The organism is Hyphomicrobium sp., assembly GCF_020852195.1.
GTDB lineage: Bacteria > Pseudomonadota > Alphaproteobacteria > Rhizobiales > Hyphomicrobiaceae > Hyphomicrobium_C.
This window is the reverse complement of sequence record NZ_JADZBI010000005.1, coordinates 1-56,481: the sequence shown is the minus strand read 5'-3', so window position 1 is coordinate 56,481 and position 56,481 is coordinate 1. Positions and strand designations below refer to the sequence as shown.

At 66.3% G+C, this 56,481-nt stretch carries 53 protein-coding genes and 1 tRNA gene; 19 read left to right on the top strand and 35 right to left on the bottom strand.

What is annotated here, in order from left to right; all coding sequences use genetic code 11:
- Positions 1 to 324: 324 nt before the first annotated feature.
- Both IT540_RS00635 and IT540_RS00630 read right to left on the bottom strand, forming a co-directional pair.
- A complete protein-coding gene (locus IT540_RS00635; protein WP_291171863.1) occupies positions 325 to 1,311 on the bottom strand; it encodes a YVTN family beta-propeller repeat protein in 987 nt (328 codons plus the stop codon).
- 28 nt (positions 1,312 to 1,339) lie between these two features.
- Positions 1,340 to 2,575, bottom strand: coding sequence for an ABC transporter substrate-binding protein (locus tag IT540_RS00630; protein WP_291171860.1), 1,236 nt, complete (start codon positions 2,573 to 2,575; stop codon positions 1,340 to 1,342).
- Between the two features lie 346 nt (positions 2,576 to 2,921).
- On the opposite strand from IT540_RS00630, the gene IT540_RS00625 reads away from it, so the two are divergent.
- Genes IT540_RS00625 through IT540_RS00590 form a run of 8 tightly spaced genes read left to right on the top strand, consistent with a single transcriptional unit; the run spans position 2,922 to position 8,531 of the window.
- The gene (locus tag IT540_RS00625) at positions 2,922 to 3,455 is read left to right on the top strand and encodes a DUF3280 domain-containing protein (RefSeq protein WP_291171857.1); all 534 of its coding nucleotides are present in this window, start codon (positions 2,922 to 2,924) and stop codon (positions 3,453 to 3,455) included.
- Positions 3,452 to 4,441: an ABC transporter substrate-binding protein gene (locus IT540_RS00620; protein ID WP_291171854.1), complete on the top strand. Its 990-nt coding sequence runs from the start codon at positions 3,452 to 3,454 to the stop codon at positions 4,439 to 4,441. The genes IT540_RS00625 and IT540_RS00620 overlap by 4 nt, the downstream gene beginning before the upstream one ends.
- Entirely contained in the window at positions 4,428 to 5,216 is a 789-nt protein-coding gene (locus IT540_RS00615; RefSeq protein WP_291171851.1) for an ABC transporter permease, read from the top strand. The genes IT540_RS00620 and IT540_RS00615 overlap by 14 nt, the downstream gene beginning before the upstream one ends.
- Positions 5,204 to 5,956, top strand: a complete 753-nt coding sequence (locus IT540_RS00610; RefSeq protein ID WP_291171848.1) for an ATP-binding cassette domain-containing protein — start codon at positions 5,204 to 5,206, stop codon at positions 5,954 to 5,956. The genes IT540_RS00615 and IT540_RS00610 overlap by 13 nt, the downstream gene beginning before the upstream one ends.
- A gap of 46 nt (positions 5,957 to 6,002) precedes the next feature.
- Positions 6,003 to 6,842, top strand: coding sequence for a (5-formylfuran-3-yl)methyl phosphate synthase (locus IT540_RS00605; protein WP_291171846.1), 840 nt, complete (start codon positions 6,003 to 6,005; stop codon positions 6,840 to 6,842).
- Positions 6,815 to 7,252, top strand: coding sequence for a dihydroneopterin aldolase (locus IT540_RS00600; RefSeq protein WP_291171844.1), 438 nt, complete (start codon positions 6,815 to 6,817; stop codon positions 7,250 to 7,252). Before IT540_RS00605 ends, IT540_RS00600 begins: the two co-directional genes overlap by 28 nt.
- Positions 7,249 to 7,926 (top strand): uridylate kinase, encoded by a 678-nt coding sequence (locus IT540_RS00595; protein WP_291171842.1) that lies wholly within the window; start codon positions 7,249 to 7,251, stop codon positions 7,924 to 7,926. The genes IT540_RS00600 and IT540_RS00595 overlap by 4 nt, the downstream gene beginning before the upstream one ends.
- Positions 7,927 to 7,946: 20 nt before the next feature.
- A complete protein-coding gene (locus tag IT540_RS00590; RefSeq protein WP_291171839.1) occupies positions 7,947 to 8,531 on the top strand; it encodes a DUF447 domain-containing protein in 585 nt (194 codons plus the stop codon).
- Between the two features lie 12 nt (positions 8,532 to 8,543).
- Here IT540_RS00590 and IT540_RS00585 read toward each other — a convergent pair whose 3' ends face one another.
- Together IT540_RS00585 and IT540_RS00580 are read right to left on the bottom strand one after the other, a co-directional pair.
- Positions 8,544 to 8,681: a hypothetical protein gene (locus tag IT540_RS00585; RefSeq protein WP_291171837.1), complete on the bottom strand. Its 138-nt coding sequence runs from the start codon at positions 8,679 to 8,681 to the stop codon at positions 8,544 to 8,546.
- A 141-nt stretch (positions 8,682 to 8,822) separates the two neighbouring features.
- Positions 8,823 to 9,851, bottom strand: coding sequence for a hydantoinase/oxoprolinase family protein (locus tag IT540_RS00580; RefSeq protein ID WP_291171835.1), 1,029 nt, complete (start codon positions 9,849 to 9,851; stop codon positions 8,823 to 8,825).
- 57 nt (positions 9,852 to 9,908) lie between these two features.
- Here IT540_RS00580 and IT540_RS00575 point away from each other — a divergent pair, with 57 nt between their 5' ends.
- Complete coding sequence (locus tag IT540_RS00575) at positions 9,909 to 10,637, top strand: HisA/HisF-related TIM barrel protein (protein ID WP_291171833.1); 729 nt, start codon at positions 9,909 to 9,911, stop codon at positions 10,635 to 10,637.
- A gap of 191 nt (positions 10,638 to 10,828) precedes the next feature.
- Here IT540_RS00575 and fae read toward each other — a convergent pair whose 3' ends face one another.
- The 7 genes from fae to IT540_RS00540 form a co-directional block, all read right to left on the bottom strand.
- Entirely contained in the window at positions 10,829 to 11,341 is a 513-nt protein-coding gene (gene fae, locus IT540_RS00570) for a formaldehyde-activating enzyme (protein ID WP_291171831.1), read from the bottom strand.
- 224 nt (positions 11,342 to 11,565) lie between these two features.
- Positions 11,566 to 12,435: a triphosphoribosyl-dephospho-CoA synthase gene (locus IT540_RS00565; RefSeq protein WP_291171829.1), complete on the bottom strand. Its 870-nt coding sequence runs from the start codon at positions 12,433 to 12,435 to the stop codon at positions 11,566 to 11,568.
- A gap of 53 nt (positions 12,436 to 12,488) precedes the next feature.
- Positions 12,489 to 13,433 carry an ATP-grasp domain-containing protein gene (locus IT540_RS00560; RefSeq protein WP_291171827.1) on the bottom strand — a complete coding sequence of 315 codons (945 nt, stop codon included), beginning with the start codon at positions 13,431 to 13,433 and terminating at the stop codon, positions 12,489 to 12,491.
- A gap of 72 nt (positions 13,434 to 13,505) precedes the next feature.
- On the bottom strand, positions 13,506 to 14,474 hold the full coding sequence (gene mch / locus IT540_RS00555; protein ID WP_291171825.1) for a methenyltetrahydromethanopterin cyclohydrolase: 969 nt from the start codon (positions 14,472 to 14,474) through the stop codon (positions 13,506 to 13,508).
- Entirely contained in the window at positions 14,471 to 15,622 is a 1,152-nt protein-coding gene (locus tag IT540_RS00550) for an ATP-grasp domain-containing protein (RefSeq protein WP_291171822.1), read from the bottom strand. The genes mch and IT540_RS00550 overlap by 4 nt, the downstream gene beginning before the upstream one ends.
- Positions 15,619 to 16,518, bottom strand: a complete 900-nt coding sequence (locus IT540_RS00545) for a methylenetetrahydromethanopterin dehydrogenase (protein ID WP_291171819.1) — start codon at positions 16,516 to 16,518, stop codon at positions 15,619 to 15,621. The genes IT540_RS00550 and IT540_RS00545 overlap by 4 nt, the downstream gene beginning before the upstream one ends.
- Positions 16,519 to 16,573: 55 nt before the next feature.
- A complete protein-coding gene (locus IT540_RS00540) occupies positions 16,574 to 17,542 on the bottom strand; it encodes a beta-ribofuranosylaminobenzene 5'-phosphate synthase family protein (protein ID WP_291171816.1) in 969 nt (322 codons plus the stop codon).
- A 108-nt stretch (positions 17,543 to 17,650) separates the two neighbouring features.
- Here IT540_RS00540 and IT540_RS00535 point away from each other — a divergent pair, with 108 nt between their 5' ends.
- Positions 17,651 to 18,028, top strand: a complete 378-nt coding sequence (locus IT540_RS00535; RefSeq protein ID WP_291171813.1) for a 4a-hydroxytetrahydrobiopterin dehydratase — start codon at positions 17,651 to 17,653, stop codon at positions 18,026 to 18,028.
- 294 nt (positions 18,029 to 18,322) lie between these two features.
- Positions 18,323 to 18,829 (top strand): 2-amino-4-hydroxy-6-hydroxymethyldihydropteridine diphosphokinase, encoded by a 507-nt coding sequence (folK, locus tag IT540_RS00530; RefSeq protein ID WP_291171811.1) that lies wholly within the window; start codon positions 18,323 to 18,325, stop codon positions 18,827 to 18,829.
- Between the two features lie 53 nt (positions 18,830 to 18,882).
- On the opposite strand, the gene IT540_RS00525 is transcribed toward folK, so the two are convergent.
- The 6 genes from IT540_RS00525 to pqqA all read right to left on the bottom strand — a co-directional run bounded on the left by IT540_RS00525 (position 18,883) and on the right by pqqA (position 22,876).
- Positions 18,883 to 19,260: a cytochrome c family protein gene (locus IT540_RS00525; protein WP_291171808.1), complete on the bottom strand. Its 378-nt coding sequence runs from the start codon at positions 19,258 to 19,260 to the stop codon at positions 18,883 to 18,885.
- Between the two features lie 160 nt (positions 19,261 to 19,420).
- Positions 19,421 to 20,644 carry a pyrroloquinoline quinone biosynthesis protein PqqE gene (gene pqqE, locus IT540_RS00520; RefSeq protein WP_291171805.1) on the bottom strand — a complete coding sequence of 408 codons (1,224 nt, stop codon included), beginning with the start codon at positions 20,642 to 20,644 and terminating at the stop codon, positions 19,421 to 19,423.
- The gene (gene pqqD / locus IT540_RS00515; protein WP_291171803.1) at positions 20,641 to 20,979 is read right to left on the bottom strand and encodes a pyrroloquinoline quinone biosynthesis peptide chaperone PqqD; all 339 of its coding nucleotides are present in this window, start codon (positions 20,977 to 20,979) and stop codon (positions 20,641 to 20,643) included. The genes pqqE and pqqD overlap by 4 nt, the downstream gene beginning before the upstream one ends.
- Positions 20,972 to 21,739 (bottom strand): pyrroloquinoline-quinone synthase PqqC, encoded by a 768-nt coding sequence (gene pqqC, locus IT540_RS00510; RefSeq protein ID WP_291171800.1) that lies wholly within the window; start codon positions 21,737 to 21,739, stop codon positions 20,972 to 20,974. Before pqqC ends, pqqD begins: the two co-directional genes overlap by 8 nt.
- Entirely contained in the window at positions 21,736 to 22,668 is a 933-nt protein-coding gene (gene pqqB, locus IT540_RS00505; RefSeq protein WP_291171797.1) for a pyrroloquinoline quinone biosynthesis protein PqqB, read from the bottom strand. The genes pqqC and pqqB overlap by 4 nt, the downstream gene beginning before the upstream one ends.
- Positions 22,669 to 22,786: 118 nt before the next feature.
- Positions 22,787 to 22,876, bottom strand: a complete 90-nt coding sequence (pqqA, locus tag IT540_RS00500) for a pyrroloquinoline quinone precursor peptide PqqA (protein WP_020086280.1) — start codon at positions 22,874 to 22,876, stop codon at positions 22,787 to 22,789.
- Positions 22,877 to 23,419: 543 nt separating this feature from the next.
- Here pqqA and IT540_RS00495 point away from each other — a divergent pair.
- Positions 23,420 to 25,213: a flavodoxin domain-containing protein gene (locus tag IT540_RS00495; protein ID WP_291171792.1), complete on the top strand. Its 1,794-nt coding sequence runs from the start codon at positions 23,420 to 23,422 to the stop codon at positions 25,211 to 25,213.
- Between the two features lie 73 nt (positions 25,214 to 25,286).
- The gene (locus IT540_RS00490; protein ID WP_291171789.1) at positions 25,287 to 27,005 is read left to right on the top strand and encodes an NADPH-dependent assimilatory sulfite reductase hemoprotein subunit; all 1,719 of its coding nucleotides are present in this window, start codon (positions 25,287 to 25,289) and stop codon (positions 27,003 to 27,005) included.
- A gap of 170 nt (positions 27,006 to 27,175) precedes the next feature.
- On the opposite strand, the gene IT540_RS00485 is transcribed toward IT540_RS00490, so the two are convergent.
- From IT540_RS00485 to IT540_RS00465, 5 genes are all read right to left on the bottom strand, one after another.
- Entirely contained in the window at positions 27,176 to 27,922 is a 747-nt protein-coding gene (locus tag IT540_RS00485; protein ID WP_291171786.1) for a sulfite exporter TauE/SafE family protein, read from the bottom strand.
- Positions 27,923 to 27,973: 51 nt separating this feature from the next.
- Positions 27,974 to 29,533 (bottom strand): GTP-binding protein, encoded by a 1,560-nt coding sequence (locus IT540_RS00480; protein ID WP_291171783.1) that lies wholly within the window; start codon positions 29,531 to 29,533, stop codon positions 27,974 to 27,976.
- 2 nt (positions 29,534 to 29,535) lie between these two features.
- Entirely contained in the window at positions 29,536 to 30,441 is a 906-nt protein-coding gene (cysD, locus tag IT540_RS00475; protein WP_291171781.1) for a sulfate adenylyltransferase subunit CysD, read from the bottom strand.
- Positions 30,438 to 31,247, bottom strand: coding sequence for a phosphoadenylyl-sulfate reductase (locus tag IT540_RS00470; RefSeq protein ID WP_291171778.1), 810 nt, complete (start codon positions 31,245 to 31,247; stop codon positions 30,438 to 30,440). The genes cysD and IT540_RS00470 overlap by 4 nt, the downstream gene beginning before the upstream one ends.
- Before the next feature lie 192 nt (positions 31,248 to 31,439).
- Positions 31,440 to 31,880 carry a VOC family protein gene (locus tag IT540_RS00465; RefSeq protein ID WP_291171775.1) on the bottom strand — a complete coding sequence of 147 codons (441 nt, stop codon included), beginning with the start codon at positions 31,878 to 31,880 and terminating at the stop codon, positions 31,440 to 31,442.
- Between the two features lie 598 nt (positions 31,881 to 32,478).
- Here IT540_RS00465 and IT540_RS00460 point away from each other — a divergent pair.
- The 3 genes from IT540_RS00460 to IT540_RS00450 all read left to right on the top strand — a co-directional run bounded on the left by IT540_RS00460 (position 32,479) and on the right by IT540_RS00450 (position 33,819).
- Positions 32,479 to 33,036, top strand: coding sequence for a cold-shock protein (locus tag IT540_RS00460; RefSeq protein ID WP_291171773.1), 558 nt, complete (start codon positions 32,479 to 32,481; stop codon positions 33,034 to 33,036).
- A 220-nt stretch (positions 33,037 to 33,256) separates the two neighbouring features.
- Positions 33,257 to 33,625, top strand: coding sequence for a DUF192 domain-containing protein (locus IT540_RS00455; protein ID WP_291171866.1), 369 nt, complete (start codon positions 33,257 to 33,259; stop codon positions 33,623 to 33,625).
- A gap of 117 nt (positions 33,626 to 33,742) precedes the next feature.
- Positions 33,743 to 33,819 (top strand) — tRNA-Pro (locus IT540_RS00450).
- Positions 33,820 to 33,890: 71 nt separating this feature from the next.
- Here the strand turns inward: IT540_RS00450 and IT540_RS00445 are convergent.
- From IT540_RS00445 to IT540_RS00390, 12 genes are all read right to left on the bottom strand, one after another.
- The gene (locus IT540_RS00445; protein ID WP_291171770.1) at positions 33,891 to 35,102 is read right to left on the bottom strand and encodes an NnrS family protein; all 1,212 of its coding nucleotides are present in this window, start codon (positions 35,100 to 35,102) and stop codon (positions 33,891 to 33,893) included.
- A gap of 7 nt (positions 35,103 to 35,109) precedes the next feature.
- Positions 35,110 to 36,336, bottom strand: coding sequence for an NnrS family protein (locus IT540_RS00440; protein WP_291171767.1), 1,227 nt, complete (start codon positions 36,334 to 36,336; stop codon positions 35,110 to 35,112).
- Positions 36,333 to 37,082, bottom strand: a complete 750-nt coding sequence (locus IT540_RS00435) for an ATP-binding cassette domain-containing protein (RefSeq protein WP_291171764.1) — start codon at positions 37,080 to 37,082, stop codon at positions 36,333 to 36,335. The genes IT540_RS00440 and IT540_RS00435 overlap by 4 nt, the downstream gene beginning before the upstream one ends.
- A complete protein-coding gene (locus tag IT540_RS00430) occupies positions 37,079 to 37,891 on the bottom strand; it encodes an ABC transporter permease subunit (protein WP_291171761.1) in 813 nt (270 codons plus the stop codon). The genes IT540_RS00435 and IT540_RS00430 overlap by 4 nt, the downstream gene beginning before the upstream one ends.
- Before the next feature lie 7 nt (positions 37,892 to 37,898).
- Positions 37,899 to 38,936 carry an ABC transporter substrate-binding protein gene (locus IT540_RS00425; RefSeq protein ID WP_291171759.1) on the bottom strand — a complete coding sequence of 346 codons (1,038 nt, stop codon included), beginning with the start codon at positions 38,934 to 38,936 and terminating at the stop codon, positions 37,899 to 37,901.
- On the bottom strand, positions 38,936 to 41,230 hold the full coding sequence (locus IT540_RS00420) for a TonB-dependent receptor (RefSeq protein WP_291171756.1): 2,295 nt from the start codon (positions 41,228 to 41,230) through the stop codon (positions 38,936 to 38,938). The genes IT540_RS00425 and IT540_RS00420 overlap by 1 nt, the downstream gene beginning before the upstream one ends.
- A 235-nt stretch (positions 41,231 to 41,465) precedes the next feature.
- Entirely contained in the window at positions 41,466 to 42,152 is a 687-nt protein-coding gene (locus IT540_RS00415) for a Crp/Fnr family transcriptional regulator (RefSeq protein ID WP_291171754.1), read from the bottom strand.
- Between the two features lie 189 nt (positions 42,153 to 42,341).
- Positions 42,342 to 42,809 carry an MEKHLA domain-containing protein gene (locus IT540_RS00410; protein ID WP_291171751.1) on the bottom strand — a complete coding sequence of 156 codons (468 nt, stop codon included), beginning with the start codon at positions 42,807 to 42,809 and terminating at the stop codon, positions 42,342 to 42,344.
- An 86-nt stretch (positions 42,810 to 42,895) separates the two neighbouring features.
- Entirely contained in the window at positions 42,896 to 43,891 is a 996-nt protein-coding gene (gene dmeF / locus IT540_RS00405; protein WP_291171749.1) for a CDF family Co(II)/Ni(II) efflux transporter DmeF, read from the bottom strand.
- Between the two features lie 18 nt (positions 43,892 to 43,909).
- On the bottom strand, positions 43,910 to 45,085 hold the full coding sequence (locus IT540_RS00400) for an FAD-dependent oxidoreductase (protein ID WP_291171746.1): 1,176 nt from the start codon (positions 45,083 to 45,085) through the stop codon (positions 43,910 to 43,912).
- 1 nt (position 45,086) lies between these two features.
- Positions 45,087 to 46,331, bottom strand: a complete 1,245-nt coding sequence (locus IT540_RS00395; protein ID WP_291171745.1) for an MFS transporter — start codon at positions 46,329 to 46,331, stop codon at positions 45,087 to 45,089.
- 2 nt (positions 46,332 to 46,333) lie between these two features.
- Entirely contained in the window at positions 46,334 to 48,424 is a 2,091-nt protein-coding gene (locus IT540_RS00390; protein ID WP_291171743.1) for a TonB-dependent receptor, read from the bottom strand.
- 161 nt (positions 48,425 to 48,585) lie between these two features.
- Between IT540_RS00390 and IT540_RS00385 the strand changes: the two genes are divergently transcribed.
- The 3 genes from IT540_RS00385 to IT540_RS00375 all read left to right on the top strand — a co-directional run bounded on the left by IT540_RS00385 (position 48,586) and on the right by IT540_RS00375 (position 52,544).
- Entirely contained in the window at positions 48,586 to 49,539 is a 954-nt protein-coding gene (locus IT540_RS00385; RefSeq protein ID WP_291171741.1) for an AraC family transcriptional regulator, read from the top strand.
- A 251-nt stretch (positions 49,540 to 49,790) separates the two neighbouring features.
- Complete coding sequence (locus tag IT540_RS00380; RefSeq protein ID WP_291171739.1) at positions 49,791 to 51,482, top strand: GMC family oxidoreductase; 1,692 nt, start codon at positions 49,791 to 49,793, stop codon at positions 51,480 to 51,482.
- Positions 51,483 to 51,542: 60 nt separating this feature from the next.
- Positions 51,543 to 52,544 (top strand): S41 family peptidase, encoded by a 1,002-nt coding sequence (locus IT540_RS00375; protein ID WP_291171736.1) that lies wholly within the window; start codon positions 51,543 to 51,545, stop codon positions 52,542 to 52,544.
- 8 nt (positions 52,545 to 52,552) lie between these two features.
- On the opposite strand, the gene IT540_RS00370 is transcribed toward IT540_RS00375, so the two are convergent.
- Positions 52,553 to 56,481: AMP-binding protein (locus IT540_RS00370; protein ID WP_291171733.1), on the bottom strand; the 3,929-nt coding region annotated here is incomplete at its 5' end.

The following is a 56,481-nucleotide window of genomic DNA, read 5'->3' as shown; positions in this document are numbered from 1 at the left end:
TTGAGGCCGAGCAGCACCGCGAACGTCCCGCGCGGCACCGTGAGCGAGACATTGTCCAGCACCAGCTTCTCGCCGAAGCTGTGGCTCACGCCCGTGACGACGAGCGCGTCCGGCTGAGACGAGGCTGAGCCCTGCGGATGTGGCATGGCGTTGGTCACGGAGTTCCGAGCTTTCCGATGAGCCCGATGCTCGCGCGGTGCGCGAGGCCGGAGCGTTGATGGGCCACTATCGCGCACCTCGGCTTGCCAGTCGACTTGATGTTGGACGGGTAGCCTTGCACGGCCACAAGAAGAATATCCCGCATTTCCACTCAGTATGCCTCGGTCAGTGGGGAGCCACGACAACGCCCCAGGGGTAGCGGCCGACCTTGATGGACTTCGTCACCTTCTGGCTCGCAACGTCGATGACGGACACGTCGTTCGAGGTGCCGTTGGTGGTAAAGAGCAGCTTTTCATCTGGCGTGAAGCCGAGATTCCAAACGCGTTGGCCGACCAGCAGGTACTTCTCGACCTCGCGCGTTCCGACGTTCACCACCGCCACGCGGTTGGCCGGGCCGAGCGCGATGAACGCCGTCTTTGCGTCCTTCGTGATGCGCACGCCGACCGGCTGGATCGCGTCCTTGGTGATGCCCTGGATCTCGAAGTTGATCTTGCCGAGCACCTTGCGTGTTTCGGACTCGATCACGGTCACGGTGCCGCCGATCTCCGCGCTCACCCAGACCTGCTTTCCGTCGGAGGTGAACTCGGCGACGCGCGGCCGGTTGTCGACGAGCACGTTGTCGATGTTCTTGTAGGTATGCGCATCGATGAAATGCGCCATGTTGGTCGTCTCGGAGGTATTGACCAGGATCTTTCCGTCCGGACTCATGCCCATGCCTTCAGGCTCCACACCGACGGGGATGTCGGTGACGATGGTGCCTTTGAAGATGTCGACCACGGTGACCAGGTTGTCATCCTCGTTGGAGACGTAGAGCGGGTTGCCGGAAGTGTGCAGGATCGGCAACTCGGGATCAGGTCCCGACGGCAGATCCTTCACATACTCGTAGGTCTGCGTGTCGAACACCTGCATCTTGTGATCGTCGCTTGCGCACACGATGACCCACTTGCCCTCGTTGGCGAGGATGATTCCGCGTGGGCGGTTTCCGGTCTTGATGGTATGCACCACCTCGAGCGTCTCGCTGTCGATGACGGAGATGGTGTTGTCCTTTTCGTTCGAGACGAACACCTTGTAGGCCAATGCCTGGGAGGCGGTGAGCGCCAGCAGCAGCGGGGCAGCCAGTGCGAAAACGAGGCCGTGCCGTTGTCTTGTCACGTCGAAGCTCCTTGGTCGTTCGCTCGCATCAATTCTTGAAGGCGGTGCATTTCGATTCCGGCCGATCGACGCCGAGCGTGTCGAGCTCGGTCAACTGATGCAGGAATCCCGGCTGGGGCGAGACCGTGACCAGGATCTTGGCTGTCGCGACCAGGATGGGTTGGCGAAGCTGGCCGTTCCACGCGCGATAGGTGACCTTTTGCCCCTTGAAGGCCGCAAGCTCGAACTCGGGGGAGCGCATGTAGGGGATCAGCACCTTGGGATCGGCGCTGGACTTGCGCGTCGCGGCCTCGCCGACGGAGCGCACGGCTGTCCAGGCATTGTAGTCGAGCGGCCGCATCACGCGCCCAGCTAAGCGTTTGAAACGATTTTGAAATTGCGTTCCTCCCCAGAGCTCGATGGCGGGGTGCCAGGGGGTTGCGAACAGGCCCGCCGTGCCGATCACCGGCCGCGAGACCCACGTCCGGTAGGGGAAGTACTCGCCGAACAGCTCGCCCTCGTCCGCAACCACCACCACGTCGTGCTCGGGCAGGCCCTGCATGAAGCTCGGAATCTGTTGCTGGACCTGCTCGAACCCGCCGTCGGCACGCCGGCTGCCGGGATCGTAGTCGAACACGCGCTCCTCCACGATCTTCAGGCCGAAGCGCTTGGCCGCCCGCCGGATCGCATCGGCGTAGAGCTTGTCCTCGGGAGCAGGGCCGATCACGAGCACCCAGTTGCGCCACTGTTTCCACGCCATGTACTGGGCGAGCGCGTCCGCCAGCATGGTCCGCGAGGGGGCGGTGTGCTTGACGTTGAGCCGGCACTGCTCCTCGCGCAGCGTCTCGTCCGGCGCGGACGCGTTGAAGAGCACGGCGTCCTTGTCCTTGAGCGTGTCCGAGAGCTTGAGCAGGGTCTCGGCGGAGGCATCGACCACCACATAGGCGACGCCCGCGTCGATATGCTTTGTCACCTCCGCGATGAGCTGCGCCGGATCGGCGTTCTCGACCACGTCGAGGATGAATTCCTGCTTGAGGAACCGCCCCGTCGTATTGTTATCGGAGATCGCGAGCTTCGCCCCCGCGATGCCGTCGTCGGGAGGCGGGATGTCGAGCAGCGACAGCGGCGGCAGGCGGCCCTCGCGGATCTCGCGCGCCATCAGAATTCGGATCTTGAGCACGTCCTTGTCGGCGGCGCCCTCGTCGGTATCGGCGGGCGCGGCCGCGGGGGCAGGGGGTGTCTCAGCGGGCGCTGTGTCCTGTGCCCGCGCTGCAACCGATGGCATGAGCAGGACAAAAACCGCGGCAAGGAGGGAAAATCCCCTAGGGACGGTGCCGCGCGGACGACATGAAACAGACCGGGCGGGCCGACGCCCCGGCCCAGCAGAAAAGCTCATAGCGTTCTCCTCCCGGCGGATAGTCCGGCCACGCCGGACTTCCGGGTATATTGTAACATGTTCCCCCGGAACATCGCATCGAATTGCCAATTGTCAAGTTCACGGAAAGTAGCCCTCTCGGTTTTGTTACAGCCTGTGAAGCTGCACGCGCCGACATTGGGCGTGCAAATCTATGTGCACCGAACGCACGTTATAGTGTAAGCACTCCGCGTTTTGGGACGACGGACAGGTTGAGATGAAACGTGGTCGAGTGGCGGCTTGGCTGACAGTATTGATGGTGGCGACGCTAGCGGGTCCGGTCGCCGCCGGCGCCGCCGAAAGGCTGGCAATTTTCCCGATCGACATGTCGATGCCGAGAACGGAGGAGGATTTTTTCCGCGGCGTAACGGGACCAAGTCCCGAAGAACAAAGCCGTCTTTCCCTGGCTCAGGCCGAGTTCAAGAAGCTGCTTTCGGCCAGCGGCCGCTATGAGCTCGTGGACCTTACGCCCCTCTCCGCGGAGATCACGGCCGCCCAGCCGATCTACGAATGCAATGGCTGCGAGGTGGACATTGCCGGCAAGGCCAAGGCGGACCTCGTCATGACGAGCCTGATTGACAAGATCTCGGAAACCCACCTGAGCCTTACCGTGGCTATCGTCGATGTCGCCCAAAGCAAGCTCGTCAAGAATTCGAGCGTGCTCATTCAGGGCAACACGGACGAATCCTGGATGCACGGCGTCCGCTGGCTTGTGAAGAACCGGCTTCTGGCGGAGGACAAGGCAAAATGATCGATCGCCGCCGGCTCATGGTAGGCACGGGGGCCGCACTTGGCGCGGCCGCGGTGCCGGGGCGGCTGCTGCGCGCGGCCGACGCGCCGATGCGCCTCGCGTCGGTGAAGTACGGATCGCTTTCGTGGGTTATCGAGACCATCCGCGCGCTCGGGTTCGACAAGAAGGCCGGCCTTGAGATCGAGGTGGTTGATGTCGCCTCCAATCAGGCGGGGCCGGTCGCCCTGCTCGCCAATGGGGCGGACGTGATCGTCTCCGACTGGACCTGGGCCATGCGCCAGCGCGCGCTCGGCGAGAAGCTCAGGTTTTCACCCTATTCTTCGGCGTTGGGTTCGCTGGTCGTGCCGGAGGACAGCGGCATCAACGGCGTCGCCGACCTCGAAGGCAAGACGCTGGGCGTCGCCGGATCGGCAATAGATAAGAGCTGGATCCTGCTGCGCGCCTACACGAGGCACACGCTCGGCCGCGACGTCGCGAGTTTCGCGCGCCCGTCCTTCGGTGCCCCGCCGCTGCTCACGGAAGAGATCCGCTCCGGCCGCATCGATGCCGTCCTCAACTTCTGGCCCTATGCAGCACGTCTGACCGGCAGCGGATTCCGCGAGATTCTCACTGTGAACGATATCATGAGGAGAATGGAAATTGATCCCGTGCCGGCGCTCGTGGGCTTCATCTGGAAGGAGGACTACGAGGCCGCGCACCGACGAGATGTCGCGATGCTGCTCAAGATCGTCGACGACGCCAACGACGTGCTGGCCACCGACGATGCCGCCTGGGAACGCCTGCGCCCGCTGATCATGCCGGGCACCGACGCAGAGTTCCGCGCTATCATCGCTGCCTACCGCGAGGGTATTCCCAAGCCATGGGGGCAGGCGGAGCTATTGTCCGCCCGCAAGCTGATGCAGCTGCTCGTGGCCGCCGGAGACGCCGAGCTTATGGGATACGGTACGCAATTCGACGCCAAGCTGTTTCACGATGCAGCGTCCTAACCCCGTCCTGCGCGCCAGCATCGACCAGCCCTGGTACACGCGCGTCGCCTGGGGCGTGGGCTCGCTGTTGGGCTTCCTCCTGTTCTGGGAGGTGGTGGCGCTGCTCCTACAGCATCGCCACCTGCCGACGCCGACCACGGTTTTCGCCGCCATGATGCGCGAGCTCGCAAGCGGCCAGCTCCTCTATCACATCGGCATGACGCTCTTTCGCGTGGCGTTCGCCTTCGTCTTCGCCATGGCCATCGGCTCCGCCATCGGCATCGCCATGGGTCGTAACGGACGCATCGATCAGTTCTTCGATAGCTGGCTGATCCTGTTTCTCAACCTCCCCGCTCTCGTCGTCATCATCCTCTGCTACGTCTGGTTCGGCCGCACGGAGGTCGCAGCCATCATCGCTGTCGCCGTGAACAAGCTCCCCAACGTCGCGGTCACCGTACGCGAGGGCGCACGCGCCCTGTCCCGCGATCTGGCCGAGATGGCGCACATGTATCGGTTCGGCAGATGGAAGACGCTGCGCCACGTCATCCTGCCCCAGCTCGCGCCGTTCTTCCTTGCCGCCGCCCGCACCGGCCTCTCGCTCGTGTGGAAGATCGTCCTCGTAGTAGAGCTGCTGGGCCGTTCCAACGGTGTGGGCTTTCAGCTCGGCACGTATTTCCAGATGTTCGACGTGACGATGATTCTCGCATACGCCCTGGCCTTCATCATGGTCGTTCAGCTTATCGAGTTCGGCATCATCCAACCCATCGCTGCGCGGGTGAACAGATGGCGGAGGTAGCCGAGCGGCATAACGGCGTGGCAGACGGCGGGCTGAAGATTCACGTCGCCAGGAAAGTCTTTCCGGCCGTGGCCGGACGCGACGCGCATCCCGTGCTGCAGGACATCGCCATCGACATCGAGCCCCGCTCGTTCGTGGTCATCACGGGGCCGTCGGGTTGCGGGAAGTCGACGCTGCTCAACATCGTCGCCGGGCTCGACGGAGACTTCGAGGGCGAGATCCTGCTCGGGGGGCGCGACACCAAGCTCGGCTACATTTTTCAGGCACCGCGCCTGCTGCCGTGGCGCACGGTCTACGAGAACATTGCGCTCGCGCTTCCTGACGGCGACCCCCGCCACGCGCAGATCGACGACATGCTGCGTCAAGTCGGCCTCGAAGGCTTCGGCTCGCAGTACCCCGAGCGGCTCTCGCTCGGCATGCAGCGGCGTGCGGCCCTGGCCCGCGGCTTCATCACCGAGCCGGACGTGCTGCTCATGGATGAGCCCTTCGTCTCGCTCGACGACCCCACGGCCCAGGGCCTGCGCGAGCTTCTGATCGGCCTCTGGAACCGGCGCCCCACGACGGTGATCTTCATTACCCATGATCGCACCGAGGCCGTGATGCTGGGCACCCGCATCTTGCGCATGGGGGGCGCAAATGCGACTATCGTCCAGGACGAAACAGTGCGCCTGTCCACCGCCGAGCGGACCGACCGCGAAGCCGTTCGGGCAGAGCAAGGGCGCATATTTCACGAGACCTGAGTCCCGAGAGACTTGAGCTTCCTCACATGGTGATGACGAGATGACGATGGCGGCGCATCGGTTCGTCCGCCTTCTGGCCAGCGTGGCGTCGGAGGCGGAGGCGCGCCTCGCCGCCGCGGGAAGCGCCGACATTATCGACGCCAAGAACCCCGCCTCGGGCGCGCTCGGCGCGCTTCCCGTCGATGTCGTATCGCGCATACGCAAGGCCGTTCCCGCCCACATTCTGGTGAGCGCCACCGTTGGCGATCTCCCGGCTGAGCCGGAGCCGGTCGTGGCGGCAGCGCGTGCCATGGCCACGAGCGGCTGCGACATCGTCAAGGTCGGCCTGTTCCCCGGCGGCGATCCGCACGCGACCATCCGCCATCTGGGCCGGCACATTGCTCAGCGCACGCCGCTCGTCGCCGTGCTGATGGCCGACGCGCCGCTCGATCTCGCGCTCGTGCCGCTGCTCGGCGAGGCTGGCTTCCGGGGCGTCATGCTCGACACGGCCTCAAAGGACGGCCGCACGCTGCTCGATCATCGCACGCCCGATGCGCTGCGCGCGTTCGTCGCCGCGGCCCACGAGGCCGGCCTTTTCGCAGGGTTAGCGGGCTCGCTGCGCCTTGCGCATATCCCCGAGCTCCTTGCGCTCGCGCCCGACGTGCTGGGCTTCCGCGGCGCCCTCTGCCGCGCATCGGACCGGCGGAGCACGCTCGATACCGCAGCCCTCGCCGCCGTACGCGACGCAATTCCGCAAGCGTCGAGACAAGCTCCCGCTCCTTCTCCCCCCTTGTGGGGGAGGCCGGGAGGGGGGGAATCTCAAACGCCGGCGTTCAGGGCTCCCTCCACACATGACCACTCCCCGCAAGGAGAAGGGGAATGGCCGACGCTGGAAACCACGCCATGAGCGCAACGCGATCATCGCGCCCGGGCGAGGCGCCCACGACCGCCGGGGCGCCGGAGACCCTCGGCCGCGACGCCATCTTCCTCAAGGGCTGGGTCATCGACTGCAACATCGGCGTCTATGCCGAGGAGAAGGGCATCACGCAGAAGATACGCCTTACGGTCGATGCCTATCTCGCGCCGCACGTCCGCGCCGCACGCGACGACATGGCGACTGTGCCCTCCTACACCGACATCATCGATGCGGTGAACGCCATCACAGCCACTGGCCACATCAACCTCATCGAGACCTTGGCCGAGGCCATTGCCGAGCGCGTGCTCAAGGATCCTCGCATCGATGCCATGCGCATCCGCATCGAGAAGCTCGAGCGCGGCCCCGTGCGCGGCGTCGAGATCTATCGCGTGCGCGGATGACTCCCGTCGTGCTCAAGCTCGGCGGCAGCCTCGCCGCGAGCGGGCGCCTCCGCACGCTGCTCGCCCTCGTTGCACGTGCGCGCCGCCCTGTCGTCGTGGTGCCGGGCGGCGGCGCCTTCGCCGATGCCGTGCGCGAGACGCAGCAGGCCCTCGGCTTCTCCGACGAGGCTGCCCACGACATGGCGCTGCTCGCCATGCATCAGATGGCAGACGCCATGATCGCGCTCGAGCCGCGGCTGCTCGCGGCGGAGACGCTGGTCGGCATCGCGCGCGCGTGGAGTAGCCAGCGCGTTCCGGTCTGGCTGCCGGCGGCCCTCTGCGCCGGAGACCGCCTGATCCCGCGCGATTGGTCCATCACCTCCGACGGCCTCGCCGCCCGCCTCGCCGAGCGGCTGGGAGGTGTCGAGCTGGTGCTGGTCAAGTCGCGCTCCGTGCGCCGCACGGCCTCCGCCAAGACGCTGGCGCGCCAGGGCATCGTCGACCCCGTGTTTCCCGCCATCGTCGAGCGCGCCGACCTTGCCTGGCGCGTGCTCGGTCCCGGTGATGAGAAGGCACTGTCCGACCTGCTCGCTGTGACGGCGCGCACCACCCGCAGGATGCCGATGCAGCGCCGCCGCGCCGCACGCTCGACGGTCGGCGCCGCGCATGGTAGGGGCGTCGCCAGGGCCCGATAGCCGCGCCGGCGGAGGAACGCATGCCACGCATCGTCGAGACCATCGTAACGACGACGGACGCCACGGGCGCCGCGCACATCGCGCCCCTGGGCCTGATCGAGGACGGCGACGGTTGGATCATCGCACCGTTCAAGCCCTCGCGCACGCTCGACAACCTCAAGGCCAATCCCTATGCGGTTGCGAGCCACACCGGCGACGTGCGCGTCTTCGCCGGCTGCGTCACCGGCCGCCGCGACTGGCCCACGGTTCCAGCCGACGTTGTGTCCGGCGTCCGCCTCGAGGATGCGGTGTCCCACTGGGAGCTGGCCGTGGAGCGCGTGACCGACGATGCGCAGCGCCCGCGCTTTCACTGCCGCATCGTGCACACCGCGAGCCATGCCGTCTGGAGCGGCTACAACAGGGCGGAGGCGGCGGTGCTGGAGCTGGCGGTGCTCACCACGCGGCTTTCCATGCTGCCGCCGGAGAAGATCGACGCCGAGCTCGAGTATCTCAAGATTGCGATTTCAAAGACGGCCGGCCCGCGTGAGCTGGAGGCGTGGGGCTGGCTGATGGAGCGCGTCAGCTCGTTCCGCAGCGGCGATGCCGGTGCCGCGCTGAAGAAGTAGGCGAGGGCTGCCTCAAGCCGGCACTTGCGCGACGGCCACCTTCGAGCGGGCGCGGTGGCGGGCAACCAGGAACGTGGCCAGCGCGATCGCGAGGACGATGAGCCCGCCGGGCATGACGACGGCTGCGAGGATCGTGAGCGTGGTCTTCATGGGCCTCCCCTGTTGAGGCTTTCATTTTGATTATGGGATGAGTCTAGCAAACGTCCATGACGGACTGCTTCAGACCGCCGCACGTATCAGAGGAAAACTTTTAACGTCTGCGCAAAGGATTTGTTTCGCAACGCAGCAGGCTCAGGCGCTCGCGCCGAGCAGAAGTGCCACGGCAACGGCCGGCGCACAGGCGGTCGCCCAGGCTTCCGCGGCGTCCTGCGCGCCCACGAGCGTCCCGAACCGGATCGCCGTATGCCCGAGCCGCCGCGCGATCTCACCGACCTCCCCGGCGCCGATACCGGCCGCGACGACCGGAGCATCGGGCGGCAGAGGAGCAGCCGTCAGCACCCGCGCCGCGCCGTCATGGATCGATCGGAGCTGCAACTCCCGGATATGCGCCGCCGCGGCGCGCCAATCCTCGGCCGTCCCGTCGCGCGCGTCGCGGCCGAGCATCCTGGCGAGCCGCGTGACGCTCTCGCCGAGGGATTTTCCCTTGCCGTCCGCCGTTGCGTGCTGGTCGATCTCGGCGAGGTCGTCACCGAGGATCCGGCGCGCATCCGCCATCGTCGCCAGGTACTCGCGCGCCAGGCTCACACGCTGCCCGCGGAACGGCGCCTCGCTCGCGACCGCCATGACGGCCGTGCGCGTGAGCCCCGTATAGACGAGCTCCCCCGTAACCTGCCGCTCGGCGTCCGTGAGCCCGCGTGCCTCCGGCACGCCCGCCCGGATCGGCACCACGTCCGCCGTGGTCGATCCGAAATCGATGAGCAGCGCATCCGGGACCTTGCGCCCGATCAGCGTTGCGGTGGCGAGGAAGTTCGTCGAGCCGACGTCGCCGTGATGGCGCCGCGCGTCGTCTGCCGTGCCGAAGCCGCGCGGTCCCATCCAGAAGCGTACCTGCTCGCCCAGCTCCCTGGTCAGCCGACCAACGAGCGTTGCGACGCCCGTCTCGCGGTCCGTAAACAGGTCGGACAGCTCGCCCGTCATGGTCACGGCGAAGCTGGACGCGCGCGCGAGCAGAGGTGCCGCCTCGGCAAGCGCGGCATCGAGCTTGTCGAGCCCCTGCCACAGCGGGCAGGCGATCTGGCGCACATCCACGGGACGCCCGCTCGCGACCAGCGCCACCTTGAGGTGCGCTCCCCCGACATCGAGACCGGCCCTGACCGTCATGGGCAATCCTTTCCTTCGCGCCCTCGTGATACATCACCGGCGAGGAGAAGGAAGCCCATGCAGGTCATTCCGGTTATCGACATCCGCGGTGGCGAGGTGGTGGCGGCCAGCCGCGGCGACCGTGCCAGCTATCGTCCGCTGGTCACCCCCCTTGCGGCGAGCGCCGACCCGGTTGCGGTAGCGCTGGGCTTGCGGTCTCTGTTTCCATTCCCGACGCTCTACGTGGCCGACCTCGACGGCATCGAGGGCCGCGGCGCCGATCTCGCAACGCAGTGTCGGCTCGCCGAGGCCTGGCCCGGCACCGAGCTTTGGATCGACGACGGAACGCCCGGCCCCGCGCCCGCCGACGCCCGCAGCCCACTGATTAAGAGTCAGCGGCTACGATCCATGATTAAAAGTCACGTGCTTGGATCGGAATCGCTAACGTCGCTCTCCGACTATGAATTTGGTCGCCGAAGGATTGGATCTTGCGCGCTGCTCTCGCTCGACTTTCGCAATGATACGTTTCTAGGTCCGCCCGAGCTGCTCGAAGACTCCGCACTCTGGCCCGATCGCCTGATCGTCATGACGCTCGCGCGCGTCGGAAGTGGCGAAGGGCCTGACATCGAGCGCCTCGAACGCATCATCGCGCGCGCCGGCGGACGCGATGTTTACGCGGCGGGCGGCGTCCGCAACGCGGACGATCTCCACGCGCTGTGCGTCATTGGCGCGGCGGGCGCGCTCGTCGCCACCGCTCTGCACAGAGGCAACATCTCCGAGCGCGACCTCGAAAGGATCGCGGCCTAGCACAAAGAAAAAAAGCCTGGCTGCACGAAGCAGCCAGGCCCTGAAGTTTCAGTCCACTTGCGAGTGGATCGCGAAGATTCCACCCGAAGTCGTCAGCCGTTCCAACGGCCGGAGAGTAGTCTTCCCAATCGCTGCAGCAGACCCCCCTTCAATGGAGGGGCATCGTTATCCTGCTGTGGACGGTTTCCGCTTCAAGTCTTCGCACCGAACGGATGGGCGACCGAGTTGCGCTGAGCAGTGGCCTCGGCGGCCGTCGGCTTGCCGGCGACGGCGCGAGCGATGGCCTCCTTGACGGCGCGGTAGTTGTAATCCTGGATCTTGGCGTCGTCGGCCGCTTCCCAGTGGATGAACACGCCGACGAGAACGTAGACGTCGTCAGCCTCGTTGGCCGGAATCACACCCTCGGCAACCGAGTCCTGAACGGCCTTGGCGACACCGTACTGGGCCGGGCCGAACATCTGGACAGCCTGGCGGGCGTCCTTGATGGTGACCTTGTTGAACATGATGGTGTTCGGCTTGCAGGGCAGGTTCGGCGCGATCACCGCGAGCAGCGTGGTGAAGCCGTCCTTGTTGTTGGAAAGCGCGTTGACGAACGCGGTCTCGGCAGCGCTGCCGCGCGGTCCGATAACAAGGTCGATGTGCGCGACTTCGTTGCCGTCACCGACGAGCGACTCGCCGACCAGTACGCGATTGATCTTGGCCATTACAGGGGTTCCCTTCCTTGATAAAACAAAAACCAACGCGCCCCGAGCGTTCGACTAGCGTCCGATCGCTTGGAGCGTCCGCCCGGGGTGTGAGGGCCGGCTGCAGTCCGAAAAAGCTATCCCAGTTGCAGCGAACGGTGGCGAATGTCACCGTACCGGTTGGCCAGATAGCGGCGCTGAGCGCCGCCCCTTAATAGCCCTAGGATTGTGACTTCGACAAGGGGCTAGGAGCGTTCAGTGGTCGCACTCCGATGAATGAGCATTTCGGCAAAAAGCGTTGCGACGACGAAGTCGGCTGTGGTTCCGGGGTTTAGGCCTCGGGCTTTGAGGCTGGCGTCGAGGCGGGCGAGCGGCGGCCACGTATCGGCGTTCGGCGCGGGCCGCCAGAGTGGCTCGAGCGCACGGGCCTCCTGTTGCACGGCTGCCGCCACATCGGCTCCATGCTTGCGCGCGATGTGGCTGTCAGGGAACGAAGCAAGAAGACTCATGTGCAGCGCAGTAATAGCCATGCTCTCATTTGCGGCAGCGCGGCGAGCTGCCTGAAGCTCAGGCAGTGCGAAAGAGAACACGTCATCGAAAACGGTGATATAGGCGCGTGCGATGCGGTCGCGGTCGGCGGCGAGCGCCATGGCCTCCTTGAGCGTCATGCTGGGCGGCCCCGCCACGTCTCCGTCCGCGACCCGCCCGAGCCCCGCCGGGTTGGCGATCACGATCGCCCGGAAGGCCTGATCCGCGTCAGAGCGGTCGAGCGCGTCGAGCACCGCAGCGAGGCGCGCTCTGAGATCGTCGGCCCCCGCGCGCGCATCCGCCGCGGCGGCGAGCGGCGCTGCGAGCAGCACGATGCCGAGGTTGGTGTTGAGCCCGGTGGCAGCGACGCTGGCTCCGACTGCGCCCAGAATGCGCGCCCCCACGCTGCGCGTCGAATCGACGATGAACGGCGCTGCCGCTCTGGCCGCCCGCTCGAAATGCTCCGTATCCATGCCATGGCCGGCGCCGTGGACATGCACGTTGCCGGGTTTCAGCGCCGAAAGCTCCGCGCGGCATGCAGCCAGAAACGCATCTTCGATTGTTGCGCGCGCGAGCGGAAACGCCATTCACACCCCTCCACACAAGGGGGAGGGGGACCAGCGCTGTACTCTGGGTGCCGTCACGGGATGGGCGCCTTTGTGACAGCTTGAAGAAAATCGGCGGCGAGGATGTCGGCGATGTCCGCCGCGGTCACGCTCTGCAGCCCCTTCCAGGCCGGGTTCGAGTTGATCTCGAGCACCATCAGCCGGCCATCCGCGTCGCGGATCAGATCGACTCCCGCATAGTCGGCGCCGATGGTAGTCACCGCCGCGAGCGCGAGCCGGCTCATGTCGGCGCAGGGATCGTGGGCGACCGGCTCCGCGCCCTGGTGCACGTTGGTGATCCAGGTCTTGCCGCGCCGCACCATGGCGGAGAGCACGCGCCCGGCACAGACGAACACGCGCCAGTCCTCGAACAGGGTGGCATCGGGCGCGCGCAGGTAATGCTGCATGTAGTAGACGTCGCCCACGGCTTCCGGCGGCGGCAGCTCGTCGGGCCCCTGCGCGCGGCGTACGCCGTTGCCCTGGCTGCCGAACAGCGGTTTCAGAACGAACGGCCTGGCGTCGGCGGCAAGATGGGCTTCCGCGCGTGCACGCGTCTCGACGACGCGCGTCGGCGGTGTCGGCAGGCCGGCCTTCTGAAACAGGAACGTCGCCGTCGATTTGTCGACGCAGCGTTCGATGGCGCGGGCCTCGTTCCACACGCGCACGCCGCTCTCCCGCAGCGCATGCAGGATGCCGAGCCGGAACGTGATCTGCTCGAGCGTCCCGGTCGAGACCGAGCGCACGAACGCGCCGTCCGGCAGGAGACCGTCGAAGCCCGGAATGTCCATGCCGCACGGGCAGGACGTATCGAACGCACACGCACTGAGCGTCGTCGTGACGACGCGCGCGCCGCGCGCCTCCATGGCCTTTCTGAGCCGACGCGCATGCCAGTCGCCCGACCCGTCCTCGACGAACAGCGCGATCTGCGGGCCGGAAGGCATCGCGTCGTTCAGTCCGCTCGTTGGGACAGGCTTGTTCATGTCACACGCATCGGGTCTGCCGATCTTTCACCTCTCCCCTCCGGGAAGAGGTGAGGCGAAGCACCATCCGCATCACCTGAAGCTCGCGTCGACGATGTCGGGCGCAAGCTTGCCGGCATGGAAGCTCGAGCCCGTATCGAGGTTCGAGACCGTCACCACCGCCGGGCTGAACAGCGACGCATCGATCTTGTAGAAGTCGCCGCCCACGGAGGCGAAGATCTCCGCGAACGGCTTTCCGTAGATCGAGCAGGTGTTCGACGGCAGGGCGTTGGCGAGCTTTTCGGCTTCCGCATCTCCGCCGCGCACGAAAAGCTGGATGCGCCCGCCGTAGATGATGGCGTCGTTGGTGCGGCCCATCGCCTTGACGAAGTCCGGGATCGGCGGCGCGATGGGCGCCACACCATAGCCGTCGACGATATTGCCGAGGTCGAAGTGCAGCGAATGCGCCTTGTGCAACGCGACTTCGAGCACGCGCGCCGCGATCTGCACCGTGCCCGCGAGGCTGCCGGTCGGCGCGTAGAGCACGGTGAGGTCCGCGACGTTGATCCCGCAGGCGTGCGCAACCTTGGTGGCGACGGCGGGCGGCGGCGGGTTGTCGCCCTCGATCACGAGCGCGCCCTTGTTGTGATGGTCGACGTAGCCGAGCTCCTTGTAGAGCTCCTCGACGCGCGAGAGCGCGCGCGCCGGCCCCGAGCCGAGCGCGAAGAAGCCTGCGTCGTCCGTGATGGTCCAGCCCGCATACTGGCTGCCGAGGCAGGCCACGACCGGATTGGACGAATGCACGACCACGCCGAGCGGCCAGCGCTCGAGTCCCGACGACGAGGTGAGCGTCACGGTACCGAGGCCGCCCATGCAGATCTCGCCGAGCCGGCGTCCGGCCTCGAGCCCGCCCGGCACGCCGCCGCCGAGGTCGATGCATCGCTCGCCGGCCTGCCCGGTGGACACTCGGCAGCGCAGTGCATCCGCGTTGGCGGCGAGATCGTCGACCAGTTTCGCAGCCCGCGCGTTGACGCTCGGCGCGAAGCTCAGAATGCTGCTCATTGTCGAGCTCCTTGTTGGTTGGAAGTGTCATACAGCAAAGTTTCGAGCATCCCCAAGCGTTGAACGCAGCTCGCCTCGACATCCTCGAGCCGCTCCCCCTCGACGATCACCGTGGCGAGCGGCTGCCCGGCGCCGATGGCGCTGCCGGGCTGCGGCCGGTCGGCGGCCCACTCCGGCCACGCCACGTTCCCCGCGGTAAGCGGCCCGCGGTCCGCGTAGAGGAAGGCGGCGGCGCGGGCAACGGGCGGATGCCATTCCGCCGCGAGAAGCGCCGCCGGGTCGCCGCCTTGGGACGCCTCGACATGCGCCTTGAACAAGGTGCCTTGGGCGTCGTCGAAAACGTCGAGCGTCGCGCCGGGGCGCGGGTTGACCTCGAGCAGCACCGGCGTGCCGTCGTGGACGAGATAGTCGAACGACACGATGCCGCTGAGCGAGAGCGCTTCCGCGACCGCGAGGCTCATCTCGATGAGGCGCGCCTCGAGATCCTCGTCGAGCGGCAGCGATCCCGCCGCACCCCCGTAGCGGAACGGCCGCCGCGCGAGCGGGCTCGTCCATTGCCGGCTGGCGGCGAACGCTGCGCTCTTTTCCGAGACGAGACCCATGAGGGAGATCGCCTCGCCATCGCCGCGCCGTTGGAAATAGCGCCGCTTGTCGGGACGCGGCTTTGCCGGGCAGCGATGGATGTGGAGCCCCCCGCTGCCGCCGACGCGTTTCATCAGCCAGCCCTCGGGATCATCCGGCGCATCGAGGCGCGTCTCGGGATGCGGAACGCCGAGGTCGTCGAGCATGGAGAAGAACTGCTGCGGATCTTTCGCTCGCCGGATCGTCTCGGCGTCGTTGCCGATCAGCGGGAAGCGCTCGCCGAGCTTGGCGACGAGCCGCGGATTGCATTCGAAGCCGGCGCCGAGCACCAGCCCGATCGGCTTCGAGGGCGCCTCTGCTTCGAGGCTTTCGAGCGCGGCTAGCAGAGGCCGCGTGGTAAAGCCCACCTGCACGCGCGCGGGCAGACAGCGCGACGCCTCCGCGAGGGCGACGGTATCCGTATCTCCGAAGCAATCGACGACCAGCGGCCGGTAACCGGCACGCCGCGCGGACGCGGCGAGCGCCCGCGCGGAGAAGGCAGCGATGAGAACAGCTTCGCCGCTCAAGCCACGAGCTGGCGGGCCAGCGCGAAGGCGTGACGGAAGTCGAGCGCCAGCGGCTCTTTCGATCCGATCATCTGCTTGAAGAGGCCGGACTCGGTCTTGTACTTGATGTCGCCGATGGCGAGCGGTCCGACGCCGAGTGCATTGCAGCCCGGAAGCTGCGCGCCGTCCATGAACAGCTCCATGCCCTCGACGCCCGGCGGCGGCACGGCGTTGACGTCGGCGACCACGAGCAGGTTTTTGGCGAACTCCTTCTGCTCCTTGGAGATCACCTGCACGCCTGCGGCGGCCGCAGCGAAAATGACCTCGGCATTCTCGATGATCTCGCGCTTCTGGTCGTCAGTCTCGCCGGCAACTGCCGTGAGGTCCACGCCGAAGCGCTCCTTCGAGACGGCGGCCGACTTGACGACGCGGTCGACGCCGCGGTGCGCGACGAGCTGCACGTCCGCGCCCTCGAGCGCCGTGATGATCGACGAGGCGAACCCGACCACGCCGGTGGCGCCGAACACGGCAACCTTCGTGCCCTTCCATCCGCGGCCGAACTTGAACTTGAGCACACGCTCGACGCAGGCGACCATGGCCGCCGCAGTGGTGAAGGAGCCCGCCGGATCGGCGAATACGGAGAGCTGGAACGGCGGCACCTGGGCCTTGCGCGCGGCTTCGAGCATGTCGAGCGCCAGGATGGCGTCCTTGCCGCCGATGAACACGCCGGTGCGCACGCCGTAGTCTGGCGGACGCGAGAAGATGGCGTCCTGCACCAGCGGCGTGACCTCTTCGAGCGTGACGTTGATGTAGGGAACGATCACCTTGTAGCCGGCGTCGGTGGCCATGTTCACGTCGAACGGGCTCATATGCTTCTGCGGCGAAAGCATGTGCAGAATCGGCGTGGCGTCACTCATTCAGTCTTCTCCCGTTCGCGTCTGGCGTTGCCGCTCTTGGTCCTTGGCAGCACCCTCAGAAGGTCGTGATCGCCGCGCCGGCATTGCGCCCGCGAACGACCGCGATTTCGAGGCCCCTCGCTTTAGCCTCTTCGACTAAAGAATGATAGAGGCGGTCTGCCACATCGGTTGACGGAACGAATCCGAAGCCCGTAGGGCCCCAGGAAGTCTGGCCGATGCCCGTCGCGCCAAGCTCGGCCGCGCGCGCGAGCAGCGCGCCGACCGCGGGAGAAGTCCACGGGCTTCCACCTTGCGCTGCAGCAAAATGGCCGCCGACGATGCCCTGAATCTGGGTTAACGCCGTGCCGAACGCGGCGATGTCGGCTTCCTTGAGACCGGGCACGAGCTGCATCAGCACGAGGCGGCAGAGCCGGTCGGCGAGCGCCTCGGGAAACGGAGGCAATTGGGCGAAGGCTTGCGTCTCCCTGTCGCCGTGCGCCCCCTGTGCGCGCGCATCGAGCACGAGCAGCACACGCCATTGATCCGGAAACGGAGTCTGGATCAGGACCGGCGGCGGCTGGTCCAGAGCCCCGCGCCCGCCGTCGACGATGAAGCCGCCGCCGTCGAATGCGGCCATGCCGATCGCCGAGCGTGCGCCGCGTCCCGCAAGATCGCCGACCTGCTGCGGCGTAAGCGACAGTCCCTCGAGGCGCATCAGCGCGAGGCCGATGGCAAGCGCGAGTTGCGTTCCCGATCCGAGGCCGGCATGAGCCGGAATGGCCTTGCTGACCTCGACCCGGTAGGCGCCCTTGAGCGCCAGCGCGTAAGCACAGCGCGCCAGAACGGCCGCGACGCGCTCTGCTTCTGGCCCCGACACGGACGTCGTCTCCGCCCGCGAAACGCTGACCTCGGTGCTCGGCTGATCGAGCGCCAGGCCGATGGAGCCGTAGCGCCGCCCGAGCCCGCCGTTGAGGTCGAGAAAGCCCAAGTGCAGGCGCGCGGGCGCAGAGACGCGGCAGCCTGTGACCGGGGGGGTGTCGTGCATCGTACGGAGCGTCCTTGGAGGCGGTTGCCGATTGCGCCGGCAGGGGGCGGGGACTAGGGTCGCGCCCAGACGGGCCTATTTGTCTACGAAAGGCGAGGAGAGAGCAATATGAGCAGCCCCCGCGAAACAGCACTTTCCGATGCCGAGGTCACCCAATGGCTGGCCGCGAACCTGCCCCAGTGGCGCCTGGAGGACGGCTGGATCCGCCGCACATACAAGACGACGGGATGGAAGGGCACGCTGATGGTGATCAACACCGTCGGCCATCTCGCCGAAGCGGCCTGGCATCACCCCGACATCACGGCCTCCTATGCGTGGGTGGAGGTGCGCCTCGTGACGCATTCCGCCAAGGGCATCACGGGCAAGGATTTGGCGCTGGCCAAGAAGATCGAGGACGTCGTGCACTGGCAGCCGGCCAATGAGGACAACGCGCTCGAGGGCACGCCCACCGGCGACCTGCGCTTCGCATATATAAAGTATGACTGATCTCGCGTTTCCGGCGCCGCCCCATTTCCCCTCTGAGGGAATGTTGCAGAATGGGCGAGGCCGCAATTCCGTGTTGCGCTGTCAAGCGAGGATGCCACTAGCGTGGCGTTCTTGGAAGCTGGCGGAGATCCCGACCTGCGTCGGGATGACGTTGTGCGGACGGCGAGCGGTTTGCCTCCCCTCGACGTCATCCCGGCGTAGGCCGGGACCCACGCAAGTCTTCCTGCGCGCGACGCCCGCAATAGCAGAGCAGCGCATCTCCTCTTTGCAGGGACTAAGCGGGACCCGTCGCGCATGACGGAAAGCAGCACGCCTGCCTTCGACGCGCTGATCGGGCTCGGCTCGAACATCGGCGACAAGGCGGCCAACATCCGCCGCGCGATCGGTCTGCTGACCGAGCAGGGCGACATCCGCCTCATGCGCGCCTCGCGCCTCTACCGCACAGCGCCCTGGGGCGTGACGGATCAGGATTGGTTCGTCAACGCCTGCATCGCCGTTGCGACGGACCTTCCGCCGCGCGAGCTGCTGGCGCGCTGCCTCGCGGTCGAGGACACGATGGGCCGCGTGCGCGAGAAGCACTGGGGCCCGCGCGTCATCGACGTCGACCTGCTGGCCTATGGCGACGCGGCCATGAACGATCCCGATCTCACGCTCCCGCATCCGCGCATCACCGCGCGCGCGTTCGTGCTCGTGCCGCTGTCCGAGATTGCCCCCAGCCTCGAGATCGCGGGCCATGGCCTCGCGCATTGGTTGGCTGAGACGAATGCCGACGAGGTGGTTCCTCTCGAGGAATCGCAATGAAAAACGCCGCGAACCTCGGGTCCGCGGCGTTCTGATTTCACATTCGGAAGTGCTTACTCTTTGCACTCCGACTTGATGTAAGCGAGCAGGTTGACCCGGTCTTCCTCGTTCTTGATGCCTGCGGGGAAGATCATCTTGTTGCCCTTGATGACCGCATCGTCCTTCTCGAACCACTTGAGAAGATGCTCGTCATCCCAGGTGATGCCCGAGTTCTTCAAGGCTTCGGAATAGTTGAAGCCTTCTGCGTGATGGCCGGCTTTCGAGCCGACAACGCACTGGAGAGAGGGACCGAGGCCGTTCTTGGCATCAGCTCCGATCTGATGACAGGCCGCGCACTTCTTGAACACTGCAGCGCCCGCCTCGACATCCTGTGCCGACGCAGTTACGGGCACGGCCACCATAGCGGCGGCCGCCACAACCCACTTGAGCATCTTCCGAATCCTCCGAAGTCTTTTCGAACCTAGACCTGCCGCTCAGTCTCCCGAACCTCCTGGCAGGCGTCGCATACTGGCAATTTTTGCCTGAACCCGGTGTGAACACGATGCCGCACCCGGCTCATCCAACAACCTGTACTTGACCCCTAGGTTCCGCTCAAGACACGTTGTGGGTCTCGGGCTTCTTTGCTGCACCGCCCACACGCCGGTAGGTGAACTCCGGGACGTTCGGATTGTGGCTCTCCACCTCGGCCACCGCTTGCCACTGGGCATGCATCGGCGAGAGCGAGCAGGCCGGATCCGTGTTGGCAGCGTCCCCGGTCAGCGCGAACGCCTGGCAGCGGCATCCGCCGTAGTCGATCTCCTTGCGCGGGCAGCTCCGGCAAGGCTCCTTCATCCAGCTCGTGCCGCGGTAGGCCTGGAAGGCCGCGCCGTTGAGCCAGATGTCGGCCAGCGGCCGGTCCTTGATGTTATCGAAGGCGAGCGTCTTGATCGACTCTGCCGCGTGGCAGGGCAGCACCCGCCCGGACGGCGTGATGTTGACGATGCCGCGGGCCCATCCGCCCATGCAGGGCTTCGGGAACTTGGCGTAGTAGTCCGGCACGATGGCGTCGATGACGATCACACCCTTGTACTTCTCGCGCGCCTCCTCGACCTGCTTGGCGGCCTTGAGGAACGCCTCCTTGGTCGGCATCAGGGCGGCGCGGTTGAGAAGCGCCCACGCGTAGTACTGCACGTGCGCGATCTCGACACGTCCGGCACCCAACTCGACCGCGAAGTCGATTGTACGGCCGACGTTATGGATGTTCTGGCGATGGATCGGCGCGTTGATGGTGAGCGGCAGGCCGAGCTCCTTCACCCAGGCCGCCACCTGGATCTTCTTCGCCATGCCACCCTTGTAGGCGGCGATGCGGTCGGCATTCTCGGGATCCACGTCCTGGATCGAGAGCTGCACGTGATCGAGCCCCGCCTCGACCAGCTTGGCGAGGCGGTCGCGCGTCAGCGTCACGCCGGCGGTGATGAGGTTGGTGTAGAGGCCGACGTCGGCGGCCACCTTGACGATCTCCTCAAGGTCCTTGCGCGCCGTCGGCTCGCCGCCCGAGAGATGGATCTGCAGCACGCCGAGCTGCGCCGCCTGGCGCATCACGTCCTGCCACTCGGCGGTCGTGAGCTCGACGTTTGCGCGCTCGAGCTCGACCGGGTTCGAGCAGTAAGGGCACTGCAACGGGCAGCGGTGCGTCAGCTCGCAGAGCATGCCGATGGGTGCCCGTGCGCAGAGCGCTGGATCGGGCCCGGGATCGGCAGCCGGCGCGCCGTCGGGCGACCGCGCGCAGAGCGGCATCGCGGACTCGGTGACGTGGGTCGGTGCGATCTCGTTCATGGGGTCGCTCCTCTCTCGGCCTTCACCAGGACGCCTTTGTCGGTCAGGTCCTGGAGCATGGCCAGAATGTCGTCTTTCACAACTTCAAGTGGGGCCTGGTACTGTTGAGACAAGGTTTCCGCGATATCGTTCACGGAACGTTGTCCGTCCAGGAGCTTGAGCACCTCAACCGCCGTCTCGTCGGGGTTGAACACGCGCTCCGGCGCCAGAATAATCCAGCGTCCGCGCCCCGGGTCGTGCCGAAGCTTGATGTGTCTGGGCAGCGCGAGCACCGTGTCGCCGGCGACGATCAGCCGGGTGGGCGCGCTCTTCGGTTGCTCGGACGTCTCAGCCATTGAGCGTCTCCGGATTGAAGGCGCCGGGCGGGATCCACCCGGGTGTCACATATGCATGGTGCAGCGCGTCAAGCTGGGCCCACAGCACGTTGCACTTGAAGCGCACGGCCGCGACGCAGGCTTCCTGCTCGGCGCGCGTTTTCGCGTGGACCTTAATGTAGTTCAAAGCATAGTCGGCGTCGAACGGCGCCTGCACGAGGCGCTTTTTGAAGTAGGCCATCACCGTGTCGTCGATGAAGTCGTAGTTCTCGAGCATGCCGGAGATGCGCTCCTTATGGATCTTGGGCGCGAAGAGCTCGGTCAACGACGAGGCCACGGCGATGGTCAGCGGCTCCTCGCGCACGAAGCGCACGTAGGCCTCCACGGCGAAGCGCGTCGCGGGCAGCGCGCCCTCCATGCTCTGCACGTAGTCGCGGTCGAGGCCCAGGCCGTCTGTCAGCACCAGCCAGCGCTCGATGCCGCCCGGATCCTCGCCGTGCCCGTCGTGCTCGAGCACGCGGTGGATCCAGTCGCGCCGGAGCTGGCGGTCGAACACGCGGCTGACGAGGGCGGCGTCCTTGCGCGGCACGGCCGACTGGTAGCAGTAGCGGTTGAGCGCCCAGGCCGCGACCTGCCCCTTGTTGAGCTTGCCGCCATGCAGCAGCTTATGGAACGGGTGCTTGTCGTGATAGCGCTCGGCGCCGACGGCCTGGATCGCAGCCTCGAACTCGTCCGGGCTCCAAAGGGCGGCCGCATCGCTCCCTGTACGGCGCTCGCTCATAGGTGGATCTCCATTCCGTCGGTGCCGACCTCCCAGCCGGCGGCTTCCGCTGCGCGGCGCTCCGGCGAGTTGTCGTCGAGCACCGGGTTCGAGTTGTTGATGTGGACGTAGACCTTGCGCGCAACGTTGAGCGGCTCGAACGCGGCGATGGATCCTTGGGGTCCCGAGATCGAGATGTGCCCCATGCGCTGGCCGGTCTTCTGCATCAGCCCCTGGCGGATCATCTCGTCGTCCGTGTAGAGCGTGCCGTCGAAGAAGACGAGCGGGGCGCCCTTGAGGCGCTGAGCGAGCTCGTCGTCGACAACGGCGCATCCCGGCACGAAGAAGAAATGCTTGCCTGTCGCGGCTTCAGTGACCTTGAGCCCGATGGCATCGCCCTCGCGGCTGCCGTAGTTGTCGTTGCTGGCGCCGCTTTCGAGATAGAGCGCGATCTTGCCGGGCACTGGGAACGCCTCGACGACGATCCCGGTATCGCGCCCCGCACCCTCGATGGGCGTCGGCGTGCCGAACGCGAGCGTCCGCCGGGCGACGACCGAGGCATCGAGCACGTTGAAGATCGAGTTCGCGGCCAGCGTCTCCAGCACGCGCGACGACCCATAGATCGAGAACGGCTGCAGCTCGCGCAGGTTTAGGAGCCCGGCGATGAAATCGACGTCGGCACCGGTCACCACCACAGCCTTGATGGGGCTGTTGCGCAAGGGACCGTCTGCCCGTGCACCGAGGGCCGGGGTCTCGTTGATCTGTTGGCGGAGATCGGGGGACGCATTGAGCAGGACCCAGTCGGAACCGTTCGCGGACAGTGCGAGCGAGCACTGCGTCCGCGCACGGAACCCCGGTTTTCCAGCTCTCACAGCAGCGCTGTTGCGACCGTTACAGTTCCATTGAGGAAAGCCGCCGCCAGCAGCCGCCCCCAGGATCCTGATCAGCATGAATATTTTCGCTTTTTAGCGGCGAGCTTCGCCGAAAGCGGCGCCGCAAACAGCGACGGCGGTCGAAGCTCTCGACCGCCGCGCCAGAAACTGGTCGGATACGTTGCGAGCGGATCGATTAGATGATGTCGATCTCGGCCGGCAGGTACGAGGTAACCTCGAGGCCGACTTCCTGCTCACGCACTGCGGGCTTGGTCCAGGTCTTCATGGGTAGTTCCTCCTTGAGATTCGGCAAGCTGCTTTCGCCATGGAGCGCCCCGCCGAGGGTCCCCCTGAGGCAGTCTTGTATTGGACTGGCTCAGTCTGCGGATCGAGCCGAGCTTGTCAAGCGCGACCGCCATGCCAGTACATAACCACACCCTGCCCGTCGGGAGAAGTAACAGTCCGTCACGACTTCGTGTGAGATGGCGGTGGGTTGGCACGCAACGGGACGCAGCCGGACGCGGGCCGGAATGGGCTTCTTTTTCCACCCCGGAAACGCATGCGGGCCGCGGCAAGGCCCGTCCCGGGTTCTGGCGCGATTTTAGAAAGTTATCTGCAATGATCGTCTAGAACGAGAGGATAATTGAGAACAGCATTGCGATGCTATAGGCACGACCTTAAAGCAATGGAATATTATTCTACATTGGTGTATGCCGACCCTCAGGCCGCCCTTTGGCAGCGTAGGGCGCGCTTTACCAAGGACTGATAAGACGTTCGACCGGCCGGATGACGCGCCGGTGCGCCGAGAGGGTGATGGAGGAGAAGCGGGGTGACCGCGGTGCCGTTTTTGCCGAAGAATGCGCCGTTCACGGCCGAGGACATCGATGTGCTGAACCAACTCGTTCAGCGCTCGACGCCGCTGCAGCGCAGTTGGCTGTCTGGCTTCCTCGCCGGCCTCGATGCGGCCCAGGGCCAGCAGGGCGGGGCAGCAGTTGCGCCGGCCGCCCAGGCCCCGCGCCCGCGCCAGCCGCTGACTATCCTCTATGGCAGCGAGTCCGGCAACACCGAGGCCCTGGCCATGAAGGCCAAGAAGCTCGCCGCCAAGCTGAGCTTCGACGCCAAGGTCGTCGACATGGCCGACGCCGACCTGGCGGTCATCGCCAAGTCCAAGAACCTGCTCGTCTATATCTCGACGTGGGGCGAGGGAGACCCACCGCAGCGCGCCGCCGATTTCCATGCCGCCCTGATGGCCGACAGCGCTCCCCGCTTCGAGGGTGTGCGCTTTGCCGTGCTCGCTCTCGGCGACACCGCCTACGTCAACTTCTGCCAGACGGGCAAGCAGGTCGATGCGCGCCTCGAGGCGCTGGGCGGCACGCGCGTCGCCGACCGCCAGGACCTCGATCTCGATTTTCAGAAGGCGGCAGCCGCCTGGACCGACAAGGCGCTCGAGGTCTTCGCGCCGCCCGCCGAGGCCCCGGCCACCACGGTCGTGCACGTGGACTTCAAGGGCGCGCCGTCGGCCGAGGACGACGACGAGCCGCGCTTCACCGCCGAAAACCCGATCGAGGCCGAGATCACGGCCCTGATCAACCTCAACGGCACCGGCTCCACGCGTGAGACCTGGCACGTCGAGTTCGCTGTCGAGGATCCAGGCTTCATCTACAAGCCCGGCGACGCCATCGGCCTCTATCCCGAGAACGACCCCGCCCTGGCCGAGGACCTGCTCAAGGCCGTGGGCCTCGCGGAAGACGACGCGCTGAAGCAGAAGCTCGTCAAGAGCTTCGACATCACGACTCTCTCTCGCCCGCTGGTGGACGGCTACGCCAAGCTCACCGGCCGCAGCGAGGTCGCCAAGCTTCTCGAGGGTGACGGGCTGGCCCGCTTCGCCGCCGACCGCCAGTTGATCGACCTCTTCGAGACCTATCCGGAGAAGCTCGCCGCCGACCAGTTCGTCAAGCTGCTGCGTCCTCTGCCCGGTCGCCTCTACTCCGTCGCCTCGAGCCCCAAGGCGCACCCTGGCGAAGCCCATCTGCTCGTCGGCACGGTGCGCTGGACCTCGCACGGGCGCGCGCGCCACGGCGTCACCTCGACCTACCTTTCCGACCGCCGCAAGGTGGGCGACACTGCCCGCATCTACGTCAAGCCCAACCGCCACTTCGGCCTGCCCGCCGACGGCGACCGGCCGATCATCATGATCGGCGCCGGCACCGGCGTTGCGCCCTACCGCGGCTTCATCGAGGAGCGCGCCGAGACGGGTGCCCAGGGCAAGAGCTGGCTGTTCTTCGGCGAGCGCAACTTCTCGAACGACTTCCTCTATCAACTCGAATGGCAGGATCACCTCGCCGCGGGCGCGCTCTCGCGCATCGACGTCGCCTTCTCGCGCGACCAGCCGGAGAAGATCTACGTCCAGCACCGCCTTTGGGAGCGTCGCGAGGAGTTGTCGCGGTGGCTCGACGAGGGCGCGCACGTCTACGTGTGCGGCGACGAGAAGGGCATGGCCAAGGACGTCGATGCGACGCTCGTGAAGATCCTTGCCGAAGCCGCGAAAGGCGACGAGGAGGCGGGCCGCGCGAAGCTCAAGGAGCTCACCAAAGCCGGCCGCTATCAACGCGATGTTTATTAGGCGGCAGGCAGCCGGCAGCTAGGCCGGCGACCTCTTGAGCCACCTGTTGCCTGCTGCTGTCCCGGAACAACCAATGACCGACAACCGCTCCAAGAACGAGTTCCTCAAGGAAGAAAGCCGCTATCTCCGCGGCACCATCGCCGACGGCCTTTCGCACGTCGAGACGGGCGCCATCTCCGAGGACGATACGCAGCTCATCAAGTTCCACGGCTCCTACATGCAGGATAACCGTGACGTGCGCGGTGAGCGGGCGAAGAAGAAGCTGGAAAAAGCCTACAGCTTCATGATCCGCCTGCGCCTGCCCGGTGGCCTCGTGACGCCGGACCAGTGGCTGAAGCTCGACGACATCGCCGGCACCTACGCCAACGGCACGCTGCGCCTCACCACGCGCGCCACGTTCCAGTACCACGGCGTCATCAAGTCGAACCTGCGCCGCACCATGCAAGCCATCAACGATGCCTGCCTCGACACCATTGCCGCCTGCGGAGACGTCAACCGCAACGTCATGGTCGCCGCCAACCCGTTCTTCTCGCCCGCCCACGCAGCGGCCGGAGAGTTCGCGCGCAAGGTCAGCGATCACCTGCTGCCGAGGACGAGCGCCTACCACGAGATCTGGCTCGAGGGGGAGAAGGTTGCGGACATGTCGCGCCCGGCCGTTCCCGACACGGAGCCGCTGTACGGCGTCCATTACCTGCCGCGCAAGTTCAAGATCGTCATCGCCGTGCCGCCGGTCAACGACGGTGACGTGTTCGCGCACGACCTCGGCTTCATCGCCATCACCGACGCCAAGGGCGGGCTTGTAGGCTGGAACGTCTCCATCGGCGGCGGCATGGGCATGACCCATGGCGACACCAAGACCTTCCCGCGCACCGGCGACGTGATCGGGTTCTGCACGCCAGAGCAGGCCGTCGACGTGGCCGAGAAGGTGATGCTGGTGCAGCGCGACTGGGGCAATCGCGAGAACCGCGCCAATGCCCGCCTCAAGTACACGGTCGAGCGTTTCGGCGCCGACAAGTACCGCGCTGAGGTGGAAAGCCGTCTCGGCTACAAGCTCGAGGAGGCGAGGCCCTTCAAGTTCACGAGCATGGGCGACCCCATCGGCTGGCATCAGGGTCCGGACAAGAAGTGGCACCTCGGCCTCTTCATCGAGGCGGGGCGCATCAAGGACGTACCGGGCTTCCACCTGCGCACGGCCCTGCGCGAGATCGCCAAGGCCGGCGGCATCACGTTTGCCATCACCGGCAATCAGAACGCCATCATCTGCAATGTCGGCGCCCGCCAGAAGTCGAAGATCGAAGCGATCTTGAAGACGCACGGCGTCAACATCGCCACGTCGTCGGGGCTGCGCCGCAACTCGATCGCCTGCGTGGCGCTGCCCACGTGCGCATTGGCGCTGGCCGAGAGCGAGCGCTTCCTACCCGAGCTGATCACCACGCTCGAGGACTCGCTCGACAAGGCAGGTTTGAGGAACGACGACATCGTGATCCGCATGACGGGATGCCCGAACGGCTGCGGCCGTCCTTACATGGCCGAGATCGGTTTCGTCGGCCGTGCGCCCGGGCTCTACAACCTCTACCTCGGCGCCGCGCACGAAGGCACCCGGCTGAACAAGCTCTACGCCCAGGATGTCGGCAAGGCGCGCATCGTCGAGCTTCTGGAGCCTCTGCTCCTGCGTTATGCCAAGGAACGGACGGAGGGCGAGCGCTTCGGCGACTTCGTGATCCGCGCCGGCATCGTGAAGCCGACCCTCGGCGGCAACACCTTCCACGACGACATCACGCTCGCGAGCTGATGCCGCGCGCCATCTTATGCGTGTCTGAAACCCGGCCTGCGCCGGGATGACGCGTGGTTGCGGCAATGGTCATCAACCAAATGACGTCATGCCGGCGAAGGCCGGCATCCAGATATATCTGTAAAGGTGCCGCAAGGCACCTGCGCACGACGCGCACATAGCGAAGGGGCCTATCCCCACACCGCGTTGAGGATGGTCCTGAGGCTGAGCAGGATCACCACGCCGCCGACCATGATCATCAGCACCTGATCGGGCAGGTGCTTGGTCGCCAGGGCCGCGAAGGGCGCCGCGATCACGCCGCCCGCCACCAGGCCGGCGATGATCGTCCAGTGGCTGAGCCCGATGGTGAGCACGAACGTCGCCGAGATGGTGAGCGTGACGAAGAACTCGGCGAGGTTCACCGAACCGATCGTGTAGCGCGGCACGCCTCCTTGGCCGAGCAGCGTCGAGGTGACGATCGGGCCCCAGCCGCCGCCGCCGATCGCATCCATGAAGCCGCCGAATAGACCGAGCGGCGCCACGTGCTCCGGCGGCTCGTCGACGAACGTCCGCCGCTTGGGCACGGCCTTCCAGACGATGAACAGGCCCAGCAGCAGCAGGTAGGCGCTGACGAACGGCCGCAGCGCGTCCCCCGGCAGTCCCGACAGCAGCCAGGCGCCGAGCGCGCCGCCGATCATGCCCGGCACGGCGATGCGCCAGACGAGCTTGCGGTCGACGTTTCCGACCTTCCAGTGGGCCAAGCCCGAAGCCCCGGTGGTGAACGTCTCGGCCGCGTGCACGCACGCGCTCGCCGTGGCAGGCGGCACGCCGAAGCTCAGAAGGACCGTGGTGGAGGTGACGCCGTAGGCCATGCCGATAGCGCCGTCGATCATCTGGGCCGTGAAGCCGATGACGACGTAAAGAAGAATGTCATCCATGATGATAGGCAGCGTCTCCGTTATATGCTGCCAACCGATAGCAGAGATGACTCAGATCGAATAGTCGGGAGCGCTCTCGATCTCGACGTTGATGCCGGCCGCCCGGAGAATGAGCGCCACCTCGTTGGCGCGCCGGCGGAATTCGGCTTCCGATTGCGGCTTGTCGCGGATGTCAGAGTTGAGGCCCCGCTCCAGCATCGCCCGGGTGAGGACGAAGGTGTTCTCGTCGGCGGCTGCGGCTTCCGACTTCGCCGTCGTCACCACGCCGCCTGCGATGGAGGCGCCCGTGATCGCATCCACCAGCATGAAGCTGCCCGTCTCCGGCGCCTCGCCGAAGGTGTCGATGGCAGCCGGCCGCCCGAGCGCGATATCGCCGATCGCGATGTCGTTGGCTGAGCAGGCGTCGGAGGGATGCGTCTCCAGCGTATCGAGATCGAGCAGCGCCCGGATCTTGAGGTTCGAGACGGGCGTGAGGTCGGTTGCCGTGCGCAAGAGATAGGAACCGCGGGGATCGTAGGGCGTCTCGCTGAGCCAGACCATGCGCGTCTCGAGCACGCGTGCCACCACGGGCCGCACGTCGGCCTTCGAGAGCACCGCGCCGCGCGCGACGTCGATGTCGGCGTCGAGCTGGATTGCCACCGCCTGACCCTGCGACGCCTGCTCAAGATCGCCGTTCATGGTGGCGATGCGGAGCACCTTGGCGCTGCGCTTCGAGAGCGCGTCGACCACGGTCTCGCCGACACGCACGCTGCCGCCGCTGACGGTCCCGGCGAGGCCGCGGAAATCGTTGCGGGAGGAGCGCAGCACGGTCTGCACGGGAAAGCGGAACGGGCCGGTCGGCTCGGTGACGCGGCTCGGCAGGCTCTCGAGGTGCTCGAGCAGCGTCGGGCCCGGATACCAGGGCATGTTCTCGGAAGCCCGCGCGACGTTGTCGCCGGAGACCGCCGCCGTCGGAATGGCCTTCGCCTCCCAGAAGCCGAAGCGCCAGGAGAAGGTCTCGAAGTCCGCCTCGATCTTGCGGAATGTCGATTCCGACCAGTCCACGAGATCCATCTTGTTGACGATGAGGATCACGCGCTTCACGCCGACGAGGTCGAGGATCGCCGCATGGCGCCGCGTCTGCGTCTTGATGCCGTGGCGGGCATCGACGAGCAGGATGGCAACGTCGGCGTGCGAGGCGCCCGAGGCCATGTTGCGCGTATACTGCTCGTGCCCGGGGCTGTCGATGACGACGAAGCGGCGTGTCGCGGTATCGAAATAGCGCCAGGCGATGTCGATGGTGATGCCCTGCTCGCGCTCGGCCACGAGGCCGTCCATCAAGAGGCTGAAGTCGGGGTTGCCGCCGTCGACCGTCTTGCCGCGCTGAAGCGTCTCGCGCTGGTCGTCGTAGAGGTCGGTCGCGTCCCAGAGCAGGCGGCCGATCAGCGTCGACTTGCCGTCGTCCACCGAGCCGCAGGTCAAGACACGCAGCATGCCCGAGAGCTCGGGCGCGATCTTCGAAAGGTCCGCTGCTTGAGACGCCTCGGCGGGCGTCTGATCGGAGACGACCTTGAGCGGCGCCTTCGATGCCTTGGCTTTGGACTTCTGCAGGGTATTGGGCTGCGCGGACATCTCTAGAAATACCCCTCCTGCTTCTTCTTCTCCATGGCGCCCGCCTGATCGTGATCGATGAGGCGGCCTTGCCGTTCGGAGGTGCGCGCGCCGAGCGTCTCGGCGACCACGCTTTCGATGTCGGCGGCATCCGATTCCACCGCCGCGGTGAGCGGATAGCAGCCGAGCGTGCGGAAGCGCACGCGCCGGTTGACGACCTCCTCGCCTGGCTTGAGCGTCAGGCGGTCGTCGTCGCGCATGAGGATCTGGCCGTTGCGCAGCACTGTCGGGCGCTCGGCGGCGAAGTAGAGCGGCACCACGTCGAGCTTCTCGCGCAGGATGTAGCGCCACACGTCGCGCTCGGTCCAGTTGGAGAGCGGGAACACGCGTACCGTCTCGCCGGCGCCGAGCCGTCCGTTAAGCAGCCGCCACATCTCCGGGCGCTGCCGGCGCGGATCCCAGCGGTGGCCCTCGGCGCGGAACGAGAACACGCGCTCCTTGGCGCGGCTCGCCTCCTCGTCGCGGCGCGCGCCGCCGAACGCGGCGTCGAAGGCATACTTGTCGAGCGCCTGCTTGAGCGGCACCGTCTTCATAACGTCGGTGTAGACGGAGGGCGCGTAGTCGATGGGGTTGATGCCCTTGGCCGCGCCGTCCTCGTTGGTGTGCACGATGAGGTCGAGGCCGAAGTCGCGCGCCGTCTTGTCACGGAAGGTGATCATGTCGCGGAACTTCCAGCCCGTATCGATGTGCAGCACCGGGAACGGTAGCTTGGCCGGCCAGAACGCCTTGCGCGCGAGGTGGAGCAGCACCGTCGAGTCCTTGCCGATCGAGTAGAGCAGCACCGGCTTCCGGAACTGCGCCGCCGCCTCGCGGAAGATGTGGATGCTCTCGGCCTCCAGTAGGTCGAGATGCGAGATGGGCTGCGTCATGCGTGGGCCTCTTTCGGCTTCGGGCGGTTGTGCAGCCCGCATTCCTTTCCGTCCAGGTTCTCCCACCACCAGCGGCCGGCACGGATGTCCTCGCCGGGCGCGATGGCCCGCGTGCACGGCTGGCAGCCGATCGATGGGAAGCCCTGCGCATGCAGCGGATTAACGGGCACCTTGTTGTCGGCGATGTAGGCGTCGAGCTGCTCGAGGCTCCAGTCGGCGATAGGGTTCAGCTTGACGAGCTGATGCTCCGCGTCCCAGACGGCGAACGGCACGTGTGCGCGCTCGGCCGACTGCTCGCGCCTGAGGCCCGTGAGCCAGCCTGCCGCGCCGGCGAGCGCCTTGTTCAGGGGGCGTACCTTGCGCACGTCGCAGCACGCCTTGCGCGCCTCGACCGACTGGCGGAAGCCCATGATGCCGTCGCGGGCGACGAGCAGCTCCACGTCCTTCGCGTCCGGGAACACGACGCGGATCTTGAGCGGCGAATAGCGCAGCTCGCTGGCTTCCAGCGTCTCGAGCGTCTCCGGGAAATGCCGCCCTGTATCGAGTGTGAACACGTCGAAGCGCCGCCCCGTCGCGGCGATGGCATGCAGCACCGCCTGATCCTCAAGGCCCAGGCTGGTGGAAAAGGCGATACGCCCGGGGATGGCGTCGGAAACCGCCACGAGGCGTGCCTCGAGCGTGTCGAGACGAGGCAGCGTCTCATCGAGGCGTTGGGCCAGCGCCGCGCCGTCGACCTTCACGGCCGAACGGGTCTCACTCGCCCCGGCCGTGCGCCCGGCGCGCGCCCGTACGTTTGCCTTGGTCATGGAAGTCCTCCGATGGCCGGAACCTAATGAAATGACGTTCTTAAATAAAGGGGCCAACGGAAATAAGAATAGGATGTCATTCCGCCACCGGCGGAGCACAGAAAAATTGTTGCGCCGAGGGCCGTCGAGGAACGATTTCTTGCAGGGCAGCATGTCCAGCCGCCGGCCATGCTTATTTGACGCCGGAAACCGCTACCAGCTCCCCGTATTTGGCATCGAAGCCCAAGGCTCCGCCTTCGGCAACGCCGCCCCTTTCTGCAGGAGCTCGATGGACACCAGATCCGGCGAGCGGACGAAGGCCATGCGTCCGTCCCGCGGCGGCCGGCAGATCGTGACACCGCCGGCGGCGAGCTTGGCGCAGGTCGCATAGATGTCGTCGACCTCGAAGGCGAGATGTCCGAAGTTGCGGGCTGATCCATAGTCTTCGTCGTCCCAATTGTAGGTCAGCTCGATGAGCGGCGCCCATTCGGCAGCCGCGCGTGCCTGGTCAAAGGGGGCGGCCAGGAAGACGAGGGTGAAGCGGCCGGCGCGGTTCTCCACGCGCCGTATTTCAACCAGACCGAGCAGCCCCGTGTAGAACGCCAGGCTCGCGTCGAGGTCGCGGACGCGGACCATCGTATGGAGGAAGCGCATGTCACCGTCCTATTGTTGCGCAATGGACACGAAAAACATCCCGTGAACGTTGGCAGCGAAGCCCTGCAAGTCGGCGGGATCGCTTGAATTTCAAGACCGGCGCATCCGCCGCCGGGTTATCCCCAGGCCGGCAAGCGCGCCGTGAGCCGCCATCAATCCGCCGCCGCCCGGATGCCGAATGACCCTGCGAGCGGGCATCCGCCGGGCGAATCACCTGAGTGCCCGAGGCGGGTCAAAAGCGGTCTCGTGAGGTCTCGACAGGAAGGTTATTCGTCCGCGCGGCGATCATCCAAGAAATTTAGCCGGAGCATTGGAATACTAAAAAATGGTAAACGAACTCAGTCATTTAGAGACCATCTCTCATGTGGACATGCCTTGCGCTCACGGGCTCCAGATGTCTCGCAGTGGTCCGGGGGGCTGGCCTCGGTCACCGCAGATGATATTCTTTCCGACGTCACCGAGACGCGAGCCAGTCGATGTAGAGGGCAGAGACTGAATTGCCGTCGAAGTGACGCATAAGTTCAACGTAGGCCAAGTAAGGCGGGGTAAAATTATGGGGGATTCCAAGCTACCTCCGGAGTTTCCGGGCGGCGGAGTATTGGCTGAGGGCGACCTTGAGCGCCTGGAAGAAGGTGGTCTTGAAGTATTCGAGATCGCCGGAACCATTAAATGGTTCGACGTCGCCAAGGGATATGGCTTTATCGTTCCCGACAATGGCCTGACCGACGTGCTTTTACACGTCACGTGCCTCCGGGCTGGCGGCTACCAGACCGCATACGAGGGTGCGCGCATCCATTGCCAGGTCCTCCGGCGCCCCAAGGGCATGCAGGCTTTCCGCATCCTCTCCATGGATGAATCGACCGCGATCCATCCATCGCTGCTGCCGCAGCGGACCCATGTCCACGTGCAGCCCGAGAGCGATTGGGAACGTGTGGTTGTGAAGTGGTTCAACCGTGTCCGCGGCTTCGGCTTCCTGACCAAGGGCGAGGGCACGCCGGACATCTTCGTGCACATGGAGACGCTGCGCCGTTTCGGTTTCACCGAGCTGCGTCCCGGCCAGACGGTCCAGGTGCGCTGGGGCATGGGCTCGAAGGGCTGCATGGCAGCCGAGCTGAAGCCCGACGGGTCGACCACGGGCATCACGTCGCCCCATTGACCTGCCCCCATTGATCGGCGCCGAAGTCCGTGGTGATGTCGCGCGACCGGGTCATAAGGGTGGACCGATGAGGGACTTGCGCTATTCAAGGAGGGCTGCCGTCGGGGCGGCCCTTCTGCATTTTGCGGCCGTATCCGCTGGTGGTCCGGTGCCGACCGAAGCCTTTGCGGAGGCGGTTGCGGCCACGAGCACGGCCGCGGAGGAGGAACGCTTGGAGCTTGTGACAGCAAGCGGCATCCATGCCCTCGACGTGGAGATCGCCGCAACGCCGGAGAAGCAGGCCCTCGGCCTCATGTACCGCACGCGTCTCCCCGACACGAAGGGCATGCTGTTCCCGTACGGGCAGCCGCGCGAGATCACCATGTGGATGCGGAACACCTATATCCCGCTCGACATGGTGTTCATCCGCGCCGACGGCACGGTGCACCGCATCGAGGCGCGCACGGAGCCGCTGTCGGAGCGGATCATAGCCTCCGAAGGCGACGTCTCCGCGGTGCTCGAGATCGCGGGCGGCGCCGCCGAGCGCCTGGGCCTCAAGCCCGGCGACAAGATCCGTCATCCCTTTTTCGGGTCCACGCCGTCGCAGTGACGGCCTTCGGGACCTCCGCCCCTATGCGGGGCGCTTGACCCGAGGGATGCGAAGCGGCACATGTTTGCGCCACACCGACGGGCCAGCTTGGGATGAAGCGGCGCGTCGCCGACGTTTCGGGGCATAGCTCAGCCTGGTAGAGCGCCTGCTTTGGGAGCAGGAAGTCGCGAGTTCGAATCCCGCTGCCCCGACCAATTTTCATCAGCCGCTTGTGAGGCTCGCCCTGTCTGCAGGAGTGGTTGGCAGAGGCAGTTCGCCTGCTGGCCTATCCCTGCACGCGCGGCGAGACGAGCATGCGTCCATAGAGGGCAACGAACCCGCCAAACGCGCCGATCCAGGCAAGGCCGGACACCGGCAGCAGCAGCGACGTGGTTTGCGGGTGGAGCCCGGCTGCGATGCGGGCCGCGGCCGCGATCAGGATCAGCACATAGAGCACGACCGTACCGGCAGGGGCCGTGAGCGGCCGCCCCGTGTGCCCGCGAGACACGCGGCTCATGACGGCGATCATCATCGTGCCGATGGCGCCGGCCGTCCAGGCGTGAACGCCGGCGGTTGCGTAATCATAGTCGTCCCAAAGCACGCCGAGGCCGCCGAGCAGGAAACCGAGCCCGACGAACACGTAGGCGACATGCAGGATCGCGAGCAGCGGCTCGGCCCCCGTGCGGTGCGGCTGCCACCGAGCCTGCCGCAGAAAATTCGCGGCCGCGGCACCGAGCATCATGCTGGCAATCAGCGGACGCCCGCCGGGCACCGTATGAAGAAATGAAAAGCCCGCCCAGGCGAGCAATGCCGCCCCGCTGAGGAGAACGGTTGCGAGATCGATGCGATCGAACGCGGGCGGGAGAGGCGCGCCCGCACGGTTCGCTTTCAGCCAGTTGGCCGTGAACGTCGGTACGATGCGCCCGGAGATGATGATGAGAAGCAGCAGCGCCAGCGCGACCGCGGCGAGCTGCGCGTGCCTCGGCCTCCCGAACTGCCAGATCTCGTAGTGGAACAGCAGGTCCGCAGCGGCGAGGCCGGTCAGCACCAGCACGATCTTGAGATTGCGCCCGTTGCCGGCCAGAACGATCTCGCGCCCCACGACGGCGGCGAGCACGATCGGGAACGCTACCGACAGTGCGGCGATCAAGACCGGATCGAGGTACGTCGAGACCGCGATCGCGATCCGCCCCGCGAGCCAGAGCAGCACGAGGCCGGCGAGCGGCCATCCCGCGATGGGCCGCCGTCCGGTCCAGTTGGGCACGGCGGTCAGCAGGAATCCGGCCATGACGGCGGGCATGAAGCCGAACAGCAACTCGTGCGCGTGCCAGGCCACGGGCGGAAATGCGCTCGGCACCGCGATGAGACCGAGGAACCAGGGCACCCAGAGCGCGATCATGACAACGGCAAAGAGCGCGCCCAGGAGAAAGAACGGGCGGAAGCCGAGACTGAGCACGGCCGGAGGTGAGCGATGGGGCGTGCCGGTCGATGTGCTCATGGGCTCCTCAACAACCGTCGTGCTGGAATGTGGCCGGGTCGCGCATGAACGGCCAGTAGACCCTGAGCCAGAGCAGGAAGGCGCCGGCCCAAAGCAACGCCACGAGCGCATAAGGCGGTGCCGGCAGCGCGTCGGTCGGCCAGATCTCCGGGCCGACGCGCAGCAGGACGGCCGCGACCAGCAGCATGAGCGCCATGCGCGTGCGGCGAACGAAGACGAGCGCCTGGCCGGTATGCCGCAAGCCGGCAATGGAGAAGACCGCAAGCACGCCAAGGCCGAGCCCGCCCATCAAAGCCAGATGCAGCCCCGGAAGCTCCGAGATCGGCAGCCCCAGGCGCGATGCGCCGATCAGCATGAGGCCGAGGCCCGCAAACGCGCTCGAACCGGCGAGAACCAGAATCTCGGACCGCGCGATCTCCTTGCCGATGAAGGCTTCCGCGATCCGGTCCATGAAGGCCGCGCCGGCAGCGATGAGCAAATAGCCGGTCGTGGGTTGCGACAACCCGGCGACCTCCGCCAGCACGAGCACGGCGACAAGGCCCGGAGCAAGGTTCATGCGGCCCGGATGGGGCCGGAACGGCGACGTCTGCTCGCTAGGATCGAGCACGAGGTTGGTCACCGGCACCGTAATGCGCGCGAGCGCGATGCCCAGAATGCCGAGAAATACGAAGCCCGACAAGTGCGCGGCCCGCGTTGCCAGCTCCATGGCGTTCTCGATATCGAGAAAGGCATGGCGCGTGACGGCTTCCGAGATCGTGAGGCACGTGATCCAGAACAGGAAGCCGGCGAGCCGCGTCGTGCGCTTCTCGAGCGAGACCTTCGCCAGATAGAGCACGAGCGCGCTGAGCCACAGGAGGTCGCAGACCGCGCCCACGACGCCGAGCGCCTCGATGCCGAAGAGTCCGATCACACGCGCACTGCCCCACAGGCCAGCCAGGATCAGCAAGGCGCGCCCCCGGAGCCGCTCGGTATCGGTCCACTCCGGAATGGCGGTGGTGATGAATCCGATGAGCGCCGCGCCGAAGGTGCCGATGATCATCTCGTGCACGTGCCAGAGGCCGGGCGGGATCGCGCGCGCGAGCGGCAGCGAGAAGCCGAATGCCACCACCCACAGCAGCGGCCACGCGGCGGCGTGCAGGGCCGCCAACGGAAAGAAGAGGCGAAAACCCTCGTCGGCCAGCACGTCGCGGGTTTCGGCCAAGGTGTCGAATTTTCGCGCCCAGGTCATGCTCATGAGGCGAGCCGCTCATCGCGGTCGTAGATGTGGGCGAACAGGGGATCCTCTTTGAGATAGGCCTGCACGGTGGCGAAAACGGCGGCATCGTCGCGCGCGCCTGCGGGCAAGGCGATGAAGCGCTCGCCGGCGATGCCGCGCACCCGCTCGTCGATCACCAGGATGCGGTCGGACACGCGCACCGCCTCCGCCAGATCGTGGGTCACGAACAGCCCCGCAAAACGGGCCTGGCGCGCGGCGGCGATCACGAGATCCTGCATCTGCCGTTTCAGCGCCACGTCGAGGGCCGTGAACGGCTCGTCGAAGAAAACGAAGTCCGGCTCGACGACGAGGGCGCGCGCGATCGCCGTCCGTTGCCGCATGCCGCCCGACAGCTCGACCGGATATTTGCCGAGATCGCTCCGATCGAGCGAGACCACGTCGGCCGCGTGCCTGGCCCTGGCGCGGCGTTGGTGGCGCCCGAGGCCCGCGAGGCGTAGCGGATAGGCGATGTTGTCCTCGGCCGTGGCCCACGGCATCAGGCGCGGCTCCTGGAAGATCATGCCGTGACGGGCATAGGCGCTCGCGACGCGGCCACGCTGAGCCTCGATGAGACGCGCCGCGATATGGATAAGCGTGCTCTTCCCGCAGCCGGACGGTCCCACGAGCGCGACGATCTCGCCCTCCCGCACATCGAGCGTCACCCGATCGAGCACCGTGCGTCCGAAGTAGGCGTGCGAGATGTTATGCAGCGAAAGGACGCTCATCGCCTGACCCCCCACGGCCGCGCGGCCTCGCGCCAGCGCTCGAGCTCGGCGCGCACGGGCTGCACGACGCCATATTCGACGACGAAGATCACGGCGACGATAATGACGACCCAGGCGATGGATTGCGCCACGTCGAGGTTGGAGCGCGACATGGCGAGCGCAACGCCGATGCCGTCGATGTTGGCGAGCAGCTCCGCCATGACCGCGACCTTGAACGTGGAGCCGAGCGCCACCGCGAGCGCCGGAAAATACTGCCCCGTGACGTGGCGGATCACGATCGTCCGGAGCCGCTGGAACGGACCCGCGCCGAAAGCCTTGGCCATGTCCTCGAGCGCGCGGTCTCGCATCGCGACGGCCTCGGCCACGTTGGCGAAGACGAGCGGGAACGCGGCTACGACCGTCGTCGTCAGCACCGTGCCCGCGCTCGATCCGAACCAGATCATGGCCAGCACGATCCACGCGATCGGCGGCACGCCCATGACGATCGTCAGCAGCGGGCGGGCGAGCCGCATGGCCGCCGCCGAATAGCCGACCGCGATCCCGAGCACTGCGCCGAGCACGGCCGTCAGAAGAAAGCCCTGGATGGCGCGTGCCGAGGTGGCTTGCGCGAGGCGCCACGTCTCGTCGGCGCGCAAGAGCTCCGCGGTCGCCTGGAGCGTTGTGAGCGGCGACGGCAGGATGAAATCGCCGTACGCCTCGTGCCCCTGCTGCCAGATGGCGGCGAAAAGCGCGAGCCCGGCCACGCCGACCCAGCCCGACCAGAGAAACCGGCCAAGACGCCCGACCCGGTCGAGCAGGAAGCGTGTCATCCTAGCCTCACAGGTAGAACGCCGAATCCGGCAGCCGCCCTCCGATATATCCGGGATTGACGTCGGCCATGGCCTGCAGCACGGCCTCGATGGCGGGTCGCGCATCGCGGGCGGGCGTGGCCACGAGATTGCAGAAGGGAATAGACGCCTCGATCACCGGCCAGGGCATCTGCAGAGGCCCGGCCGCGTTGTTGGCGGCACGCGCCGGGTGCGCCGCCACATCGGCAGCCGCCTTCACGAGGCTGCCCTGGATGGCCTCCACGACCGCCGCGTTCGCCTCGCGGAAGCGGTCGGTCACGACAAGGCCCGCTTGCGGCACGATCTTGTGCGCGCCGGTCATCTTGCCCCATTCGATCTGCAGATCGATCACCCGGTGGACCGTCTTGCCGGCGAGCTTGCCCTTGACGATGGCGGCCGAGGCCGCGGGCTCCGGAACGAGCGCCGCGTCGACTCGGCCAAGCACGAGGAGCTGCATGGCTTCGAGCGGTGTCGCGGTCGGAACCAGCTCGATCTCCTTGGCCGCATCGATGCCGGCATGCCGGAACAGGCGCTCCATGAGCAGACTCGGCAGCTCGTTCGGAAACAGCGTCGCGAGCTTGCGCCCGCGCAGGGCCTCGAGGCTCGTCAGCGACGCATCCGTCGACATCACGTACAGGATGCCGTTGGTCATCACGTTGACGAGGCGCACGCCGAGCCCCCGATTGTAGAGATTGGCGGCAACCGGCACCGGCATGATGCCGACGTCGAGAGCTTTCGACGTGAGGCCGGCGCGCACTTCGTCCACCTGGCGCCACACCCTGAGGCTCGGCTTGCGGACGGCATCGTCGAGCCCGCCGGTGGCGATCGCGTGCAGGACCGTGATCGAGGGGCCGGCGGGCGGTCCCCAGATCTCGAGCCGGTCGATGGGAGCGGCGTACGCGAACGCGGGCGCCAGCGCGGAAACGGCAAAAGCGCCGCCAAGCGACGCTCCGCCTTTCAGGATCGTGCGACGTGTGAGGCCCCGGAGATCGGCGGGCCGAAGCCCGGGGCACGTGCCTGTTTTCATCAGAACTTCGCTTTGGCTCCCACGATGAAGGCCCGGCCGTCGCCCGGCAGGAACACGGCCTGATCAGGGTACTGCACACTGTCGACGATCAGCGTTGCCGACGCATACTTCTCGTCGAACACGTTCGCGACCTCTCCGAAGATCGAGATGCTTTCGGTGATGTCGTAGTTCGAGCGCAAATCGACCACTGTGTAGGCTTCATTGAAAAGCGTGTTGGCGTTGTCGACGGGTGTCTCGTCCGGCACCCAGTTGACCTCGGCTTCAAGCCAGAGCCCCGGAATGAACGTGTAGCGCAGAGCCGCGTTCACGATGTGACGCGGGGCACCGGCCAGGCGATTGTCTCCGTGATTGGCGTCGCCGTCGAAGCGGAAGTCCTGGTACGTGTAGGCAGCGCGTCCGCTGAGGTTGGTCGTGATGTCGACAGCCGCGCCGAGCTCGATGCCGAAATGCGTGGTCTTGTCGGCGTTGATGGCGCCGAGCGAGTTGCCAGAGGCATCGCGCAGGTTCAGGAGCTCGTCCTCGACCCACGAATAGTAGGCGATCGCCGACCACGCGAAGTCGCGTGTGCTGCCCTTCCAGCCGCCCTCCAGCGTGGTGGCGGTCTGGGCATCGAGATCGGGCGTGGAGAACAGCGCGGGGGTGGCGCCGCTGGGGTTCGTGCCGGCGCTGCTGTGCGGCGAGCCCTGGATCGCTGCAATAAGGTCGTCATGCGTCGGCGGCTCGAAGCTGCGACTGACGGCCGCGAAGAGCGATTGGTTGCGCGCGAGATCGTAGGTCAACCCGAGACTCGGGGTCCATTCCTGATAGGAATGGTCGTAGCTCGTATCCGCGAACGGCAGCGAAGCGACATAGGTGTTGGTCGCCGCATTGTATCTCGGGCGCGAGGCGCCGGCGAAGACGTCCGCGTTCTCGCGGCTGGCATAGGAATAGGCGATGGCCGGCGAGACGGTCAGACGCTCGGTGAGCGGGACGTTGAAGCCGGTATGGATCGACAGCGTCGTCGAGTCGAACTCGTTCTCGCCGAACAGCGCGCCTTTTTTACCGCGTGCGTTGATGAAGTAGTCCCTGTCCGTGGATCCGACCACATACTGGCCGGTCAGCTCGAACAGCGGCAGGGCCCGGGACGGGTGAGGAGCGTAAGCGTAGCGCGCCACGGCTGTGAAGTCGCCGCCTTCCGTGTCGCGCACGCCGCTCCCGACCGGGAACGTGAAGCTGTCGTCGGTATAGGTGTAGCCGAGCGCGACGTCGAACAGGTCGGCGCCGGAGCGGGCCGTGGTGCGCGAGCCGATGCGGAACTGCTCGGCTTCGCGATGGGGATCGTCCCGAAGCACGTTCGGCCCGCGGCACGAGCCCGCCGGCAGCGGATAGGCCGGGACCGGGCTCGGGAATGGAGGGCCGGAGCAGGTCTGCTTCGGGTTCTGCTCGAGCAGGTCGCGCGAGAGCGGCCCGACGACATCGAAAGAGAGATCCGTGTAGCCGAAGAACAGGCGCGTCGAGATGTTGTCGTTCACGCGCGCGCCGGCGTTGAGGTTGAAATTCGTGCGCTCGGACTCGTTGTGCTCGCGATAGCCGTCGCGCTCGGTGTAGCTGAGGCTCGCGTGCGCATCGAAGTTGCCCTGCTGGGCACCGGCCTGCGCGTGGGTCGCGAAATGGCCGAAGCTGCCGCCTTCGACGGTCACTTCCGCTCCGGGCGACGTGATGCCGGTGGGAGATACGAAATTGATGGCGCCGCCGAGCACGGTCGCGCCGAGGCGGTTGGCCGTATAGCCGCGATAGATCTCCGCGAACGCGGCGCTCTTGGGATCGGCGAAGCCCACGATGTAGGAGCCGTCCGCGCGATTGATCGGCAGGCCGTCCTGCAGCACCAGCGTGCCGCGCTCGGATGGGTTCTGCTGCAGGCCCGATCTGCGGATCTGCAGGCGCGGTTGATCGTTGCCGCCGAAGAAGTTCTGCACCACGACGCCGGGCACGAAGGCCAGCATCTCCGACAGCGATGCACTGGCCTTCGGGCTGATGTCCTCGTTGGCGACCACGCTGGTGCCGCCGGCGATTGCATCGAGCTTGCGCGCCGCTTCGGCGGCGGCCGATCCTGCGCCGTCGGAGCTCTCCTCCGGGGCGGACCCGGTCGCCGTCGCGGCTTGTACGCCGGCCGACGACGTAGGGCTTGCAGCCTTCTTCTTTTTCTTGGGCGCGGGCGCGCTGCCTTCGACCACCACCGCGGGCAGCTCGACGGTCGCTCCGGGCGCGGCGGATTGGCCCATCACGCTGGTCGAGCACATAAGGAGAGCGATCAATGCAGCGCTCAAACCCCCGAGCGGCCGCGCAGGAACGAGGGTGACGCCGGACAAGGGGCTGAGCGGTCGCGGAAAGCGTGCAGAGACGTACATCTTATGGTCGCTCCGGATGTAAATTTGTTGACTAAATTAATCCGGTTAAACCGCAGGCGACTTGTCGAAGATCAAGTGGCGCGCTTGACGCCGTCGAATGTGGCTATCAGGTCACGCGTATCGGGGCGGGAATGAGCAGGGCTCAATGCTCGTCGTGGTTCACGAAGCGCGCCAGGCGGCTCACGTCACTAACGACGATCTTGCGGCGCCGCGCCTCCACGCCCACGGCGGCGAGGTCTGCGAGCGCGCGGGAGAACGTGGCCGGGGTCATCGAGAGGCGCGCCGCGATGTAGCGCTGCTCGACGGGCAGCTCAAAGCGGCAGATGCCGTTCTTGTCGCCGCAGATCCTGTGGAGGAACGCGGCCACGCGCCGTTGCGGGGACCATTCCTGATCCTGCTCGATGCGCCCCACGAGACGCCTCAGCTTGGCGAAGACGGCGCCGATGATAGACAGGGCGAGTTCGGGCGACTGCAGGATGAGATCGCGGAACCGCGTCGTGTCGATGCGCGCCACGCGAAGATCCGTTGCCGCTTCCGCGCTTGCGGGATAGCGCGCCTCGCGGGCCAGGACCGCTTCCGCGAAGGATTCGCCCGGACCGACGAGGTGAATGGCCGTCCGCGACCCGTCCGGTCCCTCACGGAAGACGGCCACCCATCCTTCCAGCACGAAGTAGAAGGCCGTCGCGGGATCGTCTTGATTGAAAAGAGGCTCGCCCGACGAGAGCGTCACGACCGGGGTCTTGGCCGCGAACGTCTGAAACGCGTCCTCCGGGGCGCCGCTCAGGAACAGTGCGTTCCTCAGCATTTCGAGATCGCGTCCTGCGACCATGACCCGACTCCTTGGGCATCAATCCGCGAGAGCTCTCCGCCGCCAGCACCCTCAAAAGATTTCTATACTATAAATATATATAATAAAGGCCGCCGAGCGGCTGGCTTATCTCGGGGCCGCTTGACCGCGGTCAAGGCGCGCGCGGCTCAGCGTCAGAATTGCTCTTCACTACCGGCGCTCTCCGCCCGGCTAGCCGGAGCTTGCAACGGTGGTCCACTCGGCGAAGGCAGCGGCTTGGCCGGCTGCTTCGCCGGTCGCGTGGGCGAGGTTCCACACCGACGCATTCGAGATGCGAAAGCGCTTGCCGGTCGCGGAGATGCGCACGCCGGCGTAGTCCTCGATAAGACCGTCGCGCGTCACGCGTTCGAGAAGTCGGGCGCGCTCGTCCCGAAGCATCGGCTCCGCGGAGAGACGCGAGGGCAGGCGCGTGAACGTGCCGAAGTCCATTTCAAAGAGCGCCAAGGCGGTCCGGTTGCCGAAGAAGAAGATGGGATCGGGTTCCGTGCCGTGCGCGACGACGGCGACCGGTGACGACCAGAGCGCTTCGACGGGGTCGCCTTCGGCGGAAACGAGCGCCCGCCCCGTGAGGCGTTGATAGCTCTCGCCGATGCACGTGATGCGGCGCCGTTGTGCGTTGGTAAGAAGTTGAAGGTCCATTGCGCCGCCGATCCTGCCGGACGATGGCGCAGCGTGCAACCGGCGAGACTACGGCGGGACGTGACCGCGGCGGCCCGAGAGCCAGCCTAAGCGCAGTGCAGCACCTCGACCGTCGTGTGGGACAGGTGCGGAATGGCGCTGAGCTTGGCCTTGTAGTGCTCCGGCGGGCGCGGGTCGTGCGTAACGATCGACACGATAGCACCCATGTGCCCGGGACCGAGCTGCCACAGGTGGAGATCCGTCACCCGATCGTCGCCGATCTCCAGCGCGGCGCGTACCGAGGCGGCGGTCTCCTCGCTCGGCAGCGTATCGAGCAGCACGGCTGACGTAGTGCGCATGATATTCAACGCCCAGATGGCGATCAGCACCGCCCCGACGACGCCGACCAGGGGATCGATCCACGTCCAGCCGAACATGCTGGCCGCGATCAGGGCGAGGATCGCAAGCGCGGACGTGAGCGCATCCGCGACCACATGAGCGAAGGCGGCCCGCCGGTTGCCGTCGGCATGACGCCCATGCGCGTGCCCATGCCCATGTGCGTGCGCATGATGGTGTCCATGATCGTGCATGTCCGGCCCATCGTGATAGTGGTGATGATGATCGTGGTGATGGTTATGGCCGTGGTCATGGTCGCTCAGCAGCCAGGCGCTCACGAGGTTGACGAGCAGCCCCAGCACGGCCACCACCATGGCCTCGGTATAGTGGATCTGCACCGGCTCGATAAATCTCTCGGCCGCCTGATACACGATGCCGATCGAGATCACGCCCAGCAGGATCGCGCTCGTGTAGCCGGCAAGCTCGCCGAACTTTCCGGTCCCGAACGTATAGCGCGGGTTATGGGCCTGGCGGCGCGCAAAGGCGTAAGCGAGCCCGCTGATCGAGAGCGCCGCGGCGTGGGTGGCCATGTGCCAGCCGTCGGCGGTCAACGCGACGCTGCCGAAGATCGTACCGCCGACGATTTCGGCAACCATGGTCACTGTCGTGAGCGCCACCACGAGCCACACGCGCCGCTCGTTGTCCTGATGGTGTGCGCCCAGGAAAAAGTGCGAATGGCGCCAGGTGTCGAGCGAATGAGTGTGCATGGCACGGTCTCCTGAATGTCACGCGGTGGTCCGGGCCACGTCCTGCGATGCCAGGATCTCCGACTGTACGGCGCTGAGGAAGTAGCGCGCAAGCCAAGCGCGCGGCATGTGGCGGAGGATGAAGTTGCGTAGCCTAAAGGAGAAGGGAGTGGCGGGGATAAATAGCGCTCCCATCTTCCGGCTCCGCTCCTGCAGCTTGGCGATGGAGGGGCGCAGCCGCTGCTCGTGCCGGGCGAGAGCCTCGACAAGCGGGCGCTCGGCCAGCTCCTGCGCCAGGATCGAGGCCGAGGCAATCGACATCCCGGCGCCCTGTCCCGAGATGAGCGTCAGGCAGTGTGCCGCGTCCCCGAGCAGGACAACGCGCCCCTTCGACCAGGACGGCATGTCGACCAGTGTCAGATTGTCGACGAGCGGCTCCGGCCCGCGCGCGGCAACGTCCAGCATGCGCCGCACGCTCTCGTGTGTGTTGCGCGAGATGTCGTGCAGCATTGGCCAGCGCCCCCCGGAAGTTACGATGGCCGTCTCGTCGGTCCGCCAGACGTGCAGGGCCGCGAGGCGCCCGTCGTGCAGCGTGTAGTATTCGACGATGTGTCCCGGCTCGGTGTAGGACAGGAAATCGCTGCCGAGCTTGAGCACGTCTTCGAGATCGTAGGTGGCGAAGCGGTAGCCCAGCTCCTTGAAATACTGCTCGTCGGGGCCGAAACACGTGCGCCGTACCCAGGACCGGAGCCCGTCCGCGCCGATCAGGAGGTCGCCGGTGAGCGCCGTGCCGTCGGCGAGGCGCACGGCGACGGCGTCGCCCCGGTCGTCGATGCTCTCGACGACGGCTCCGAAGCGGATCTCGACATCGTCGGGAAGGGCATCACGCAGCGCCTGGACGAGATCCGTGCGGCGCAGTGCAATATACGGCAGGTCCTTCAGGAACTCGCGATAGCGCAAGCGCAGGAGCTCGCGCCCCTTGCGGTCGCGATAGACGTTCTCGTTGACCGAGCAGGCCGCCGCCTGCAGCGTCGGCTCGAGCCCCATGCGCTTTGCGATCTCGAGCCCCGGTCCCGAGAGGCCGAGCATGTAGCCGGCATCGCGCAGGTCGTGCGCGCGCTCGATGAGCACCGGCTGCCAGCCCGCCTTCTTCAGCCACCAGGCCGCCGAAAGGCCGGCAACGCCGGCGCCGACGATCAAAGCCTTTCTCTGCACGTCACGCTCCCTGGCTTGCGTTCTCGATGCGGCGGGTCAGCCCGATCGCAGCCATCGCGGCGGCCGCGGCCGTGGCGCCGGCAAGGCCGAACACCGCCGAATATCCGAAGGAGGCCGCGAGCATGCCGCCTGCGAGGCCGGCAGCCGTTGCCGTGCTGGCGTCGGCGCATTGGAACAGCGTGAAGTCGACGCCGGCCTGCCGCGGCGACGAGGCACCCATCAGCAGCGCATAGAGCGCAACGAACCCGATGGCCATCGCCGTCGTGAGGCCAAGCAGCGCGGCGATCAGCAGCGGCAGGGGCGGAGATGCAACCTGGCTCACCCCCAGCAGCGCGAGCAGCGCCAGCACGTCGAGGCCAAGCGCGGTGACGGCAGCTCGCCGCGCGCCCAGCCAATGCACCACGGCCCCGCCGATGACGGTGCCGGCCAGGCCCGCCGTCAGCGACGCGGTGCCGTTCAGAATGCCGACGACGCCGAGGTCGACGCCGCGATCGATCAGGAACGGCCCGGTGAGGCTCGCGGAGATCCGCGGGCCGATCCCGCCCAGGACAACGAGCAGGAGGCCGGTGCGCACCTCGGGACGCGCAAGGGCGAAGCGGAGGGACGGGATGTGCGGTGCATGCGCCGCTACCGGCCTCTCGGCGCGTGCCAGCAGCACGAACGGAAGGCTCAGCACGAGCAGCGCGACGATGAGCCAGAGCGTCGCCGTGGGGAACCCCACCTGCGACACGCCCCAGAGATAGGCGCCACCACCAAGCATGAATCCGAGGTAGGACCCGCCGACCTGGGCCGTGTTGCCCCATCCGCGTCGGTTCTCGGCGAGCTGATCGACGGCGAAGCCGTCACAGGCGATGTCGATGGTCGCTGCGGCCGCAGCCGCGAGGAGGAGCACGGCCAGCAGCAGCGGGAAATCGCTCAGCGGAATGAACGCCAGCGACAGCAGCGCAGCCGCGACGATAGCCTGTCCGATACCGACGACGAAGCGCGATCCGTTCGCCGATCCGATCCGGATGCGCTCGACCGCGGGCGCCCAGAGGAACTTGAGCGCCCAGGGCAAGAGCCCGAGCGAGAGCAGGCCGATCTGGTCGAGGGGCAGGCCGGAGCTGCGCAGGATCGCCGGCAGGGATTGGAACGTCAGGCCAGAGACCAGGCTCTGGGCGACGTAGATTCCCCCGATGGCCAGGAAGATGCGCGAGAAGGGGAGCGTGCCCGCCTCCTCGCGCCTCAGCGTGTCCGTGACCGCCATCGTCAGTACTTGGCCGTGAGCGACACGCCGACGAGGCGGCCCTCGCTCGGAACGCTCAATTGCATGCCGCTGCCGGTGTCGACGAAGCTGTACTCGCGGTAGATCTCGTCGGAGATGTTGTCGACGAAGAACTTGGCGGCCACACCGTTGTCCCAGGCCAGCTCGATGCCCGCGTCGTAGACGGCGAACGGCTCCTGCGACAATGTGTTCGCCTCATCGAAGTAGGTGCGGCTCGCGTAGCGCACGTTGCCGGTCAAGGCCAGTTGCCCGGCGAGTACGCGCTGGTCGAACACGTAGCGGGCATTGAGCGTCGCCGTGACGTCGGGCGCATAGGGCACGCGATTTCCGGTGTAGTCGTTGCCCGACGCGGGATCGACGAAATCGGTGAACTCGGAGCGGCCGAAATTCGCCGTCGTGAGCACGGTGAGGTTGCGCGTCGGACGCCACGTCGCCTCGATCTCGACGCCGGTGCTCTCGGCCTCGCCTGCGTTCTTGATCGTCTGGTTCGGCACGACGCCGACATAGATTTGCTTGTCCTCGGAAACGATGTGATAGACGGTCGCTGCCACGTCGAGCGTTCCGAAGAGCCGCGTGCTGATGCCGACTTCGTAGTTCCACGCCGTCTCCGAATCGTACGGCGCGAACTCGGCCGGATTGGCGGGATTGGTGATCGCGTGCTGGAAGCCTCCCGGTTTGTAACCTTCGGACACCAGAGCATAGACCCGCGTCAGGTCTGTGATCTGGTAGCCGATCGAGACCTTCGGCTGCACAGCATCGAAGGAGGCCTCGTCACTGTAGGCAAGCATGAAAGCCGGCAGACTGTAGTCGATCGTCGATTTGTCGTGGGACACGCGTGCGCCGCCGGTGAGATCGAGCGCATCCGTAATATGCCACGTGAGCTCGCCAAAGCCGGCCAGGCTGTCGGTGCCGATTTCGTTGCGGTCGCCAGCGACTGGGCGTTCGCGGGTGAAATCGCTGTTGCGCAGGTAGAAGCCGGCGACACCCGTGAGCGGGCCGGAGCCGGTGTACGCCAGCCGCGCCTCCTGCGAGAACGCCTCCTCGCTCTCCGGGAATGCGTAGCCGAATGTATCCCGCTTGAGATCGACGTTCTGATACGCGGAGATGCTCGTGAAGGTGAAGCCGTTGCCGAAGCGATAGTTCCAGGCCGCCGAGGCCGTGTCCGTCAATCGCTTCAAGAGACCCTGCGGGATCGGGAGGTCATAGTCGCGCTCCTTGAGGAGCGAGTCGCGGATGTAGGTCTCCTCCTTCGAATCGAGGTTCTCGCGCGCGAAGGTCAGTGCCGCGTCGAAGGGTCCATGCGACGGCGCATACCGCAGGCTGGCCCGGCTACTCCAGAGATCGGCGGTGTCGATGTCGTCCTCTCCGGTGAGGAGGTTGTCGATCTCGCCGGGCTCGACCGAACGCTTGACGCCGACGTCGAGGAACAGGGCCTCCTTGGCAAGCACTGCCGTGCCCGTGGCGATCACGGACCGCTCGAGGTTCGCCACCGTGCCGGTGACGCTCGCCGTGGTCTCGCGCGATTTGCGCGTGATGATGTTGATCACCCCGCCGAACGCATTGGCGCCGTACAGGACGCCCTGCGGGCCGCGCAGGAACTCGACGCGCTCGACATCCACCAGATCCTGCGTGAAGGCCGACGCGGCCTGCGGCACGCCGTCGATGAGGATCTGCACTGACGGATTGTAGAAGTCGGGCGACGAGATGCCGCGCACGGTGATGTTGGCATAGGCCCGGTTTCCGCGTGAGCGGATCGTGAGGCCGGGAAACACCTTCTCGAGATCGCCGACCTTCTCCACACCGGCGTCCCGCAGTTCGGCGGCGCTGCGCACCGAGACGTTGGCGTCGGCCGTTTCCTTCGGCGGGCCGCCGACATCGGCGGCCGCTCCTCCGCCGACGCCGCTCTCGGGCGGGAGGCCCGACGGCGCCGATGTGGCGGGACTGGGTTGGGCTTGCCGGGGCTGCGCCTTTTGCGGGCGTTTGTTCGCCGTCGTCACCTCGATGGGCGGCAACTCGGTGACTTCGCCCGCTTCGAGCGACGTCTCCTGAGCCCGCGCGGAAGACATCCCGAGCATGAGGGCAGCGCCTGCAAGGCTAACCGTGTATCTTGAGAACATTTCTAATTCCGGACAGATTGCCATTCGATGCCAATTGTTTACTGTTTACGTCAACATCTCGTCTAACGCTGGCGGACTCAAAATTGACGGAATCCGGTTAGCGTCGCTGGAGGGGCCGAATGGACACAGACAGCTCTCTCGTGAGCCTCGAGTCGGCGCGCCGGGCGCCCATCGAGCTGCCGCCGACGCTGACCACAAAAGCGCTCGAGGCGCTGATCCGCCCGGAGCTGCGCTCGGCCGACGTCAGTGTCTCCTGCGTTGTCGGCGAGGTGCCCGACAGCGTGACCTTCCAAGCCGCGGGTCCCGCGGTGTTCTCGATCACGCTGGTCGTCCAAGGCACCGGCCGCACGATGCTCGACGGCGTGGCTCCGCTCGACATCGTGAGCAGCAACGCTGTCGTCTTCTGGAGTAATGGTCCGGTCAGCGGCCAGGACTACATCGAGGGCGGCAAGCCGATCGAGATCGTGGATATCCGGCTTCATCCGGACTATCTGAGCCACACCGTGGGCTCCATGGCCGACGCCATCAGGAACTCGCTGGCCGTGGACCGCAGCGATCCGGACCGCAAGGCGTTCCTGCTCGCAGTGCCGCTGTCGGCGGAGCTGTTCGACGTCGCGCGCTCGATCCTGGCCTGCGACATCCGCGAGCCGAAGCTGCGGCACATCTTCATGCGCGCCAAGGCGCTCGAGGCGCTCGCCCTTACGCTGGCGCTCTTGCAGCGCAACGCGTCGGCTGCGGCGGCGCGGCTGTCCCCGAAGGAGCGCGAGAAGCTCGACGAGGCCCGCCGGCTTATCGAGACGTCATTCGCCGAGCCATGGACCATCGAGGCGGTGGCCGCCGCAGTCGGGTTGAGCGAGACCAAGCTCAAGCTGGGCTTCCGCGAGGTGATCGGGAAATCGGTCCGCGCCTATCTGCGCGAGGTGAGAATGGATCATGCGGAGCGGCTGCTCAGCGAGGGCCGGTCCGTCACCGAGGCCGCGCTGGCGTGCGGTTACGGCAATCTCAGCTACTTCAGCAAGGCGTTCTTCCATTCCAAGGGAGTCGTGCCGCGCGACCTGGGCGCCAGGAAGTAGCAACGCCGACGGCCTCGCCAGGAGGCGACCCGAGATCCGCTCTGCGAGGTTCTACGATGATGCAGATGATACCTAGTGCACGACTAGCTTGGCGACATCAAGGTAAGCACTTGAAAATACAATATAATTGTATGGGATTACGGGCTTCGGAACAGTCCTCGTAGCGAAGCGGGCCGCGAACGCGTCAACCGACAATTCGCTCAACCCTCGCGTCACTGGGGGGCACGAATTATCTTAGGGAAACGAGTGTATTGGATGATAGCTACCGGCTGAGCATCCTCCCTTCCAACAGCGATCAACAGTCCCCGATGGTCGACGATCTCAAGTTCGACGCGATAGTGGTTGGCTCCGGCGCCTCGGGCGGCTGGGCGGCCAAGGAGCTGACCGAGGGCGGCATGCGCGTGCTGCTGCTCGAAGCCGGGCGCAACATCGATCCGGTCGCCGATTTTCCGCAGCCCGACAAGGCGGGGCATCACCTCGTCGTCGGCAATCCGATCGTGACGCGCGCCAAGGCCACGCTGCTGGGCGGTCAGGCCGTACAAGCGCGCTGCATCGCGTTCTCCGGGCTGACGGAGCGCTTCTTCGTCAATGATCGCGAGAACCCCTACACGACGCCGTCGGGGAAGCCGTTCAACTGGTACCGTGGCCGCCAGCTCGGCGGACGCCTCTACCTGTGGGGCCGCATCGTGTTCCGCATGTCGGACGACGACTTCAAGGCAGCGAGCAGAGACGGCCACGGCCAGGACTGGCCGATCTCCTACGCCGACCTCGCCCCGCACTACGACAAGGTCGAGACGTTCCTCGGCGTCAACGGCACGCTCGAAGGGCTGCCCGGATTGCCGGACGGCAAGTATGCGAAGCCGACCACGCTCAATGTGGCGGAGCAGGGCTTCCGCGACCGGGTCCAGTCCGCGTTCCCGGGCTCACGCGTGATCCCGACCCGCTACGTCGCCAACAACCTGTCGCGCATCCCGCTGACCATCCTCGCCGCAGAGAAGACCGGCCGCCTGACGCTCAGGACCGACGCTGTCGTCGAGGCGATCGACGTCGATCCGGCGAGCGGCCGCGCCACGGGCGTGCGCTACATCGATCGCACGACGCACCAGAGGCACACCGCCCGCGCCAACGTCGTCGTGCTCGCGGCGAGCAGCATCGAGAGCCTGCGCATCCTTATGAACTCGCGGAGCGAGCGCCACCCAGAGGGGCTCGGCAATTCGTCGGGCTTGCTCGGGCAGAACTTCATGGATGCCGTCCACGTCGCACTGACAGGTCCCCACGAGGATGTCGAGGCCGGAGGCACGAGCCAGACGGACGCGTTCGACTTCGGCAAGATCGGCGGCTTCTACGTGCCCTCATACAAGACCGCCACGCCGGCCCCGCGGCCCTACCTGCGCGGCTTCGGCATCATGGGCGGCATCGGGCGCGGCTACCCCTTCTGGCACCTGACCGCGCAGGGCGAGATGCTGCCGCGATCGGAAAACCGCGTCACGCTCGACACCAGGAAGCGCGACGCCTGGGGCATCCCGGCGGCGCACGTCAACGTCTCGTACTCCGAGAACGAGCACAACATGGTGGCGGATGCGCTTGCCACCATGAAGGCCATGGCCGCCGCTGCGGGCCTCGAGCCCAAGACGACGCCCGTCGGCAAGCCGCTGCACAACCTGGCGTTCAAGATCATGCGCAAGCGGCTCGTGATGGAGTCCGGCGCGAGCATTCCCGGCACCGCCATTCACGAGGTCGGCGGCGCGCCCATGGGCACGGAGCGCTCGACCTCGGTCCTGAACCGGCACAACCAATGCTGGGACGCACCGAACGTCGTGGTCACGGACGGCGCATGCTTCGTCTCGAGCGGCGCCCAGAACACGACGCTGACCATCATGGCGCTGACCGTGCGCGCCTGCGAGCACATCCTGGAACAGCACCGCACCGGCAACTGGACGTGACCGGGTGAGGGGGCACTGCACTCCTTTTATCCACACGAAAAAAGACGCTAGTCTCGGCTCATGGCTACGCGCGACCCCGAGAAGAATTTCGAGGCGCTATGGGAGACCTTCCACAACAGGTATCCCTTCTTCGCGCTGAGGAACGTCGACTGGAAAGCGCAGTACGACCTCTACAAGCCGCAGGTCACGAGCGCGACCAGCGACGACGAGCTCTTCGATATTCTCTGCCGCATGCTCGACCCGCTGAATGACGGGCATGTCGAGCTGGAGGCCAGAATTGGCGGCAGGAAGCGATACTTCACCGCCGAGAAGCCGACCCGCTTCAATCGGGAGTTCACGGAGCGGGAGATCCGCCAGCTCTTCAAAACGACCGGAAAGACGCTGGTCGCCAACGGCTTGGAGCGGCCTGCCAGGACGCAAGCCTGGATGCTCCGGTACGCGAGGTCCCGCGCTTTCGGCTACATGCGCATTCTCGAGCTCGAGGGCATCAAGAAGCACAAGCTGACAGCCGCGCTGGACAGGATCGCCCGCGACTTCAGGGATCTTAGAGGCTTCATCATCGACATTCGCGACAACCCCGGCGGGGACGACAGCACGGCGATCGCGATCATCAACCGCTTCTGCGATCGCAAGCGCGTTGCCTTCCACAGGAGGACGAAGATCGGCCCTGCCGATGATGCCTTCAAGCCCTTGCGGACCTGGCACATCGAGCCCGAGGGCGAGATCCAGTTCACCGGCCCGATCGTGGTCTTGACTTGCGAATCCGTCTTCAGCGGCGGGGAGGCCTTCGCGCTGGCGATCAGGCAGCTCCCTTACGTCACGATCCTCGGCGACCACACCAACGGCATCTTCTCCTATCAGCTCGAGAAGAAGCTCCCCAACGGCTGGGAGTACTGTCTGTCGTACCAGGAGTACCTCTCGCCCGACATGGTGAGCTACGAAGGCAAGGGCGTGCCCGCCGACATCGAGCTGTTCAACACCAAGGCGGATCTTGAAAGCGGCGTCGATCCGCTGATCATTCGCGCGCTCGAGCTGCTGAACTCTCGTGCATCAGATGCATGACGATGGGTTCACGACGCCGCCTCCTGTCCGAGGCGGGCGAAGGCCGGTTGCGCCTGCACGGCCTCGACGGGGCTTCCCTCGTAGGTCGCGCTGGGCAGGCTCACCTCCTTGAGCACGAGCGACAGCGGCAGCAGCGTCGAGCCCCGCGCGATGTGCGCGCCGCCCATCACCGTCGCGCCGAAGCTCACGGCGCTGCCGTCCTCGATGCGCGTCCGTTTCACCTTCAGCATCATGTTCTCGAAGGTGTGGAACTGCAGGAAGCCGTCGATCGTGCAGTCGTCGCCGAAGTCCACGGCGTTCCAGTCGGAGCACTGCATGGGCTGCGTCACGATGGTCCGGCGACCGATCCGGCATCCCATCCATCGCAGGATGGAATTGGAAAGGACCGTTCCGGCGCTGAAGCCGAGAGGCCCCCTGCACCACGCGAAGAAGCAGTCCTGCGCGAAGAAATAGGCGAAGTGCCCCCAGGACCAGAAGGGCGTTGCGTCATCGGCGCCCCATCGACCGACGAGCGCGGCCTTCATCGCAACGCTGAGCAGGATCAGGAGCGCTTCCGTAAGCACCAAGGCAATAACGGCACCCGCAACAGGATCCACGCCCCACCGCAGCCCGGTGACGTAGAGGATCGTGAAGACCAGCGCCTCGGCGATGCCGAGCATGCCGACGCTGAAGAAGTCGTTGAGAAGCACGCGGATCAGGAAGAGCGAGAGGCTAGGCGGCTTGTGCGTCTTGTTCTCCGCCTCGAACGAGGCGCTCGCGAATTTCACGGGCGGGTTTCCGGCCACCGTGATCGCCTCTCCAGGCCGCGACCGCATCTGCCGCCGGAACTGGACATCGCTGGCGGGCGTCGAGACGCCGATGAGGAAGTTGTCCGGGAGCTGCCCGAATTCCGCCACGCAGTTGTTGCCGCTGAAGAAGTTGTGCGGCATGTCGAGCTGACGCAGCGTGAAATGCGTCGCGCTGCAGTCGAGCATGTTCGTGAAACATCCGTTGGACCAGAAGACCTGGGAATCGGCGCTTGCCGCATCCGGCACCAGGTTGAACAACACGTCGCATTCCGAGGCGCCGACGCGCGGGAATCTGAGCCCCGCGAGCGCACGCAGATATTGCCCGGTGATGGTCCAGGTCCATTGTCCCTGGATCGCATTCAGCCGATGCATCCGATAGATCAGGAGCGCGGCCTTGAGACCGCGCGAGGGATAGAGTCCCGGCGCGGCCCGCGTCCAGCGGATGAAGAGGCAACCCAGCACCGAGAGAACGACGGTGACGAGCCAGGCGCTGACAAACGCGTAAAGGATGAGCTGCCAGGCGATGTCAGTGAGTGACGTGGCCTGGAAATAGTCGTCCGCCAGCCCGGCCTCGCCGGCCGGGATGAGGTCGCGCGCGAACCACAGGATCGCGGCGGCGGGCAGCAGGTTGATCAAGAAGAATATACAAACCTGCATCAGGATGTTGAACGTCTCGAGCAGCCAGAGCGGCTGGTCGTATCGGCAGACGCGGGCGGTGCGCGCAAGCTCCGTGCAGCGGCCGGTGAGGCGCGCCGGCGCACCCTCCCACATCTCATGCTCGCCCACGTCGCAGAAGATGGGCGTGAACGGGGTGATCCACGTTCCACGTCCGATCGTCACATCGTTGGCGACGGCGGCCCGCATGCCGATCTTGCAGCCGCTTTCGAAACGGATCGGGCCGACGTGCACATGCGCGCCTGCGAGCCGCGCTGTCTGGATATAGGCCCCGGTCTGGATGGCGACATCGTCTCCGATGGAGATCAGGTCCAAGGGACCGACCAGATAGGCATCGTGCGCGCATTGCAGGTTGCGGCCCACCGTGGCGCCGAGCTGCCGCAGCACGAAAGCCATCAGCGGCGCGCTGCGGTACATGGCGCCGAGCGGGAGCAGTACCGAGCTTTCCAGCCGCGCGATGCACCAGATCCGGAGATGCATTCGGCTCCACTTGGGATACGTGCCCGGCGTGACGTTGTTCTTGTAGATGTCGCCGCCCATGACGCGCTTGATCGCCATGACCCAGAGCAGGGTCCCGAATGGCAGCAAGAGGCCCAGCACGTAGAGCGCGACGCTGACGGCGACGAACGCGCCGAGGCTCGCCGTCGTGAAGAACGTACCGATCTCGATGTAGGCGAGTGCGATGAAGAAGCCGATGAGCCCCGGCGAATATAGGAGAAGCGCGAACAACACCTGGAGCGTGGTGAAGGTGCCCACCGAGAGCACCTGCGCCGCCTCCTCGTCGCGCCCGGCCCGGCGTGTCGCGGGGGAGAGGGCGATGGCGGGAGCCGTGGATGCTCGCTGCACCTGCCGCCCGCGCTTCGCCACCTTGCGCGCGGTGTTGCAGTCGCTGAGCAGCGCGCGCACCGAAATCTCCCATCCGGCTGCATGGAGCCGCTGCGCTAGGCGCGCGATGACGATCGAGTGCCCGCCCGACTCCGCGAACCCGTCGTCCCATCCGATGTTCGTCTCGAACACGGACCTGCAGATCGCGAGCACGTCCTCCGCGCCCGGTGGAAGGTCGGCCACCGCTTCAGGCGCGTCGGCATCCCGCATCGCCGTGACCTGCGCGGGCTCGACGTTTGCCTTGGTGTCCTTCCCGAGTGCAGCGAGCCTCGGCAGTTGCTTGCGGTCGATCTTTCCCGAGACCGGGCTCATGACGAATGTCTCGACGAGGAAGATACCCGTCGGGACAGACGGCGCCGGAAGCTGCTCGGCGAGCTTCGCTGTCACGCGGCTCGCCCACGCGGCCGGCGCGGCGACAGCGCCGCGAATCTCCCCCTGAACAACCGACGGCGCAGCCACGAACGCCACGAGCGCCTCGTTCTGGTAGTCCACCACCGCGGCCTCGATCTCGCGGAACTGCGTCTGCAGGATGTCCTCGACCGCGTGCGCCTCCACGCGGTGTCCGCGTACCTTGAGCTGCGCGTCGATCCTGCCGAGGAAGTGCACGCGCTTCGTCCGTGTGTCGATCCTGCAGCGGTCGCCCGTGCGGTAGAGACGTCCGAACTGCGGGTGCGTGATGAACTTCGCCGCCGTCTGTTCCGGCAGGTTGCGGTAGCCGCGCGCGAGATGCACGCCGCCGATGCAGAGCTCTCCGGCCTCTCCGTGCGGCAGCGGCGTGAGGCCGTCCGTCTCGAGGATGACGTAGGTCACGTTGGCGAACGGTGTGCCGATGGTGATCGGCTCACCCGGCCGCAGGCTCTGGCGGCTGGTGTCGGTGCTGGCCTCCGTCGGGCCGTAGGTGTTGATGATCTGGCGCCGTCCCCGCGTCCACGGCTCCACCAGCGCAGAAGGAAACGCCTCGCCGGCCGGCACGATGTAGCGGCACAAGGGATAGGGCAGATCGACCTCGGGCGCGAGCGTGAGGGTGGTGAGGAGCACCGGCGGACAGAACAGCACCGTGACCTCGGACTCGCGTAGTACAGGAAGCAGCTCCGGCCCCGACCGGACCTGCTCCTTGGTCAACATCACCACGGCGCAGCCCGACACCCACGCGCTATACATCTCGGAGATGCTGCCGTCGTAGCCTAGCGACGAGGTGAGCGAGGTGGCGTCGATGCCGGGCACGAGATCGAAGTAGTCGGCGTAGGTGAGCGCGAGGTTCACGTAGCCGGCGTGCGGACACTCGACCCCCTTCGGCTTGCCCGTGGTTCCGCTCGTGTAGAAGATGACCGCAAGGCGCTGGGTCGGATCGTCGAGCCACAGCGGCTGCGGTCGCTGCGGCAGCGTCTCCGGCAGCGCCAGCACGTCGAGGGTCGGCAGGTCGCGGAACGTGTCCTGCCCGCGTATGAGCACGACGACCGGCCGGGCGTCATCCAGCATGTGTGTCAGCAGCGCCTCGGGCAGCGTGGTGTCGAGCACCACCAGCGTACCGCCGGCCCTGAGCACGCCGAGATGCGCGGCCACGATATGCCAGCTGTCCTGCGCCATAG

Coding starts and splice junctions, on each gene's coding strand:
- IT540_RS00630 (WP_291171860.1), bottom strand. CDS start 2,575: ATGCCATCGGTTGCAGCGCGGGCACAGGACACAGCGCCCGCTGAGACA.
- IT540_RS00625 (WP_291171857.1), top strand. CDS start 2,922: ATGAAACGTGGTCGAGTGGCGGCTTGGCTGACAGTATTGATGGTGGCG.
- IT540_RS00620 (WP_291171854.1), top strand. CDS start 3,452: ATGATCGATCGCCGCCGGCTCATGGTAGGCACGGGGGCCGCACTTGGC.
- IT540_RS00615 (WP_291171851.1), top strand. CDS start 4,428: ATGCAGCGTCCTAACCCCGTCCTGCGCGCCAGCATCGACCAGCCCTGG.
- IT540_RS00610 (WP_291171848.1), top strand. CDS start 5,204: ATGGCGGAGGTAGCCGAGCGGCATAACGGCGTGGCAGACGGCGGGCTG.
- IT540_RS00605 (WP_291171846.1), top strand. CDS start 6,003: ATGGCGGCGCATCGGTTCGTCCGCCTTCTGGCCAGCGTGGCGTCGGAG.
- IT540_RS00600 (WP_291171844.1), top strand. CDS start 6,815: ATGGCCGACGCTGGAAACCACGCCATGAGCGCAACGCGATCATCGCGC.
- IT540_RS00595 (WP_291171842.1), top strand. CDS start 7,249: ATGACTCCCGTCGTGCTCAAGCTCGGCGGCAGCCTCGCCGCGAGCGGG.
- IT540_RS00590 (WP_291171839.1), top strand. CDS start 7,947: ATGCCACGCATCGTCGAGACCATCGTAACGACGACGGACGCCACGGGC.
- IT540_RS00585 (WP_291171837.1), bottom strand. CDS start 8,681: ATGAAGACCACGCTCACGATCCTCGCAGCCGTCGTCATGCCCGGCGGG.
- IT540_RS00580 (WP_291171835.1), bottom strand. CDS start 9,851: ATGACGGTCAGGGCCGGTCTCGATGTCGGGGGAGCGCACCTCAAGGTG.
- IT540_RS00575 (WP_291171833.1), top strand. CDS start 9,909: ATGCAGGTCATTCCGGTTATCGACATCCGCGGTGGCGAGGTGGTGGCG.
- fae (WP_291171831.1), bottom strand. CDS start 11,341: ATGGCCAAGATCAATCGCGTACTGGTCGGCGAGTCGCTCGTCGGTGAC.
- IT540_RS00565 (WP_291171829.1), bottom strand. CDS start 12,435: ATGGCGTTTCCGCTCGCGCGCGCAACAATCGAAGATGCGTTTCTGGCT.
- IT540_RS00560 (WP_291171827.1), bottom strand. CDS start 13,433: ATGAACAAGCCTGTCCCAACGAGCGGACTGAACGACGCGATGCCTTCC.
- mch (WP_291171825.1), bottom strand. CDS start 14,474: ATGAGCAGCATTCTGAGCTTCGCGCCGAGCGTCAACGCGCGGGCTGCG.
- IT540_RS00545 (WP_291171819.1), bottom strand. CDS start 16,518: ATGAGTGACGCCACGCCGATTCTGCACATGCTTTCGCCGCAGAAGCAT.
- IT540_RS00540 (WP_291171816.1), bottom strand. CDS start 17,542: ATGCACGACACCCCCCCGGTCACAGGCTGCCGCGTCTCTGCGCCCGCG.
- IT540_RS00535 (WP_291171813.1), top strand. CDS start 17,651: ATGAGCAGCCCCCGCGAAACAGCACTTTCCGATGCCGAGGTCACCCAA.
- folK (WP_291171811.1), top strand. CDS start 18,323: ATGACGGAAAGCAGCACGCCTGCCTTCGACGCGCTGATCGGGCTCGGC.
- IT540_RS00525 (WP_291171808.1), bottom strand. CDS start 19,260: ATGCTCAAGTGGGTTGTGGCGGCCGCCGCTATGGTGGCCGTGCCCGTA.
- pqqE (WP_291171805.1), bottom strand. CDS start 20,644: ATGAACGAGATCGCACCGACCCACGTCACCGAGTCCGCGATGCCGCTC.
- pqqD (WP_291171803.1), bottom strand. CDS start 20,979: ATGGCTGAGACGTCCGAGCAACCGAAGAGCGCGCCCACCCGGCTGATC.
- pqqC (WP_291171800.1), bottom strand. CDS start 21,739: ATGAGCGAGCGCCGTACAGGGAGCGATGCGGCCGCCCTTTGGAGCCCG.
- pqqB (WP_291171797.1), bottom strand. CDS start 22,668: ATGCTGATCAGGATCCTGGGGGCGGCTGCTGGCGGCGGCTTTCCTCAA.
- pqqA (WP_020086280.1), bottom strand. CDS start 22,876: ATGAAGACCTGGACCAAGCCCGCAGTGCGTGAGCAGGAAGTCGGCCTC.
- IT540_RS00490 (WP_291171789.1), top strand. CDS start 25,287: ATGACCGACAACCGCTCCAAGAACGAGTTCCTCAAGGAAGAAAGCCGC.
- IT540_RS00485 (WP_291171786.1), bottom strand. CDS start 27,922: ATGGATGACATTCTTCTTTACGTCGTCATCGGCTTCACGGCCCAGATG.
- IT540_RS00480 (WP_291171783.1), bottom strand. CDS start 29,533: ATGTCCGCGCAGCCCAATACCCTGCAGAAGTCCAAAGCCAAGGCATCG.
- cysD (WP_291171781.1), bottom strand. CDS start 30,441: ATGACGCAGCCCATCTCGCATCTCGACCTACTGGAGGCCGAGAGCATC.
- IT540_RS00470 (WP_291171778.1), bottom strand. CDS start 31,247: ATGACCAAGGCAAACGTACGGGCGCGCGCCGGGCGCACGGCCGGGGCG.
- IT540_RS00465 (WP_291171775.1), bottom strand. CDS start 31,880: ATGCGCTTCCTCCATACGATGGTCCGCGTCCGCGACCTCGACGCGAGC.
- IT540_RS00445 (WP_291171770.1), bottom strand. CDS start 35,102: ATGAGCACATCGACCGGCACGCCCCATCGCTCACCTCCGGCCGTGCTC.
- IT540_RS00440 (WP_291171767.1), bottom strand. CDS start 36,336: ATGAGCATGACCTGGGCGCGAAAATTCGACACCTTGGCCGAAACCCGC.
- IT540_RS00435 (WP_291171764.1), bottom strand. CDS start 37,082: ATGAGCGTCCTTTCGCTGCATAACATCTCGCACGCCTACTTCGGACGC.
- IT540_RS00430 (WP_291171761.1), bottom strand. CDS start 37,891: ATGACACGCTTCCTGCTCGACCGGGTCGGGCGTCTTGGCCGGTTTCTC.
- IT540_RS00425 (WP_291171759.1), bottom strand. CDS start 38,936: ATGAAAACAGGCACGTGCCCCGGGCTTCGGCCCGCCGATCTCCGGGGC.
- IT540_RS00415 (WP_291171754.1), bottom strand. CDS start 42,152: ATGGTCGCAGGACGCGATCTCGAAATGCTGAGGAACGCACTGTTCCTG.
- IT540_RS00410 (WP_291171751.1), bottom strand. CDS start 42,809: ATGGACCTTCAACTTCTTACCAACGCACAACGGCGCCGCATCACGTGC.
- dmeF (WP_291171749.1), bottom strand. CDS start 43,891: ATGCACACTCATTCGCTCGACACCTGGCGCCATTCGCACTTTTTCCTG.
- IT540_RS00395 (WP_291171745.1), bottom strand. CDS start 46,331: ATGGCGGTCACGGACACGCTGAGGCGCGAGGAGGCGGGCACGCTCCCC.
- IT540_RS00390 (WP_291171743.1), bottom strand. CDS start 48,424: ATGCTCGGGATGTCTTCCGCGCGGGCTCAGGAGACGTCGCTCGAAGCG.
- IT540_RS00385 (WP_291171741.1), top strand. CDS start 48,586: ATGGACACAGACAGCTCTCTCGTGAGCCTCGAGTCGGCGCGCCGGGCG.
- IT540_RS00375 (WP_291171736.1), top strand. CDS start 51,543: ATGGCTACGCGCGACCCCGAGAAGAATTTCGAGGCGCTATGGGAGACC.